Here is a 56,534-nt window from a genome sequence, read left to right on the forward strand (position 1 = left end):
ACGAGAGCATGGACGCCCTCTACCTCGATGCCCCAACCGTCCTACCCGCCACGTCAGACGACTGATCGCCTACACCACGACAGGGGACATGACCGGCAAGGTCGTCGGCGACGGCGGCGCGTATCTCCAGATCCCCCATGCCGGCACTCTATGCGGGCACCGGAGCCTTCAGGGTTTCCACCGCCCGGACCAGAGGGGCCAGTTCCGGGTTCTGCGCCGCCGCGTCGAGGGCCTCGCGCAGGGCGGTGTCATTGGTCGGCCGTGCCTCCTCCAGGAGCTCCAGGCCGGCCTCGGTGACGTTGGTGTAGATACCGCGCCGGTCGGTGGGGCACAGATAGCGCTCGAGCAGCCCGCGGTCCTCGAGCCGGGTCACCAGGCGAGTGGTGGCGCTCTGGCTGAGTACGACCGCGTCGGCGACCTGCTTCATCTGCAGATGGCCGCCTTCGTCGTCGTGCTGGCGGCTCAGCACGTCGAGCAGGGAGTACTCCCGCACGCTCAGGTCGTGCCGGGTCTGAAGGGCGCGCTCGATGTGGGCCTCGATCCTCCCGTGCAGCAGGGAGAGTGCCCACCAGCCCTGAGCGAGGGCGGTGAGCGCGGGGTCCGTGGCTGTCATGGGCGTTTCCTCCGTCCAGGAGCTCCTGAACACCAGGGTAGAGCACGCCTGCAATAGCCGTCGCTTGCAATTAACCCGCGTCTGCAATTATTGTGATGGCACGCAAAGCGCTCCTGCAATTGTCTCGGAAGGTCTGTTTCCCTCATGCCTCTCGCGCTTCTGGCCCTCGCGATCGGGGCCTTCGGGATCGGAACCACGGAGTTCGTGATCATGGGTTTGCTGCCCGAGGTCGCGGCGGACTTCGGTGTCTCCATCCCCACCGCCGGCCATCTGGTCACCGGCTACGCGCTGGGTGTCGTGCTCGGCGCCCCGTTGATGACCGCGCTCGGCACCCGTATCTCCCGCAAGCGGATGCTGATGCTGCTGATGGGACTGTTCGTCGCCGGGAACCTTCTCTCGGCGCTGGCCCCGTCCTTCGGTCTCATGCTGGCCGGACGGGTGGTCGCCTCGCTGGCCCACGGCGCCTTCTTCGGCATCGGCTCGGTGGTCGCGGCCGACCTGGTAGCGGCGGACAAGCGGGCCGGAGCCATCGCGTCGATGTTCACCGGACTGACCGTCGCCAACGTCGTCGGCGTCCCGCTCGGCACGCTCGTCGGTCAGTCCGTCGGCTGGCGCGTCACCTTCGGCATCGTCGCCGCCCTCGGCGTCGTCGCTCTGGCCGGTGTCGCCGAGCTGGTCCCCGACACGCCCACACCGGAGGGCGTGCGGCTACGCCATGAACTGGCCGTTTTCAAGAACGCTCAGGTCCTGCTCGCCATGGCGATGACGGTCCTCGGTTTCGGCGGCGTCTTCGCGGCCATCACCTACATCGCGCCGATGATGACGCAGGTCACCGGCTACGCCGAAGGCTCGGTCACCTGGCTGCTCGTCCTCTTCGGCCTCGGCATGTTCGGCGGCAACCTCGTCGGCGGCCGGTACGCCGACCGCGCCCTGATGCCCATGCTGTACGTGTCCCTGGGCGCCCTCTCCGTCGTCCTCGCGCTCTTCACCCTGACCGCGCACAACAAGATCGCCGCTGCTGTCACCATCGTCCTCATCGGCGCTCTGGGATTCGCCACGGTGCCGCCGCTGCAGAAGCGGGTGCTCGACCAGGCGCACAGGGCCCCCACCCTGGCCTCGGCCGTCAACATCGGCGCCTTCAACCTCGGCAACGCGCTGTCCGCCTGGCTGGGCGGCCTGGTGATCGCCGCCGGACTCGGCTACACGGCACCCAACTGGGTCGGTGCCCTCCTCGCCACGGCGGCGCTGGTGCTCGCCTTCGTCTCCTCGGCTCTCGAGCGCCGCGAAAGCGCGCCCGGCACTTCGGCCGACGGCCCCGTGCACAGCACCCGGGCGACCGCGACCACTCATTGACCCACAGCACCGGCAGGCGCGGGGCCAGGGCCGTCCCCGCACCCCCGGCTCCCTCCGGCACGACCGGCATCACCCCTACCGCAAGGAGAACCCCCTCATGAGCACCACCCCGGCTGTCGCCCCGCTCACCACCGCGGACGCCGAAGCCCTCGTCACCGCCGCACGCGAGGCCGCCGAAGCGGCCGGTGTCACCGTCAGCGTCACCGTGCTCGACGCCGGCGGCCATCCGCTCACCTTCCGCCGGGACGACCGGGCGGTGCTGATCTCCGGTGAGACCAGCACCCGTAAGGCGTACACCGCGCTCCAGCTGAACGCGCCCACCGCCGATCTCGTGGACGCCGTGCAGCCCGGAGGCCTCTTCCACACCCTGCCCACCGCACTCGACCGGCCGCTGCTGTTCATCGCCGGTGGTGTGCCGATCCGGCGCGACGGACGGCTGATCGGCGCGATCGGTGTCGGCGGCGGTGCCCCGGAGCAGGACCACTCCTTCGCGACAGCCGCGGTGGCCGCCCTCGTCTGACGAGAGTCCACGGCACACGGCCGACGCCGGTCCCGAGCGGTCGGGACCGGCGTCGTCGTGCCCGTGGGCGTCAGCCCGCCGCGACCGTCACCGGGGCGAAACGCCGGCTCCACTCCCCGGGCAGCTCCGTGATCCCGTACGTCATGACGGCGTTGAAGGCGACGGACTCCAGTCCGTGTTCCTTCGCCCAGCCCAGCAGCTCCTCGTGCCGCACATCGATGTCGGTGCGCAGCGGTCGCTCGGTATGCGCGGCGAGGGACGTGATGAGGGCCTTGGCCGTTTCGGTGTCACGGGCGATCAGCGGGCCCACGACATGGGTGTCCATATTGGGCCAGGCGGCCGCGTAACCGATGAGCCGGCCGTTCTCCTCGGCGACGCGCAGCAGGTCGGCGAAGGCGGGCAGCCGGGCGATGATGTGTGTCCGGTCCGCACCGAACACCTCCTCGTCGAGCCGGAGCATGGCCGGGAGGTCCTCCGCGGTCGCGGCGCGGGTGGCGACCTCCGGCCGGCCACCCGTGGGAGCGAAATGACCCCGCAGCATCTCGGCACGGCCGACGGTCTTGAAACCGAGCTCCTCGTAGAGCGGCCGGCCGGAGGGAGTCGCGTGCAGCGTGAGGGGCGTGGTGCCCATGGCCGCCACGACGTGGCGCATCAGCCGGCGTCCCACACCCCGGCGGGCGTGCCGTCCGGCCACCAGGACCATGCCGATGGCGGCGAGATCGGGCTGCTCCCGCGGCCCGTACTCGGTGACGACGCAGGCGGTCACCAGACCGCCTCCGGGGTCGTCGATGCCGTACCCCTTTCCGGCCGCGAGGAGGAGGCCCCACTTGTGCTCCTCCCGTGGCCACCCCCGGTCCTCGGACAAGTCGGCGCAGGCGGCCAGATCGCGGAGTGTCAGACGGCGGATGGGGAGAGAGGCAAGGGAAGGTGTCGGCACGCAGGTCAGGCTGTCCGACGGAGGGCTCCGTCGTCCACCCGATGGGGCAGACTGGTGCGGGCTTTCGGCCATGCGTGTGAGTGCCGGGTCAGCCCAGGTCGGGGGCGTGCATGGCGCGTACGCCCTCGATGTTTCCGTCCAGGTAGTGCCGCAGCGACAGCGGTACGAGATGGACGGAGGCGATGCCGACACGGGTGAAGGGCACGCGGACGATCTCGTACTCGCCGATGGGTTCGTCGACCTCCGGACCGTGTCGCAGGGACGGGTCCATGGATTCCAGGCGGCAGACGAAGAAGTGCTGCACCTTCACGCCGGTGGCGCCGCCGTCCTCGCCGATGTGCTCCACGGTGTCGACGAAGCAGGGCACCACATCGCTGATCTTCGCGCCGAGCTCCTCGTACACCTCACGGTGCAGGGCGTCCACGACGGTCGAGTCCTCCGGCTCGACCCCGCCGCCCGGCGTGAGCCAGTAGGGGTCCATGCCGGGCTTGGTGCGCTTGATCAGAATCAGATGCTCGCCGTCCAGCAGAACGGCTCGTGCGGTGCGCTTGACCACGGGTCGGACGGTCATGGGGGAAATGTGGCCCGGCTGGTTCCACGTGAAACATCGGGCGATCCCACGGGCCGGTTTCCGGACCGGGACGTCGACTCGGCGGCTCAGCACCAGTCGGCGGCCGCCCGCTCCAGCCACTCGTGGGCCCGTGCGATGTGCGGCATCGCCAGTGTGCCGGTGCGGACCACCAGGAAATAGGTGCGCAGCGGAGGGACCGCCGGTTCGTGCAGAGCGACCACCTCCCCTCGCCCGAGCGCTCCCGCGCAGAGGTAGCGCGGCAGCACCGCGAGTCCCGCTCCCGCGGTGGCACAGGCGAGCACCGCGCGTAGATCCGGGACGACGACGGTGCCCGGGGCGATCGGGCGGGAGTCGAAGACGGACGCCCAGTAGCGAGCGACGAACGGCAGCGATTCGTGGACCTCGACCACCGGGACCCGTTCCAGGGCGGACGGGCCGGACCCGCGGGGCGTGCCGGAGCCGATCCGCTCGGCCCAGCGTGGGGAGGCCACCAGGACGTGCTCCTCGTCACAGAGCGCAGTCGCCGAGAGCAGGGCGCCGCGCGGTCGGGCCGTGCTGATGGCCAGATCATGATGTCCGGCGGCGAGCCCTTCCAGGGTTTCCTCCGCGGTTCCGAAGGAGGCGCGCAGCGCGAAGCCCCGGCCGTTCTCCCCGGTCAGCTCGGTGAGCGCGGGCAGTGCGCGCTCGGCGGTGAACTCCGGAGGGCCGGCCAGATGCAGCGTGCGGAGGGAGGGGTCCTCCTCCGCGCCCGACTCGGCTATCCCTACCAGGGCGTCGAGATGGGGGGCGGCCTTGTGGGCGAGCTCGTCCCCGATGGCCGTCGGTGTCACTCCGCGTGCCTGGCGCAGGAACAGGGGGCGTCCCAGTTGGCGCTCCAGCGTCCGTATCTGGGAGGTGACGGCCGGCTGGGAGAGGCCGAGCAGGGCGGCGGCACGGGTGAAGGAGCCGGCCCGGTGCACGGTCACAAAGGTCCGCAGCAAGGCCAGATCCACGGCACACCCTCCTCGGTCAGCCCCCGCTGCAGGCCGGACCCGGCCAACTATAAATAAGTCGATAGGTCGCTGTCGCTACCGTGATTGGACACTGACACTGAGTCAACTAGCCTTGGTCGCGCGGTTCTTCGCGCGTGGAACCGAGGGCGGTCCGAGCCACGAGGGGGGAGGCTCGGACCGCCCGCCGCAGTGCGCCGGATGCCTGGCGCCCGACCGTCGCGGCCGGTCAGCGGGCTGATTCGTCCAGCGCGCGCAGCACGTCCGCCACCAGGTCCGCCGGGTCCTCGGCGCCCACGGAGAAGCGGACGAAGCCCTCCGGCACCGCGTCCCCGCCCCAGCGTCCGCGCCGTTCCGCCGTGGACCGTACGCCGCCGAAGCTCGTCGCGTCGTCCACGAGCCGCAGCGCGTCGAGGAAGCGGTCCGCTCGCTCGCGCGTGGGCAGGGTGAAGGACACCACGCACCCGTAGCGGCGCATCTGCCGCGAGGCGGTCTTGTGCGAGGGGTCGTCGGGCAGGCCCGGGTGGCGCAGGCCCGTCACCTCCGGCCGCTCCCGCAACGCACGCGCGAGCGTCAGGGCGGTGGCGTTCTGCCGGTCGACACGCAGCTGGAGCGTGGCGATCGAGCGGTGCGCGAGCCAGGCCTCCATGGGTCCGGGGATCGCTCCGACGATCTTGCGCCAGCGGCGGACGGCGGCCATGGCCTCGGTGTCGCGGCCGGTGACGTACCCGAGGAGCACATCGCCGTGCCCGGTGAGCTGCTTGGTGCCGCTGGCCACCGAGAAGTCGGCGCCGAGCTCCAGCGGGAGCTGGCCGAGCGGTGTGGCGAGGGTGTTGTCCACGGCGACGAGGGTGCCCTGTGCGTGGGCCGCCGCGGCGAGCCGCCGTACGTCGCACACGTCCAGTCCCGGATTGGAGGGCGTCTCGATCCACAGCAGCTTCGCGCCGGCGAGGACCTCGAGCTGGGCGTCACCGGCCGTGGGCGCGGTGCGTACCTCGATGCCGTACGCCTCCAGCTGGGCGCGTGCCAGGGGCAGTGCCTGGTAGCCGTCGTCCGGCAGGACGACCGCGTCCCCGGCGCGCAGCTGGGAGAAGAGCACCGAGGAGATCGCGGCCATGCCCGAGGCGAACACCAGCGCCTCGACATCGTCCCGCCCGGGCGCCTCCAGCTCTGCGATGGCCCGCTCGAGCAGCGTCCAGGTCGGGTTCTCGTCCCGGCCGTAGGTGTACGGGCCGGTGGGGTCGCCCGGCAGATGGAAGTGGGCCGCGAACACGGGCCCGGGCAGGGTGGGCTCGTGCCTGACCGGTTCGGGCAGCCCGGCCCGCACCGCGCGGGTGCCGTCACCCGCCCCTCCGGGCACGGCCGGGCCGTGGCCCGCGCCCGTCGTCGGATCGTTCATGCAGCCCGTCCCTCCACCTGCGCGCGTACCGCGGCGAGCAGTCCGGTGCTCGCCGCCTCCACCATCTCAAGACATGCGTCGAACCCGTCCGACCCGCCGTAGTACGGATCCGGCACGTCGCGGTCGTCACCGGCGGCGGGGTCGTACGAACGCAGCAGACGCACCTTGTCCGCGTCCCGTTCCGTGGGTGCGAGGCGCCGCAGTGCCCTGCGGTGGCCGGAGTCGAGCGCGACGACGAGGTCGAGGCGGGCGAACCAGGCCGGATCGAACTGCCGGGCCGTGTGGCCGGTGCCGTAGCCGTTCTCCCGCAGCACGGTCTCCGCGCGGGGGTCGGCGCCCTCGCCCTCGTGCCAGCCGCCCGTACCGGCGCTGTCCACCTCGACCAGGCCGTCCAGCCCGGCCTCCGCCACACGCGCGCGGAAGACGGACTCGGCCATCGGGGAGCGGCAGATGTTGCCGGTGCAGACGAAACAGACGCGGTAGGTCATCGCGCTCAGTCCCCGTCGGGCAGCACGACGTTGAGCGCCCAGGAGACGACGGAGATGATCAGGCCGCCCAGTACGGCCGTCCAGAAGCCCTCCACGTGGAAGCTGAGGTCGAGCTGGTCGGCGAGCCAGGAGGTGAGGAGCAGCATCAGCGCGTTCACCACCAGGGTGAACAGTCCGAGCGTCAGAATGAGCAGGGGCAGGCTCAGGAGCTTCACGACCGGCTTGACCAGGAAGTTCACCAGGCCGAAGATCAGGGCGACCAGGAGCAGGGTGCCTATTTCCTTGCCCGTGCTGTCACCGGTCAGGGTGATGTCGTCGAGCAGCCACACCGCGACGGCGAGGGCGCCCGCGTTGGCGATCGTCTTGACTAGGAAATTCATCATGTGTCTGATCGTGACAGACACGATCGGGCTTGGCAGTGAGGCAGGGGCGGGACCAGAAGATGAAGGCATTCCGGCTGGACGAACTGGAGGCGGAACGCGCCGCCAACGACGGTGCGTACCTGCAGTTCCTGCGGGAGCGGAACATGTCGGTCGGCCTCTACGCCCTGGACGCCGGCGCCCAGGACCCGCAGCAGCCGCACAACCAGGACGAGGTGTACTTCGTCGTCAGCGGCCGGGCGTCGATCACCGTCGGCATGGAGACCACGCAGGTGGCCCGCGGCAGCGTGGTGTACGTACCGGCCGGGGTGGCCCACAAGTTCCATCACATCAGCGAGGACCTGCGGGTTCTGGTGGTGTTCTCTCCCCCGGAGAGCTGAGCCGGGCACCGCGGGTTCCCTAGGGGATCGGTCAGGGGAGGACAAGGGGTCCCAAGCCCCCACCGGGCCACCCGCCGCCCTAGCATCAAGTGCAGGACATCATTGACACGACCCGGCACTCGACGGGCGAGAGACAAGGACGAGGGCGATGCGAGAGATCTTCACGGGACTGCCGTGGTGGGTGAAGTGGATCGCGGTGCCGGTCATCGCCCTGGTGGTGTTCGGCGGACTGATAGCGAGCGTGGTCGGTTTCGTGATCGGGCTGCTCTTCAAGCTGCTGCTGTTCGTGGCGCTGGTCGGCGGACTGATCTACGTCGTACGCAAGTTCATGTCGAGTTCCTCGTCGCGCAGCGACTGGTGAACCGAGGGGGGCCGGCGAGGCGGTAACAGGAATCGCCGGTTCCCTCGGGCGGGGGAAGTTTCTCCGGCGGGCCGTCTGCGTGCGGTGACAGCCCGTTAGAGTCCGGAACTCGACGCGGGGACGGTCCCCGCGAGCGGCGACCCCCACCCCGTGTTCCCGCACGGGCTGCCCCCTCGCGTTTCGGGAGTGACCCTTGGCCACGACTGGCACCACCGCCCATCTGACCGCGGTCCCCCCGCAGCCCCGCTCCCCTGCACCCCCGGCGCCCCCGGAACCCTCGGCGCCCACCGCGACCCTCATCGGCTCCGTACAGCGAGCCATGCGCCTGCTGGAGACCGTCGCCGGGCATGCGTACGGCGCCCCCGCCAAGCAGCTGGCCCGCGAGACCGGGCTGGCCCTTCCCACCACGTACCACCTGCTGCGCACCCTGGTCCACGAGGGCTATCTGCGCCGTGACAAGGGGCTGTTCTTCCTGGGCGAGGCGGCTGAGCGGCTGAGCGGCAGCGGGGCACAGCAGAAACGTCGCAGCAAGGTCGTCGACACCCTCGCCCGCTGGCGGGACGCGATCGGCGTTCCCGTGTACTACGCGGTGTACGCCGAGGGGGAGATCGACGTCGTCTGCGTCTCCGACACCCCGGGCAATCCCGCGGTCGAGGAATGGGCGGACTTCCGGGAGACCGGCCACGCCCACGCCATCGGGCAGTGCCTGCTCTCCCAGCTCGACGGCGAGGCCCGCCGCGACCACCTGAGCCGCTACCCCGTACGACCCGTCACGCGGTACACCGTGCGCGACGACCACAGTCTGCTCAGGCGGCTGGACCGGACCCGGCGCATGGAGCTGATGACGGAGCGCCAGGAATACGCTCTGGGGACGGTGTGCGCGGCGATTCCGATCACCGTGGGTGCCACGGCGGCGTCGATGGCCATCTCCCTGCCGGCACACCAGGCCGACCGTCTCCTCCCCGCGGCCCAGCATCTGCAGGCCGAACTGGGGCGCATGCTCGGGTCACTCGCGCTGTCTATCAGTATCTGAAAACTCACTCCTTGTGATCTGCTGTGTACTTTCAGCAAGATTTCATCTGGTGTCAGAGTCCATGCCCGGCCAGTCCGCGGCGAATCACGGGGTAGGCGATGCGCGAATCCGTACAGGCAGAGGTCATGATGAGCTTTCTCGTGTCGGAGGAGCTGTCCTTCCGCATCCCGGTGGAGCTGCGTTACGACACCTGCGATCCCTACGCCGTGCGGCTGACCTTCCACCTGCCCGGGGACGCCCCCGTGACCTGGGCCTTCGGCCGGGAGTTGCTGATCGACGGCGTCGGCCGGCCGTGCGGTGAGGGGGATGTACGGGTCTCACCGGTCGACCCCGAGCTGCTGGGCGAGGTACTGATCCGGCTTCAGGTCGGCAGCGACCAGGCGTTGTTCCGCTCGTCGACCGCGCCGCTCGTGGCCTTCCTCGACCGCACCGACAAGCTGGTCCCGCTCGGTCAGGAGGGGGCGCTCGCCGACTTCGACGCCCACCTCGACGACGCGCTGGACCGGATTCTGGCGGAGCAGAGCGCGGGCTGAGACGCCCCGCGGGGCGGGCCGGTGGCGGAACGCTTCAGCGGCCCCGCCCCCGCCCCGTGGACCTCAGCGCTTACGGCGCCTGCCCCTGCCACCGCGACCCATGGCGGACCGGGCGTCCGGCACCTGGCCGCGTACCTGCGCGTGCCCCTGACCCTGACTCTGTGCCCGCCCCTGTGCCTGTGCGGACGACCGCGACCGTGCCGCCGGGCGGTCGGCCGAGACCACCAGCGCGGCCAGTGCCGTGGTGACCGGCACCGAGGCGACGAGACCGATCGAACCGATCAGGGTGCGCACGATCTCCTCCGCCACCAGTTCGCTGTTGGCGACCGTCCCCACGCTGCTCTGGGCGATGGTGAACAACAGCAGCAGCGGCAGTGCGGCGCCCGCATAGGCGAGGACCAGCGTGTTGACCACGGACGCGATGTGATCGCGGCCGATGCGGATGCCCGCGCGGTACAGCCCGCGCCGGCCCATCGACGGATTGGCCTCGTGCAGCTCCCAGACCGCGGACGTCTGGGTGACCGTCACGTCGTCGAGGACACCGAGCGAGCCGATGATGACGCCGGCCAGCAGCAGGCCGCTCATGTCGATCCCGGGATACAGCCCGTGGATCAGACCGGTGTTGTCGTCGGTGTTCCCGGTGAGCGCGGCCCAGCCGATGAACACCGACCCCAGGACACCGATCAGCAGCAACGAGATGAGGGTGCCGAGCACCGCCACTGAGGTGCGCGCGGAGAACCCGTGGCAGAGATACAGGGCGAGCAGCATGATCACGCTCGCTCCCACCACCGCCACGACCAGCGGGTTCGACCCCTGGAGAATGGCGGGCAGGATGAAGAAGTTCAGCACCAGGAAGCTGACCGCAAGGGAGACGAGGGCCATGACACCGCGCAGCCGTCCCACGGCCACGACGGCGAGCGCGAAGACGCCGGCGAGCAGCGCCAGCGGGAAGCGCCGGTTCACGTCGGTGACCGAGTACTGCAGGTCCTCGGGCGCCGACGGCTCGTAGGCGACCACGACCTCCTGACCCTGCTCCAGCTGACGGGACTGGTCGGGCTGCACGATCTCGGTGAACGTACGGCCCTTGTCGTCGCCGGTGTCGACCCGGATCGTCGCCTTCTTGCAGGTGCCGTCGGCCTGTTGCTGGGCGGAGGAACCCTCGGCGGTGGACGTGTCACCGGTCGGAACGCCCCCGGAGGCGTTCACGGACTGGCAGCTCACCTCGACCACCTTGGTGACCGTCGCATGCTCCGTCTGCCGGTCGAAGCCGACTCCGGTGCGTTCATGGGCCGGGGCACCACCCGGCCACAGGACGGCGAGTGCGATCAGCACCGCCGCGGCGAACGGGATCAGGATCGCCGCGATGACCTTGCGCAGGTGCTGGGACACGGGCGCCGCGGGGCCGTGGCTGTGACTGTGCCCATGGGCGTGCGCGTGCCCCTGTCCGGGACCGTGCCCGTCTCCACTGCCGTGCGGTGGTTCGGGTGGTGGATACGGGGGAGGCTGAGTCGGCGTCACCGCCCGATCATCGCAAGAACGAGGGGGGCCCTCTGTTCACCGCGCCAGAAATGACGCTAGCGTGGTGGCACCTTTGTACACGCGGGAGCTCGGAGCACCGGGCTGAGAGGGCGCTGACCTCCGTCCCAGCGATGTTTCACATGAAACATCACCGACGTCGAGTGATGTTCCACACGAAACGTCGTCAGACGGAAACCGCTGCGTCGACCGCCGAACCTGTTACCGGGTAATGCCGGCGTAGGGAGTAGGTCTCATGACCAACAGGGACGCACGCACGCCTGCCTCCACCCAGAACCCGACGGAGACGTCGGCGGACGGGGAGGCCGGGAAGTCCATCGGCTGGCACAAGGCGTACGTCGGGGGCACCCGCCCCGACCTGCGGGTGCCGGTCCGTCAGGTGCACCTCACCAACGGGCGGTCGGTCACGCTGTACGACACATCGGGCCCGTACACCGATCCACTCGTCGACACGGACGTCCGCCGGGGGCTGGCTCCGCTGCGGGAGAACTGGATCGTCGCCCGCGGGGACACGGAGGAGTACGCGGGCCGCCCGGTCCGTCCCGAGGACGACGGAATCAAGCACACCTCTCCGCGCGGGGGGCTGCGCAACCTGGACGCCGTCTTCCCCGGCCGGCCGCGCCTGCCGCGGCGGGGCCGTGCGGGCCGGGCGGTGACGCAACTGGCGTACGCGCGCCGTGGCGAGATCACCCCCGAGATGGAGTTCGTGGCGATCCGGGAGAACGTCTCTCCCGAGGTGGTCCGGGAGGAGATCGCGGCGGGGCGGGCGGTGCTCCCGGCCAACGTCAACCACCCGGAGATCGAGCCGATGATCATCGGCAAGCGGTTCCTGGTGAAGGTCAACGCCAACATCGGCAACTCGGCCGTCACGTCCTCCATCGAGGAGGAGGTGGAGAAGATGACCTGGGCGACCCGCTGGGGCGCCGACACCGTCATGGACCTCTCCACCGGCCGCAACATCCACACCACCCGCGAGTGGGTGCTGCGCAACTCCCCCGTCCCCATCGGCACCGTGCCGCTCTACCAGGCCCTGGAGAAGGTCGACGGCCGGGCCGAGGAACTGACGTGGGAGATCTACAAGGACACGGTCATCGAACAGGCCGAGCAGGGCGTGGACTACATGACGGTCCACGCGGGTGTGCGCCTCGCGTACGTACCGCTCACCGCGAACCGCAAGACCGGCATCGTCTCCCGCGGAGGCTCGATCATGGCCGCGTGGTGCCTGGCGCACCACAAGGAGTCGTTCCTGTACGAGAACTTCGAGGAGCTCTGCGAGATCCTCGCCGCGTACGACGTCACGTACTCGCTGGGCGACGGCCTCAGGCCCGGCTCGATCGCGGACGCCAACGACGAGGCGCAGTTCGCGGAGTTGCGCACGCTCGGGGAACTCAACGCGGTCGCGAAGCGTTTCAACGTTCAGACCATGATCGAGGGCCCGGGCCACGTCCCGATGCACAAGATCAAGGAGAACATCGACCTTCAGCAGGAGATCTGCGATGAAGCCCCGTTCTATACGCTCGGTCCGCTGACCACCGACGTCGCGCCCGCGTACGACCACATCACCTCCGGCATCGGCGCCGCGATGATCGCCTGGTGGGGCACGGCCATGCTCTGCTACGTCACGCCCAAGGAGCACCTGGGCCTGCCCGACCGGGACGACGTCAAGACAGGCGTGATCACCTACAAGATCGCAGCCCACGCGGCGGACCTCGCCAAGGGGCACCCGGGCGCGCAGGAGTGGGACGACGCGCTGTCCGACGCCCGCTTCGAGTTCCGGTGGGAGGACCAGTTCAACCTGGCCCTCGACCCGGACACGGCCCGTGAGTTCCACGACGAGACCCTCCCGGCCGAACCCGCCAAGACGGCCCACTTCTGCTCGATGTGCGGTCCGAAGTTCTGCTCCATGAAGATCAGCAGGAGCATCACGGAGCAGTTCGGCGGCGACACGGGTGCCACCCCGGAGGAGATCCGGGCCGGGATGCTGGAGAAGTCCAGGGAGTTCGCGGCCGCCGGCAACCGCGTCTACCTGCCGCTGGCGGACTGACCCCGGGCGGTCACGGCCGGCCGGTGTCCCACGGGTGCCGGCCGGCCGCCGGGCCGGTGATCAGGGTCGCCGGGCGCCCCGGGGACCCTTCGTCCTCCCCGGGGCGGCGGATGGGCAGACTGGGCTCATGACAGCGAGTTCGACGAGCAAGGGGTCCCCTCTCTGAGCGCCGGTCCGCCGGGAACCGTTCGCCGAGAACCGGCCGCCGGGAACCGTTCGCCGGGAACCGGGCCGTCCGGCAAGCAGCGCACCCGTATCCGGCAGCCGAGGATCCGGCACACCGGCACCCGGCACACGGTTACCCGGCACACCGGTGTCCGGCCCATCCACCCGGCTCGCGCCCCGCGCGGGAGCGCAAGCCGACGGACGGGTCCGGCCGTCCGGCTGCCCGGGCTACTCCGGCCGGTGCTCCGGCCCTCCGAAGTCCGGGCTCGAGTAGTCCGGACTGGAGTAACTCGGCCGCGTGCCCCGGGCCGAGCCCTTGTCGGGGCTGGAGAAGCCCGGCCGGTCGTACCCGAGGTGCGGCATACGGCCGGACGGCGCCGACGGTGCCGTGTGCTGCAGCGCGGCGGCCGTCGCCGGGTCGTTCAGGGCGTCCCGCAGGAACGGGACGATCCCCTGCTCCAGCAGGGCCTCCCGCCAGACGTCCCTGGCCCGGGTCACCTCCTCGTCGAGCTCGCGGTACGCGCCGCCGAGCGCCGACGGCTTGTTGCGCAGCGCGGTGAGCAGCAGTCCGACGGCGGCGACGAGGATGGCGACCGCCGTGACCGCGCCGAACACCCACCCCGTGGTGAGCATGGTCCGGGCGAACGCGGCTTTGGGGTCGAGCATTCCCAGGATGTAGCCGACGAGCAGGAAGATCGCGGCGGCCGTCCCGGAGAGAACGGGCGCCAGGACGGCGACCACGGCCACGGCGCCGGCCCCGGCCGTCTCGGCGACCTCGCCCATGGTGGCGGCGAGCCCCGTCGCGCTCTTGCCGGGTCCGTCGGAGCGGTACTCCGAGTCGTGGACGGCCGGGGTGGGCGGCACCGGTGGCCGGCGCAGCTCATCGCGGACCTTCACATAGTGCTGGTACTCGGTCGCCGCGGCCGCGGTGATGAGCGCGGTGGCGCCGAGCGCCATCGTGCGCAGCTGTTCCGAGTTGAGCCGCTGTCCGACAGCGGCCAGTTCCGGATTGTGTGGTGCGGAGCGCAGCGCCTCATCGAGAACCCGCTCGTATTCCTGGCGGTCCTCGCTCAGCAGGTGCTGCGGAACGCTGTTCATGTGCATCCCCCGATGCTCCGTAGGGCTTGGGGCTCGGCATGCTGACGAGCCGTCGGGCAGAAACGGAGGGGAGCCTGCTACGGATAAGCCGATGGTAGAGCGGTGACGGCGCGCGGTGACAGGGGGTTTACCGAAATTGCCGTCGGCGGGATGCGACGGCGGACCGACGGATCACGGCCCGCGGAACGCTCAGGCGTCCAGCGGCAGTTGCTGGACCAGCAGTTTTCCGGCCATGGTGACCCCACCGTCCATCGCGATGGCGAGTCCGTCGGCGTAGACATGCGGTCCGTCGACCACGGGACCGCTGTCGTCCTCGCCGTCCTCGGAGCCGACTTCGCCCAGCAGATACGGAATGGGGCTGTGGCCGTGAACGACCCGGGTGCCGCCGTACGTATCCAGCAGGGAGCGCACCGCGTCGGCGCCGCCCTCGTCGCGGAAGGAGAACCGCCGGGTGAACTTGCGGAACAGGTCCCAGACCTCGTCGGCGTCGTTGCGGGTGAGCGTTTCGCGGACGGTGTCGTTGACCTCTTCGATGGAGCGGCCGTAGTCGAGGTAGGCGGTGGTGTCGGAGTGGAGCAGCAGGTGGCCGTCGACCTCCTCGACGGCGTCGAGACGGGCCATCCACTGCAGGTGGTGGTCCTGGAGGCGGTCCATGTCGGTCTTCTGGCCGCCGTTGAGCAGCCAGGCCGCCTGGAAGGTGGCGGTGCCGGCCCCGGAGTTGACGGGGGTGTCGCCGAACCGCTTGGCGCCGAGCAGCAGCAGCTCGTGGTTGCCCATCAGGGCCTTGCAGTAGCCGCCGGCCGCCGCGGCCTCGGCGGACAGCCGCATCACGAGGTCGATGACGCCGATGCCGTCCGGTCCCCGGTCGGTGAAGTCGCCGAGGAACCACAGCCGTGCGGTGCCCGCGCACCACTGGCCCGCCGAGTCGACGAGGCCCTGTTCCCGGAGGGCGGCCAGCAGCTCGTCGATGTACCCGTGGACGTCGCCGACCACGTAGAGCGGTCCCTGCCCGGTGGCGGGGTGCGGGGCGGGAGCGGGCGCGGGGTCGACGGTCACCTGGACAGTGTCGCCCCGATTGATGACGGGGAGGTCCCGCTGGGTGGGCGTGTACCCCTCCGGGTAGGTCTCCTCGGTGCGTGGTGCGATGTCGCCGGGGTGCGTGCTCTGGGTGTACGGGCCGGTCTCGTGGACGTACGCGGGTACCCGGAAGTCGCGCAACGTCGCCGTCCGCTCCACCTCGGGTCCCTGACCGGCCCCCTGAGTCATCGACCCCTCCACCATCGCGCCGCATCTGCACCGTCGGACTGCCTGGTCGCAGCGGCCCGCGGTGTCGTGGGCCCATCATAGGAATGCGGATCGCGCTGTGTGATGACCCAGGGGTGGTGAATCGGAGCGAGACTCCGGTTCACCGTGGCTTTCGCCCCGTTTGAACCGGTCTACGGCCGCTCCGCGACCGCCCGGTCCACACGCCCCGCCACGCCCCCGGTCCATACGCCCCGCCACGCCCTCGGGCCGTCCGCTCCCCGCCGTGACGGCCCGGGCCGTGCGCTTGCCACCCGCCGCGACCACCGGTCCGCGCGCTCCCCGTCGTGATCACCCGGTCCGTACGCCCCCGTCGTGACCCCTCGCGCACGTTCCCCCGGACGGCTGAACGGCAGTCGCCCTCGCCTCCCCCCTCCGGAAGCGACGGCCCCGTCCCGCACCCGGGGCCTCACGTCCCCTTCGGCGACCTCGGCGGACTGACCGTCGTACGCGGCGGACGGCGCTGCGAGGAGGTGCGCACGATCAGCTCGGTCGGTATGACCTGCTCGACCGGCTGGTCGGAGTCGACCCCCTCGATGGCGTCGATGAGGAGCTGGACCACCGCCGTGCCGATGCGGCGCGGCTTCAGGGAGAGCGTGGTGACGGGCGGCTCGGTGCTGGCGTAGACGGTGGACTCGCTGCAGCAGACCAGCAGCAGGTCGTCCGGCACCCGCAGACCGTAGCGGCGGGCGGCGGCGAGCAGGTCCGTACCGTTCGGGTCGAACAGGCCGTACACGGCGTCGGGACGGTCGGGGCGGGCGAGCAGCCGGTCGGCGGCGACGGCGCCCGCGCACGGATCGTGCGCCGGGTAGGCCTCGTACACCGGGTCCTGGCCCACGCGCTCGCACCAGCGCAGGTACGCGGTGGTCGACAGGTGGGTGTACGTGTCGGTGGTCGTGCCGGTGAGCAGGCCGATGCGGCGGGCGCCCGCGTCGGCGAGGTGGTCGAGGATGCCGAGGACGGCGGCCTCGTGGTCGTTGTCGACCCAGGCCGTGACCGGCAGCGTTCCGGCCGGGCGGCCGTCGGAGACGACCGGTAAGCCCTGGCGGACCAGTTCGCTGACCACCGGGTCCTGGTCGGAGGGGTCGATGACGACCGTGCCGTCCAGGGCGACGTTCGACCACACGTCGTGGCGGGAGGTCGCGGGGAGGATGACGAGGGCGTAGCCGCGGGCGAGCGCGGCGGAGGTGGCGGCGCGCGCCATCTCGGCGAAGTACGCGAACTCGGTGAAGGTGAAAGGTTCATCCCCGTACGTCGTCACGGTCAGGCCGATGAGTCCGGACTTCCCGGTGCGGAGCGTACGGGCGGCGGCCGAGGGACGGTACCCCAGTCTGTCGGCCACCTCGCGGACGTGGCGCCGGGTGGCGTCCGGGAGCCGGCCCTTGCCGTTGAGGGCGTCGGAGACGGTCGTGATGGAGACTCCGGCGGCGGCGGCCACGTCCCTGATGCCCGCTCGACCCGGCCTGCTGCCTCGGCGTGAGGTTTCCGCGCGGCTCACCTGGTGCTTCCCTGCTGCTGTCATGGCGAGCCGATAGTAGGGCTCATGCGGCGGGGTAGGGCGGACGCATATGCAAGCGTTGACAGGCACGTTTCTGCATGATCATTCTCTATCAAACCCCTTGGAAATAAAGGGTGTTGAACGTCCCCATGGCAAGAACTGACGTGTCGACGCATGCGGGCCTGGCGAGGGTCGGATGTTGCGAAGAGGTCTCAACTCACCTGCACGGGTGATGCGCGCCACGGCGCGAACCACCGGCGCGTAGATATATGTGCGGCGCGCCCCTGGCCCGCGCGCCGTTCGTACCTCTTCGGGTGATGTTGCCCCTGTTGCCGCTGTGACCGGTGGGGCGAGCCCGGGTCCGCACCGTCCCCGCGCACGCCTCTCCCGCGCCTATACGCAGCGGCGCCGAATCCTCATAAGGTGAGCAGTATTGGATGTCGGCGGCGGTCATGGGCCGCCGGTCTTCGCGAGGAGGACTGCGGTGAGCGAGACGAGCCCCAAGCTGCGCGCCGAGCTGGAGGGGATCCCCACGTACAAGCCGGGCAAACCGGCGGTGGCCGGCGGCCCGGCGGCGTACAAGCTGTCCTCCAACGAGAACCCCTATCCGCCGCTGCCGGGCGTGATGGAGACCGTGGCGGCCTCGGCCTCCTCCTTCAACCGCTACCCGGACATGGCCTGTACCGCCCTGATGGCCGAGCTCTCCGAGCGTTTCGGCGTGCCCACGTCCCATGTGGCCACCGGTACCGGTTCGGTCGGCGTCGCCCAGCAGCTGCTGCAGGCCACCTCGGGCCCCGGCGACGAGGTGATCTACGCCTGGCGGTCCTTCGAGGCCTATCCGATCATCACGCAGATCAGCGGTGCCACGTCGGTCCAGGTGCCGCTGACCCCGGGCGATGTGCACGACCTGGACGCGATGGCCGACGCGGTCACCGACCGGACGCGGCTGATCTTCGTCTGCAACCCCAACAACCCCACCGGCACCGTGGTGCGGCGGGCCGAGCTGGAGCGTTTCCTCGACCGGGTGCCCGGCGACGTCCTGGTGGTCCTCGACGAGGCCTACCGCGAGTTCATCCGGGACACCGAGGTGCCCGACGGCGTCGAGATCTACCGGGAGCGGCCCAACGTCTGCGTCCTGCGGACCTTCTCCAAGGCGTACGGGCTGGCGGGGCTGCGGGTCGGCTTCGCGATCGCCCATGAGCCGGTGGCCGCGGCGCTCCGCAAGACCGCCGTGCCGTTCGGGGTGAGCCAGATCGCGCAGGACGCGGCGATCGCCTCGCTGAGGGCCGAGGACGAGCTGATCGGCCGGGTCGGCTCGCTGGTCTGCGAGCGCAACCGGGTGATGGACGCGCTGCGGGCCCAGGGCTGGACGGTGCCGGAGACCCAGGCCAACTTCGTGTGGCTGCGGCTGGGGGAGAGCACGGTGCCGTTCGCGCAGGCGTGCGAGCAGGCGGGCGTGGTCGTCCGGCCGTTCCCGGGGGAGGGCGTACGGGTCACGATCGGGGAGACCGAGGCGAACGACATCTTCCTGAAGGTGACGGAAGGCTTCCGCAGGGCGGTCTGACCGGAACGAAGGCGCTCCGGGCAGCGCGCATGCGCCCAGGCGGCCGGCGGTCATCCGCCGGCCGCCTCCGTATGTCCGGAAGGCTTGCGCGAAGGGGTTGACGTCACAGGGGACCCCCCTTCCGAGTCGGAAAAGCAGTACGTCATAATTGCTTGTGAATGTGAACGCGTTCACAAGCGCATCCCGTTTTCCCGAGATGTGGCGGTACGAACGGGAGCAAGCGGTCGCTGTGACCACCGCTGAGTAAGGAGCGACGACGTGGATCTGGCTCTGGCGCCGGAGACCCTGGCGCGATGGCAGTTCGGTATTACCACCGTCTACCACTTCCTCTTCGTTCCCCTGACGATCTCGCTGGCCGCCCTCACCGCCGGGCTGCAGACCGCGTGGGTGCGCACCGGGAAGGAGAAGTACCTCCGGGCCACGAAGTTCTGGGGGAAGCTCTTCCTGATCAACATCGCGATGGGCGTCGTCACCGGCATCGTGCAGGAGTTCCAGTTCGGCATGAACTGGTCCGACTACTCGCGGTTCGTCGGTGACGTCTTCGGTGCCCCGCTCGCCTTCGAGGCCCTGATCGCGTTCTTCTTCGAGTCCACCTTCATCGGCCTGTGGATCTTCGGCTGGGACAAGCTGCCCAAGAAGATCCACCTGGCCTGCATCTGGATGGTCTCGATCGGCACCCTGCTGTCGGCGTACTTCATCCTCGCCGCCAACTCCTGGATGCAGCACCCGGTCGGCTACCGCATCAACGAGGAGAAGGGCCGCGCCGAACTCACCGACTTCTGGCTGGTGCTCACCCAGAACACCACGCTCAACCAGGTCTTCCACAGCTTCTCGGCGGCCTTCCTGACCGGTGGCGCCTTCATGGTGGGCATCGCCGCCTTCCACCTCATGCGCAAGAAGCACATCCCCGTGATGCGCACCTCCCTCCGCCTCGGCCTGGTCACCCTCGCGGTCGGCGGACTGTTCACCGCGATCAGCGGCGACACCCTCGGCAAGGTCATGTACGAGCAGCAGCCGATGAAGATGGCCGCCGCAGAGGCCCTGTGGGACGGCGAGGAGCCGGCACCCTTCTCCGTGTTCGCCTACGGGGACGTCGACGAGGGCCACAACAAGGTCGCCCTGGAGATCCCCGGACTGCTGTCCTTCCTCGCGCACAGCGACTTCGAGTCGTACGTGCCCGGCATCAACGACACCAACGAGGCCCTGCAGGAGAAGTACGGCCCCGGCGACTACAAGCCCATCGTCCCGGTCGCCTACTGGGGCTTCCGCTGGATGATCGGCTTCGGCATGGCGTCCTTCTCGGTCGGCCTGCTCGGACTCTGGCTCACCCGCAAGAGGTTCCTGCTTCCGGCCGCCCACCGCACCGGCGAGGACGAGGTCCCGCACCTGGTGCTGCTGAGGAAGCCGCTCGGCTCCCGGCTCACCCGGCTCTACTGGCGCCTGGCGCTGTGGACCATGGCGTTCCCGCTGATCGCCAACGCCTGGGGCTGGATCTTCACCGAGATGGGCCGGCAGCCCTGGGTGGTCTACGGCGTGATGCGGACCGAGGACGCCGTCTCCCCCGGTGTGTCCACGGCCGAGGTCATCATCTCGATGTCCGTCTTCACCCTGCTCTACGCCGTTCTTGCCGTCATCGAGGTCAGGCTGCTCGCCAAGTACGTCAAGGCCGGCCCGCCGGAGCTCAGCGAGTCCGACCTCAACCCGCCCACGAAGCTCGGCGGCGACCTCCGTGACGCCGACAAGCCGATGGCCTTCTCGTACTAGGCCGAGGGAGCTGCACTGTCATGGAACTGCACGACGTCTGGTTCGTCCTGATCGCCTTCCTGTGGATCGGCTACTTCTTCCTGGAGGGCTTCGACTTCGGGGTGGGCATCCTCACCCGGCTGCTCGCCCGCGACCGCGCCGAGAAGCGGGTGCTGATCAACACGATCGGCCCCGTCTGGGACGGCAACGAGGTGTGGCTGCTCACGGCCGGCGGTGCCACCTTCGCCGCCTTCCCCGAGTGGTACGCCACGCTCTTCTCCGGCTTCTACCTCCCGCTGCTGGCCATCCTGATCTGCCTGATCATCCGCGGTGTCGCCTTCGAGTACCGGGTGAAGCGGCCGGAGGAGAACTGGCAGCGCAACTGGGAGACGGCGATCTTCTGGACCTCGCTGATCCCGGCGTTCCTGTGGGGCGTGGCCTTCGGGAACATCGTGCGCGGCGTGAAGATCGACGCCGAGTTCGAGTACGTGGGCACCCTCGTGGACCTGCTCAACCCGTACGCCCTGCTGGGCGGCCTGGTCACCCTGACGCTGTTCACCTTCCACGGCACGGTGTTCACGGCCCTCAAGACGGTCGGTGAGATCCGGGAACGTGCGCGGGCCCTCGCCCTGCGCGTGGGTCTGGTCACCGCCGTACTGGCGTCGGCGTTCCTGCTCTGGACGCAGGCCGACAAGGGGGACGGCACCAGCCTGGTCGCGCTGGCCGTGGCGGTCGCCTCGCTGGTCGCCGCCCTGCTGGCGAACCGGGCGGGACGCGAGGGCTGGTCGTTCGCCCTGTCCGGCGTCACCATCGTGGCCGCCGTGGCCATGCTCTTCCTGGCGCTGTTCCCGAACGTCATGCCGTCCACGCTCGACGCGGACTGGAGCCTCACCGTCACCAACGCCTCGTCCAGCCCCTACACGTTGAAGATCATGACCTGGCTCACGGTGATCGCCATGCCGGTGGTGCTGGTCTACCAGGGCTGGACGTACTGGGTGTTCCGCAAGCGGATCGGCACCCAGCACATCGCCGGCCCCGTGCACTGAGGTGTGTTTCACGTGAAACCAATCGACCCGCGACTGCTCCGGTACGCCCGTGCCACCCGGGGCTTCCTGGTGGCGGTGGTCGGCCTGGGCGTGGTCGGCGCGGTGCTGGTCATCGCCCAGGCCATGCTCATCGCCGAGATCGTGGTGGGCGCGTTCGAGGACGGTCTGTCCGCCGGTGCGCTCGGCACTCCTCTGGCGCTGCTCGTCCTCGTCGCGGCCGGCCGCGGACTGGTCGGCTGGCTGACCGAACTGGCCGCGCACCGGGCGAGCGCCGCGGTGAAGTCGGAGCTGCGGGGGAGGCTGCTGGAGCGGGCGACCGCGCTGGGCCCGGGATGGCTGGGTGGACAGCGCACGGGCTCGCTGGTCGCCCTGGCGACCCGGGGAGTCGATGCCCTCGACGGCTACTTCTCGCGCTATCTGCCCCAGCTGGGGCTCGCCGTGGTCGTACCGGTCGCGGTGCTGGCGAGGATCGTCACCGAGGAGTGGGTCTCGGCGGCGATCATCGTCGGTACCCTGCCGCTCATTCCGGTCTTCATGGTGCTGATCGGCTGGGTCACCCAGTCCCGGATGGACCGGCAGTGGCTGATGCTGTCCCGGCTGTCCGGCCACTTCCTGGACGTCGTCGCCGGGCTGCCCACGCTCAAGGTGTTCGGCCGGGCCAAGGCCCAGGCGGAGTCGATCAGGCGGATCACCGCCGACTACCGGCGGGCCACCATGCGGACGCTGCGGATCGCCTTCATCTCCTCCTTCGCGCTGGAACTGCTCGCCACGCTCTCCGTGGCCCTGGTCGCCGTGACCATCGGCATGCGGCTCGTGTACGGCGACATGGATCTCTACACCGGTCTGCTCATCCTGATCCTGGCGCCGGAGGCCTATCTGCCGCTGCGGCAGGTGGGGGCCCAGTACCACGCGGCGGCGGAGGGCCTCGGGGCCGCCGAGGAGATCTTCTCCGTGCTGGAGACGCCCGTCCCCGACACGGGAACGGGCGCCGTGCCCACGGGCGCCGTCTCCTTCGAGGACGTGACGGTCCGCTACCCGGGCCGGTCCGCGGACGCCGTGACGGACGTGTCCTTCACGGTCGCCCACGGGGAGACGGTCGCGCTCGTCGGGCCGAGCGGGGCGGGCAAGTCGACCCTGCTGAACGCACTGCTGGCATTCGTCCGGCCCGCCGGGGGACGGGTGCGGATCGGCGGAGCCGACCTCGCCGGACTCGATCTCGCCGAGTGGCACAGCCGCATCGCCTGGGTGCCGCAGCGGCCGCACCTGTACGCCGGGACGATCGCGGAGAACGTACGGCTGGCCCGGCCCGACGCGGACGACGACGCCGTACGGCGTGCCCTGCGGGACGCGGGCGCGCTGGAGTTCGTGGACGCGCTGCCGGAGGGCGCCGGCACCGTGCTGGGCGAGGACGGAACGGGACTGTCGGCCGGCCAGCGGCAGCGGCTCGCCCTGGCCCGGGCCTTCCTCGCGGACCGGCCCGTCCTGCTGCTGGACGAGCCGACGGCCGCGCTGGACGGGGCCACCGAGGCCGGGATCGTGGCGGCGGTGCGGCGGCTGGCGGCCGGACGGACGGTACTGCTCGTGGTGCACCGGCCGGCGCTGCTGGCCGTCGCGGACCGGGTGGTCCGGCTCGCCGAACCGGCCTCCACCGGCGGTCACGGAGAATCCGGGGCGGCCCGGGCGGCCGGTCACGCGCCGGCCGTCGAGAGCGGCCCCGTCCCGGAGGGCGGACCCGTCGCGCCCGACGGCACGGAACCGGTCCCGGGCCGTGTACTCGCCCGCGTCCGTGCGATGTCCGGCGCCCGCCGGGGGAGGATCACCCTCGCGCTGCTGCTGGGCACCCTCGCCCTGGGGAGCGCGGTCGGGCTCATGGCGACGTCCGGGTGGCTCATCTCCCGGGCCTCCCAGCAGCCGCCCGTGCTGTATCTGATGGTGGCCGTGACGGCGACCCGGGCCTTCGGCATCGGCCGGGCCGTGTTCCGGTACGCCGAGCGGCTCGTGTCGCACGACGCCGTGCTGCGCATGCTGGCCGACACCCGGGTCGCGGTGTACCGGCGCCTGGAGCGGCTGGCGCCCGCCGGACTGCGCGGCGTCCGCCGGGGCGACCTGCTCTCCCGGCTGGTCTCCGACGTGGACGCGCTCCAGGACTACTGGCTGCGCTGGCTGCTGCCGGCCGGCGCCGCCGTCGCCGTCTCCGCCCTGTCCGTCGGCTTCACCGGATGGCTGCTGCCCGAGGCCGGGGCCGTACTCGCTGCGGGGCTGCTCGCCGCGGGAGTCGGCGTGCCCCTGCTGACCGGTGTGGTGGCCCGCCGTGCGGAACGCCGGCTGGCACCGGCGCGCGGTGCCCTCGCGACCCGGGTGACCGATCTGCTCACCGGCACCGCGGAGCTGACCGTCGCCGGTGCCCTGCCCGCACGGGCCGCCGGGGTACGGCGGGCCGACGGCACGCTCACCCGGATCGACGCGCGCGCCGCCACCGCCACCGCGCTCGGCGACGGGCTGATCGCGCTGATCTCCGGCCTGACCGTCGCCGCCGCCGCGCTCGTCGGTGTCCGGGCCGTCGCCACCGGCCGGCTGGACGGTGTGGCCCTGGCCGTCGTGATCCTCACCCCGCTCGCCGCGTTCGAGGCCGTCCTCGGGATGCCGCTCGCCGTGCAGCACCGGCAGAGGGTGCGCCGCAGCGCCGAGCGCGTGTACGAGGTGCTGGACGCCCCGGTGCCCGTACGGGAGCCGGAGACGCCCCGTCAGGCACCCGTCTCGCCGTTCCCGCTCGTGGTCAAGGGGCTGACCGCCCGGCACGCCGGTCAGGACCGGGACGCGCTCGCCGGACTCGACCTGACCCTGGAACGGGGCCGCCGCACGGCGGTGGTCGGCCCCTCCGGATCGGGCAAGACCACGCTCGCCCAGGCGCTGCTGCGGTTCCTGGACCCGGACGCCGGCTCGTACACGCTGGCCGGTGTGGACGCACGCGCCCTGGACGGCGACGAAGTACGGCGGCTGGTCGGACTGTGCGCGCAGGACGCGCACCTCTTCAACAGCTCGATACGGGAGAACCTGCTGCTCGCCAGGAAGGACGCCACCGAGGACCAACTGCGCGACGCACTGGGCCGGGCCCGGCTGCTGGAGTGGGCCGACGGCCTGCCCGAAGGGCTCGACACGCTCGTCGGCGAGCACGGGGCGCGGCTGTCCGGCGGTCAGCGGCAGCGACTGGCGCTGGCCCGGGCGCTGCTCGCGGACTTCCCCGTCCTGGTACTGGACGAACCGGCGGAACACCTCGACCTGGCCACCGCCGACGCGCTCACCGCCGATCTGCTGGCCGCCACCGAGGGCCGTACGACGCTGCTCATCACGCACCGGCTGGCCGGTCTGGAGGCGGTGGACGAGGTCGTCGTGCTGGACGAGGGACGGGTGGTGCAGCGCGGGACGTACGCAGAACTCGCCGCCGAGGACGGGCCGTTGCGGACGATGGCCCGCCGCGAGGAGGAAACGGAGCTGCTGGTGGCGGCCCGTTAGGTCCGGGACCGCGCCCGGCACCGGTCGCCACCACCGGGCTTGACAGGCCGTCAAGCCCGGCGGTTCCTGCCGCTGTTCGGGGGTATCGGTGGTCCGTCCGGGGGCCGTGCTCCCCCATGTGTACGACATGAACGGGACCGGGCGCCGGGGCGGCGCGAGGATCGCAGTCATGCGCCTCATCCGCCGCCATCCGCTGCTCGTCGCCGTGCCGCTGTGCGCGCTCGCCGTGCTCGCCGCCCGGCCCGCCGACGGCGACGGCTCCCACACCCCCGGTCATGGTGCGGTCTCCGGCGTCAGCGCGGAGGTGGCGCGGCTGTACGAGGAAGCGGCCACGGCGACCGAGCGGTACGAGGCCGGCCGCCGCGAGGCGGACGAGCAGCGGTCCAGGGCACACGAACTGGAACAGCGGCTCGACCGGGAGCGGCGGGAGATGGCCGGCCTGCACGAGGACCTGGGCCGGATCGCCAGCTCCCAGTACCGGGACGGCGGCGGGCTGCCGCTCACCGCGCACATGCTGCTCGCCGACGACCCCGATGAGCTGATGCGCGGTCAGCGGGAGGTGCGCAAGGCGGAGATGTCGCTGGACAAGGCGATCGGCAGGAGCGAGCGGGCCGAGGCCCGGCTCGCCCGTGACGAGGCGCGGGCCGCGGCGGCGTGGAAGAAGCTGGAGCAGCGGAACACCGAGCTCGCCGCGCTGAAGGAGGGCATCGAGGCGAAGCTCGAAGCGGCGCGCTGGGAGCTCCAGGGGCAGGCCGACGCCTCGGTCGCGGCCGGCGCCTGCCGCGGGGCGGTCCGGCTGGACCAGCCGGAGACGCGGTTCAGCACCCGCTGGGTGGCGCCGGTGGAGACGTACGAGCTGTCCGCTTCCTACGGCAGCGGCGGCGCGCGGTGGGCGAACCGGCACACCGGGCAGGACTTCGCTGTGCCGATCGGCACGCCGGTGCGGGCCGTGGGGGCGGGCAAGGTGGTGAAGGTGTCCTGCGGAGGGGCCTTCGGCATCGAGATCGTGGTCCAGCACGCGGGCGGGTACTACACCCAGTACGCCCATCTCGCCGCCGTCGCCGTGGACCAGGGCGAGCGGGTCACCCCCGGGCAGTGGATCGGTCAGTCCGGCACCAGCGGCAACTCCACGGGGCCGCACCTGCACTTCGAGGTGCGGGTCACGCCCGAGATGGGGTCGGCGGTGAACCCCGTGCCGTGGCTGGCCCGGCACGGGGTGTCGCTGTGAGCGGCTACAGCCGCCCGTCCAGCAGCCGTTCGATCACCACGGCCACCCCGTCGTCGTTGTTGGCGACCGTGTGGCCCGAGGCGGCGGCGATGACGTCCGGGTGGGCGTTGCCCATCGCGTAGGAGCGGCCCGCCCAGCTCAGCATCTCGACGTCGTTCGGCATGTCGCCGAAGGCGACGACCTCCTCGTGCGAGATGCCCCGCTCGGCACAGCACAGCGCGAGGGTGCTGGCCTTGGACACCTCCGGGCCGCTGATCTCCAGCAGCGCGCTGGGGCTGGAGCGGGTGACGTTGGCTCGGTCGCCGATGGCGAGGCGGGCCAGGGTGAGGAAGGCGTCGGGGTCGAGCGTGGGGTGGTGGGCGAGGATCTTGAGCACGGGTTCGCCGGCGGTGTGCGAGTCCGGATGCAGCAGGTCCTCGGCGGGAGCGAGGGTGTCCGGGACCTCCATGTGCAGCTTCGGATAGTCCGGCTCCTGGTTGAAGCCGTAGGTCTGCTCGACGGCGTACACGGTGCCGGGGGCGGCATCGCGCAGGAGCTGTACCGCGTCCAGCGCGTTCTTGCGGGGCAGCTCGCGGACCTTCACGAAGCGGTGTGCGCCGGGGCCGCCGTGCAGGTCGACGACGGCCGCGCCGTTGCCGCAGATGGCGAGGCCGTGGCCGTGGACATGGTCGCTGACCACGTCCATCCAGCGGGCCGGGCGGCCGGTGACGAAGAAGACCTCGATTCCCGCCTCCTCGGCGGCGGCCAGCGCGGCGACGGTACGCGGGGACACCGACTTGTCGTCGCGCAGCAGGGTGCCGTCGAGGTCGGTGGCGATGAGCCGCGGCGGGACGGCGGCTGCCGGGGGCTCGGGCTGTCGGGTCGCTGAGATCACCCCGCCATTGTCCCGCATATGCCCGCACGATCGTGCGGGACTCCGCACATCTGAGTGGTTATCGTCGTCACCGGTGGTTGATCAGCGCAGTTGCGCCGGAGCTTCCATGGCGATCCGTTCGAAGACCTTCTGGTCCGCGGCGAAGTCCGAGTCCGGGACGGGCCAGTGGATCACGATCTCGGTGAAGCCCAGTTCGGCATGGCGCCCCGCGAAGTCGACGAAGGCGTCCAGGGACTCCAGCGGCCGGCTCCGGTCCGGGGTGAATCCGGTGAGCAGGATCCTGTCCATTCCGGACACGTCCCGGCCGAGCTCGGCGCAGGCGTCGGCCAGCTTCTCCGCCTGGCCGCGAATGGCCTGAACCGACTGCTCGGGCGTGCCGTTCTCGTACAGCCGCGGGTCGCCCGTGGTCACCCAGGCCTGCCCGTGGCGCGCCGCGAGCCGCAGTCCGCGCGGGCCGGTGGCCGCCACCGCGAACGGCAGCCGGGGCCGCTGCACACAGCCCGGAATGTTGCGTGCCTCGTGCGCCGCGTAGAAGTCGCCCTCGTACGACACCGCGTCCTCGGAGAGGAGCCGGTCGAGCAGTGGCACGAACTCGGCGAAGCGGTCGGCACGCTCGCGCGGGGTCCACGGCTCCTGGCCGAGCGCGGTGGCGTCGAAGCCGGTGCCGCCCGCTCCTATGCCGAGCGTGACGCGCCCGCCGGAGACGTCGTCGAGGGTGATGAGCTCCTTGGCGAGGGTGACCGGGTGCCGGAAGTTGGGCGAGGTCACGAGGGTGCCAAGGCGCATCCGGTCGGTGACCGCGGCGGCGGCGGTGAGGGTCGGGACCGCGCCGAACCAGGGGCCGTCCCGGAAGCTGCGCCAGGACAGGTGGTCGTAGGTGTAGCCCGTGTGGAAGCCGAGTTCCTCGGCGCGCATCCAGGCGGAACGACTGCCCTCGTGCCAGCGGCGATAGGGGAGGATCACGGTGCTCAGGCGCAGGCTCATGGCATCGAGCCTATGCGCCGCCACGGGTTTCACGTGAAACGTCGCCCGTGCGCGTCACCGTGCCCGGGCGCGTCACTGGTCCCGTAGCGCGTCACCGCACCCGTGCGCTCAGCCAGGGGGTGAGAGTGAGCATGGGCATGAACTCCTTGTGCGTCCTGTCCCCCGGCAAGGGCACGATGAGGAAGTAGCCCGGCGGGAAACGCCGTGCCCTGACGTACGCGTGCCCGTCGAAGAGGGAGCGCAGGAAGGCCGGTACGTCGTCGCGGGGGATGTCGGGGCACTCCACGCCCTCGACGTCGATCAGCGTGTCGTCGTCGGGGTAGAGCCGCACCCTCACCCGGGGCAGTCCGCCGAACTCGACGTGGGCCTCGTGCGGCAGGGAGCCGTCGGGGTCGGTGGTCACGCCGACGCCCGCCGCGGTGCGGCGCGAGGTCTGGTCCGCGCCGATGTCATGGCTGACCTCGATCTCACGCTCGTAGGCGCGGGCGAGCGCCCGGAGTGCGGTGACGGCGGCCTCGGTGCTGGGCAAGTGGTCCATACCTCTGATCATGAGGCCTCAGTGGCCGGCGGGGAAACGCAGATACCGGCCCGGTACGGCGGGGGTCAGCCACACGCCGTTCGCGCTGACGTGGAAGACGTGCCCGTCACGGTGCATGGCGCCCGCGTCCACGGACAGCACGACCGGCCGTCCCCGGCGGGCGCCCACGCGGGTCGCCGTCTCACGGTCGGCGGAGAGGTGCACCGCGTGCCGGTTCATGGGCCGCAGCCCTTCGGCGCGGATCGCCTCCAGATTCCGGGCGATCGTGCCGTGGTACAGGTACGGCGGCGGAGCGGCCTCCGGCAGTCCGAGATCGACCTCGACACTGTGCCCCTGACTGGCGCGGATCCGGGTGCCCTCCACGGCGAAGCGCCGCTTGTCGTTGGTGGCGACGACATGGTCCAGCTCCTCCCGGGTGAACCGGAAACCGTGCGCGGACGCCGCGGCGATCAGCGTCCCGATCTCCACCCAGCCGCCCTCGTCGAGCGTGATCCCGATCCTCTCCGGCTGATGGCGCAGATGCCTGGAGAGGTACTTCGACACCTTGACGGTCCGTCTTTCGTCCATCCGACCAGACTGCCGGGAGAGACGCGTGTCACGCGATCGTTTTTGCTCCGGAGGTTTGATCCACAGCCAAGTACGGTTATCCACAGGTGAATTGAGGGGCGCTGTGGACAATGGGCCCCGATCCGCGGGGCCCCGGACCCCGGACCCGGCCCGCGCCCCGCCGCCTCACAGCGGCGGCTTCACCCGCGCGATCCTGCGCAGCGCACCCGGCATCCACCGCGCCAGCGCGTACGCCGTCCGGGCTTCCGGGGTGACCGGCACCACCGCCTCGTCGCGCACCACCGCCCGCAGGATCGCCGCGGCGACCTTCTCCGGCGGGTAGTTGCGCATGCCGTACAGGCGCGCGGTCCGCTCCCGCAGCCGCCGTTCCTCCTCCGCCCCCGTGCCCGCGAACCGCGCGGTGGAGGTGATCGCCGTGTTGACGAACCCCGGGCACACCGCCGTCACCCCGATCCCCCGCCCCGCCAGCTCCGCGCGCAGACACTCGCTCAGCATCAGCACCGCCGCCTTGGACGTGCTGTAGGCGGGCAGCGCCCGGGACGGCTGGAACGCCGCCGCCGACGCCACATTGACGATGTGCCCGCCCTGCCCGCGCTCGGCCATCCGCCTCCCGAAGAGCCGGCAGCCGTGGATCACCCCCCACAGATTGACGTCGAGGACCTTCTTCCAGTCCTCCGCGGTGGTGTCGAAGAAGGACCCGCCCAGCCCGACGCCCGCGTTGTTCACCAGGACGTCCACCACGCCGTACTCGACGGCGACCCGCTCGGCGAGCTTCTCCATGGCCTGTTCGTCGGACACGTCCGCTGTCTCCGCCCAGGCCGCCGTCGCACCCCGCCGGCGTGCCTCCCCGGCGGTGCGCGCCGCGGACTCCGCGTCCCGGTCGACCGCCAGCACGCGCGCCCCCGCCTCGGCGAACGCGAGCGCGGTGGCCCGCCCGATGCCGCTGCCCGCCCCCGTGACCAGGACCAGCTGCCCGCCGAACCGGTCGGCGTACCGGCCCGCCGCCGACATCTGCTCCCGGCCCTCCTCCACGGCCGTCACGAAGTCGGAGATCCAGGTGGCGAGCTGGTCGGGGCGGCTGCGCGGCACCCAGTGCTTCGCGGGCAGCGTCCGCCGGGTCAGCCGCGGCGCCCACTGCTCCAGATCCTCGGAGAGCCGCTCCGAGAGGAAGGCGTCCCCCAGGGGGGTGATCAGCTGCACGGGCACGTGCGCGTACGCGTCGGCGCGCGGAGCGCGCAGCCGGCGGCGCACGTTGTCCCGGTAGAGCCAGGCACCGTGTGCCGCGTCCGACGGCAGGGACGGGGTCGGATAGCCGTCACCGGGTACCTTCTCGACCCGCTCGAGCATGCGGGGCCAGGCCTTGCCGAGCGGCCCCCGCCAGGCCAGTTCCGGCAGCACGGGAGTATGCAGCAGGTACACGTACCAGGACTTGGCGCCCTGCCCCAGCAACTGACCGACCCGGCGCGGGGTCGGGCGCCCGACCCGCCGCCCGATCCAGTGCCCGAAGTGGTCGAGCGACGGCCCCGACATCGAGGTGAACGAGGCGATCCGCCCCTCGGTGCGCCCGACCGTGACGAACTCCCAGGCCTGCACCGAGCCCCAGTCGTGCCCCACCACATGCACCGGCCGCCGCGCGCCGACCGCGTCCACGACGGCCAGGAAGTCGTCGGTCAGCTTCTCCAGCGTGAACCCGCCGCGCAGCGGACGCGGCGCAGTCGACCGGCCGTGGCCCCGGACGTCGTACGCCACGACGTGGAACCGGTCCGCGAGCCGGGACGCGACCCCGGACCACACCTCCTTGCTGTCCGGATAGCCGTGCACCAGGACGACCGTCGGCCGCCCGGGGTCGCCCAGCTCGGCGACACACAGCTCCACCCCGCCCGTACGCACCCGGCGCTCCCGCGCACCGCTCAGACCCGTCACACCGGCGAATCTGGCAGTCGGCGCGGCACGCGTCAACGGCGCCCCGAGTCCTGTGCATAACTCTCAGGAAGGGCTCCCCCTACGGGCCCGTACGACTCCAGGGGGATCCCAAGACGGCTCCACGGTCTGACGACCCGAGTGGTACCGGTCACTACCGTCATGGACGTGACTGTGATCGCGACCGAAAGCCTGAGCAAGCGGTTCCCGAGGGTGACCGCTCTTGACCGGCTCTCCGTGGACGTCGGGCCCGGTGTGACCGGACTCGTCGGAGCCAATGGAGCCGGCAAGTCCACACTGATCAAGATCCTTCTGGGTCTGTCCCCCGCCACCGAGGGCCGCGCCGAAGTGCTCGGACTCGATGTCGTCACCAACGGCCCCGCCATCCGCGAGCGGGTCGGCTACATGCCGGAACACGACTGCCTGCCACCGGACGTCTCGGCCACCGAGTTCGTCGTCCACATGGCGCGCATGTCCGGCCTGCCGCCCACCGCCGCGCGGGAGCGCACCGCGGACACCCTGCGCCACGTGGGCCTCTACGAGGAGCGCTACCGTCCCATCGGCGGCTACTCCACCGGCATGAAGCAGCGGGTGAAGCTCGCGCAGGCCCTGGTGCACGACCCCCAGCTGGTCTTCCTGGACGAGCCGACCAACGGCCTCGACCCGGTCGGCCGCGACGAGATGCTCGGCCTGATCCGCCGGATCCACACCGACTTCGGCATCTCCGTGCTGGTCACCTCCCACCTGCTGGGCGAGCTGGAGCGCACCTGCGACCACGTCGTCGTCATCGACGGCGGCAAGCTGCTGCGCTCCAGCTCCACCACGGACTTCACGCAGACCACCACGACCCTCGCGATCGAGGTCACCGACACCGACGAGCACCCGGACGGCACCCGCGCGGTGCGCGACGCGCTGCACGCGCGCGGGGTGAGCACCGAGGACGGCAGCGGACTGCCGGGTGCCGGACACGTCCTGCTGCTCACCGCGCGGGGCGAGGAGACGTACGACCTGGTCCGCGACGTCATCGCGGACCTCGGCCTCGGACTGGTGCGCATGGAGCAGCGCCGGCACCACATCTCCGAGGTCTTCACCGACAGCGACGACCAGCGCGACGAGCAGCGGAAGGAGGCGGTCGGCCATGGCAGCTGAGCAGTCCATGCAGACACCAGCCACTGCACCGGGTGACACCCGTATCCACAACATCGGCTACCGCTCCTACGACGGACCCCGCCTGGGCCGCGGTTACGCGCGACTGTCGCTGTACTCGCAGTCCCTGCGCGGCTCCTACGGCCTCGGCCGCTCGGTGAAGTCCAAGGTGCTGCCGATGCTGCTGTTCGTGGTGATGTGCGTGCCCGCCGCCATCATGGTGGCCGTCGCGGTCGCCACCAAAGCCAAGGACCTCCCCCTGGACTACACGCGCTACGCGATCGTCATGCAGGCCGTCATCAGCCTGTACGTCGCCTCGCAGGCGCCCCAGTCCGTCTCGCGCGACCTGCGCTTCAAGACCGTACCGCTGTACTTCTCGCGGCCCATCGAGACCGCCGACTACGTGCGCGCCAAGTTCGCCGCGCTGGCCTCGGCCCTGTTCATCCTCACCGCCGCCCCCCTGCTGGTGCTGTACGTCGGCGCGCTGCTGGCCAAGCTCGACTTCGCCGACCAGACCAAGGGATTCGCACAGGGACTCGTCTCCGTGGCTCTGCTCTCGCTGCTCTTCGCCGGCATCGGCCTGGTCATCGCGTCGGTCACCCCGCGCCGCGGCTTCGGCATCGCGGCCGTGATCGCCGTGCTCACCATCTCCTACGGCGCGGTCTCCACGCTCCAGGCGATCGCGGACGTCCAGGGCAGCGGCGACGCCGCCACCTGGATCGGCCTGTTCTCGCCGATCACCCTCGTCGACGGTGTGCAGTCCGCCTTCCTCGGCGCGAGCTCCGCCTTCCCCGGCGGGGAGGGCCCGGGCAGCGCCGAGGGCGTCGTCTACGTCCTGTTCACCCTCGGCCTGATCGCCGCGTGCTACGGCCTTCTGGTGCGCCGTTACAAGAAGGTGGGATTGTGACCACGCTCAACATCGACCATGTCTCCCGCTGGTTCGGCAACGTGGTCGCCGTCAACGACATCACCATGACCATCGGACCCGGCGTCACCGGCCTGCTCGGCCCCAACGGCGCGGGCAAGTCGACCCTCATCAACATGATGGGCGGCTTCCTCGCCCCCTCCACCGGCTCCGTCACCCTCGACGGACAGCAGGTCTGGCGCAACGAGGCCATCTACAAGCACATCGGCATCGTCCCCGAGCGCGAGGCGATGTACGACTTCCTGACCGGCCGCGAGTTCGTCGTCGCCAACGCCGAACTGCACGGCCTGGGCGCCAAGGCCGCCCAGAAGGCGCTGGCCACGGTCGAGATGGAGTACGCGCAGGACCGCAAGATCGCCACCTACTCCAAGGGCATGCGACAGCGCGTGAAGATGGCCTCCGCGCTGGTCCACGAGCCGTCGCTGCTCCTGCTGGACGAGCCCTTCAACGGCATGGACCCGCGCCAGCGCATGCAGCTCATGGACCTGCTGCGGCGCATGGGCGACGAGGGCCGCACCGTGCTGTTCTCGTCCCACATCCTCGAAGAGGTGGAGCAGCTCGCCTGGCACATCGAGGTCGTCGTCGCCGGCCGGCACGCGGCCAGCGGTGACTTCCGCAGGATCCGCCGCCTGATGACGGACCGGCCGCACCGCTATCTGGTGCGTTCCAGCGACGACCGCGCGCTCGCGGCCGCGCTGATCGCCGACCCGTCGACGTCCGGCATCGAGGTGGACGTGGCGGAGGGTGCCCTGCGCATCCAGGCCGTCGACTTCGGGCGCTTCACGTCCCTGCTGCCGAAGGTCGCGCGTGAGCACGGCATCCGGCTGCTCACGGTCTCGCCGTCCGACGAGTCCCTCGAGTCCGTCTTCTCGTATCTCGTCGCGGCGTAGGAGGCCGAACATGTACGACCCCACAGTCGCCCGGCTTACCTACCGGGCCCTGCTCGGCCGGCGCCGGGCCCTCATCCTGGGCGCGCTGCCCCTGCTGCTCGTCGCGATCTCCCTGGCGGTGCGCGCCCTCGCCGGTGCCGACGACCAGACCGCCGCCGACGTGCTGGGCGGGCTGGCGCTGGCCACGATGGTGCCGATCATCGGCGTCATCGCGGGCACCGGGGCGATCGGTCCCGAGATCGACGACGGCTCGGTGGTGTACCTGCTGTCCAAGCCGATCAAACGGCCCACGATCATCTACACCAAGCTGATCGTCGCCATCGCCGTCACCATGGTGTTCTCGGCGGTCCCGACACTGATCGCGGGCTTCGTCCTGAACGGCAACGGCCAGCAGGTCGCCGTGGCCTACACCGTGGCCGCGCTGGTCGCCTCCATCGCGTACGCGGCGCTCTTCCTGCTGCTCGGCACGGTCTCGCGGCACGCGGTGGTGTTCGGGCTGGTCTACGCGCTGGTCTGGGAGGCGCTGTTCGGCTCGCTGGTGCCCGGCGCGCGCACGCTGAGCGTCCAGCAGTGGTCGCTGGCCGTCGCGCAGAAGGTCTCCGGCGGTGACCTGGTCACCTCGGACGTGGGCCTGACGACCGCTACGGTCCTGCTCGTCGCGGTCACCGTGCTGGCGACCTGGTACGCCGGCCAGAAGCTGCGCTCGCTCACGCTCGCCGGCGAGGAGTGAGCACCGCGAGCAGAGTCCCGACGAGACGAGTGGGCGGCGCCGCTGACAGCGACAGCGGCGCCGCCCGCCGTTTTATTCGGTGGCGCCCGATGCGTCCGCCGGGGCACAGTGAGGGTGTCCGCATCGCCGGGAACGTCCGGCGTCTTCGTGCCGGGAGAGGAGCGGGGCGATGCCCATGCACGGCAGTACGTCCAGCTCCCTTCAGGGCAGCCCGCGGCGGACTCCGGAGTAATCCCTACTGCTCCGTCGAGTCCGCCCGCGCGGGAGCTGCCCGGGGCGGCCGCTTCGAGCACGCGCACTCACGGCGCGTGGGCCGCCCTGCCCGGAGGATTGGCCGAGTGGCAAGGCACCGGCTTGCTGAGCCGTGGTCGGGCTGGAAAGCCCGCGCACGTTCGATCCGTGCATCCTCCGCAATACGCAATACGCAATACGCAATACGCAACACGCGTACGCAACACAGCACTACGCGGAACGCCGGGCGTCAGCCCAGCAGCCGCTCCACGACCACCGCGATGCCGTCCTCCTCGTTGGAGGCCGTCACCTCGTCGGCCACCGCCTTCAGCTCCGCGTGCGCGTTGGCCATGGCCACGCCGTGTCCGGCCCAGGCGAACATCGGCAGGTCGTTGGGCATGTCGCCGAAGGCGATCGTCTCCGCCGCCTTCACGCCCAGCCGACGGGCGGCCAGCGACAGCCCCGTCGCCTTCGACAGGCCGAGCGGGAGCAGCTCGACGATGCCCTCGCCCGCCATGGTGACGGTGACGAAACCGCCCGCGGCGGCGGTGGCGGCCGCGGCGAGCTCGTCGGTGGTCAGCTCCGGGTGCTGGATGTACAGCTTGTTCAGAGGGGCCGCCCACACGTCGGCGGCGTCGGTGAAGGGCGTCGCGGGCAGTGCGCCCGTGACCTCGTAGCCGGGACCGACCAGCACCTCGCCGTCCAGGCCGTCGCGGCTGGCCGCCAGGTACAGCGGGCCGACCTCCGCCTCGATCTTGGCCAGCGCCACCCCGGCCAGCTGCCGGTCCAGCGTCACCGACGTCAGCAGCCGGTGCGCTCCGGCGTCGTACACCTGTGCGCCCTGGGCGCAGACGGCGAGACCGGTGTAACCGAGGTCGTCGAGTATGGGGCGCGTCCAGGGCGCGGCGCGGCCGGTGACGACGATGTGGGCGGCGCCCGCCGCGGTGGCGGCGGCGAGCGCGTCACGTGTGCGGCGGGAGACCGAGTGGTCGTCCCGCAGCAGCGTGCCGTCGAGGTCGGTGGCGACGAGCCCGTAGGGGAAGGCCGCGTTCACTTGGCGACCGGTTCCAGGAGCTCCCGGCCGCCCAGGTAGGGACGCAGCACCTCCGGCACCCGGACCGAGCCGTCGGCCTGCTGGTGGTTCTCCAGGATCGCCACGATGGTGCGCGGTACGGCGCACAGCGTGCCGTTGAGCGTGGCCAGCGGGCGCACCTTCTTGTCCTCGCGGACCCGGATGGACAGCCGGCGCGACTGGAACTCGGTGCAGTCCGAGGTCGAGGTCAGCTCGCGGTACTTGCCCTGGGTCGGGATCCACGCCTCGCAGTCGTACTTACGCGCGGCCGAGGAGCCCAGGTCGCCCGAGGCGACGTCGATCACGCGGTACGGCAGCTCCAGCGAGGTCAGCCACTGCTTCTCCCACTCCAGCAGCCTCTGGTGCTCCGCCTGCGAGTCCTCCGGGGCGACGTACGAGAACATCTCGACCTTGTCGAACTGGTGTACGCGGAAGATGCCCCGGGTGTCCTTGCCGTGCGAACCGGCCTCGCGGCGGAAGCAGGGCGAGAAGCCCGCGTAGCGCAGCGGCAGCCGGTCGGCGTCGATGATCTCGTCCATGTGGTACGCGGCCAGCGGCACCTCGGAGGTGCCCACCAGGTACAGGTCGTCCTTGTCGAGGTGGTAGACGTCCTGCGCCGCCTGGCCGAGGAAGCCGGTGCCGGCCATCGACTGGGGGCGGACCAGCGCCGGGGTCAGCATCGGCGTGAAGCCGGCCGCGGTGGCCTGGGCGATCGCCGCGTTCACCAGGGCGAGCTCCAGCAGCGCACCGACACCGGTGAGGAAGTAGAAGCGGGAGCCGGAGACCTTGGCGCCGCGCTCGACGTCGATGGCGCCGAGGATCTGGCCGAGCTCGAGGTGGTCCCTGGGCTCGAAGCCCTCGGCGCCGAAGTCGCGGACGGTGCCGTGCGTCTCCAGCGTGACGAACTCCTCCTCGCCTCCGACGGGCACGTCGGGGTGGACGAGGTTGCTCAGCTTGAGCAGGAGGTCCTGCGTCTCGGTGGCGGCGGCGTCCCGGTCGGCGTCGGCGGCCTTCACGTCGGCCTTGAGCTGTTCGGCCTTCTTGAGCAGCTCCGCCTTCTCGTCGCCGGCCGCCTTGGGGATGAGCTTGCCGAGCGACTTCTGCTCGGCGCGCAGCTCGTCGAAGCGGACGCCGGACGACCTGCGCCGTTCGTCGGCAGACAGGAGGGCGTCGACGAGCGCGACGTCCTCTCCACGGGCGCGCTGCGAAGCGCGCACACGGTCGGGGTCCTCACGGAGCAGGCGAAGGTCAATCACGCGGTCCAGGCTACCGGTGCGCGATGACGGCCCACGACTCACTATTGCGGAGGAACGGATCACGTTCCGTTATGGGGGGAACGCACCTTGTCTTCCGTCGGGCCGATGGAGAGTCAATGGAAGGGGTGCCCGCCCCTTGAACGAGTCGTTCCCCGGGCTGCCGATTGACCCGAATGCCTTGTGCGAGGCGGTACTTGGGCTCGGTTGTCCACAGGCACCCCCCTCCTCGTGAAGTTATCCACAGGATGTGGGGAAGATCTGTGGACTTCGGAATTGATCACTCCGGAATGCATGATCAACGCCGGGGATTCCCCGCACGAACCCCCTCTACCCCCACTTTTGGGTGGAAAGAGTTCGCCCCAAAGGGTTGACCGAAGGAAAAGGGTGGACGAAGGGTGATGTATCGAAGGATGAATGCGATCATGACCTGAAGGGCGATTTGTCGACCGAATGGCACTTCGGTGTCGACTTGTCCCCAGGTCGAGAAGCGGACCTGTGGATAACTTCTGTGGATAAAGACAATCAGCAGGTAGGACCGGGCGTCCGGGCGTCGCCGCCCGCCTCAGAACCGGCCGTCCTGGCACCGCGCCACCCAGTCCGCCGCCCCCGCGAACTCCTCGTCCGACGTCCCGGGGAACGGCGGCCGCACCTCCCCCGGCCGCACGTCCGCACGCGGGTACGAACCGAGATAGCGCACCTGGAGACAGATCCGCTTCAGGCCCATCAGGGCCTCCGCCATCCGGCGGTCCGAGATATGGCCCTCGGCGTCGATGCAGAAGCAGTAATTGCCGATTCCGGCGCCGGTGGGCCGTGACTGGAGCAGCATCAGGTTGATGCCCCGGGTGGCGAACTCGCCCAGCAGGTCGCGCAGACCGCCGGGGTGGTCGTCCCGCTGCCACAGCACGACGGAGGTCTTGTCGGCACCGGTGGGCGCGGCCGGCCGGGCGGGGCGGCCCACCAGGACGAACCTGGTCTGCGCGTTCTCCGCGTCGTGGATCTCCGTCTCCAGGGCCTCGAGCCCGTACCGGGCGGCGGCGAACTCACCGGCGAAGGCGGCGTCGTAGCGGCCCTCCTGGACCAGCCGCGCACCGTCCGCGTTCGAGGCGGCCGATTCCCAGACGGCGTCCGGGAGGTGTGTCCTCAGCCAGTTGCGCACCTGCGGCTGGGCGGCAGGGTGGGCGGTGACGGTCTTGATGTCGGACAGCTTGGTGCCCGGACGCACCAGCAGCGCGAAGGTGATCGACAGCAGCACCTCGCGGTAGATCATCAGCGGGGCGCCCGCGACGAGCTCGTCGAGGGTGGTGGTGATGCCGCCCTCCACCGAGTTCTCGATGGGGACGAAAGCGGCCTCGGCCTCGCCCGCCCGCACCGCGTCGAGCGCGGACTGCACCGACACGTAAGGGATCAGCTCACGGGTCGCCGCCTCGGGAAGCGTCCGCAGGGCGACTTCGGTGAAGGTGCCCTCAGGGCCGAGATACGCATAGCTCGCTGGCATGTCCTCACCCTAATGGGCCCGCGGCGACGGCAGCGTCCGGAAAGCCCCCAGGGGTGACGCGGGGCCGTTCTCACCCCTCCAGCAGCGCCTGACCCACATACTCTCCCTCCGCCGCACCGCCCGGCACCGCGAACAGCCCGCTCGCCTCGTGACGGACGAACGGCGTCAGCGCGTCGCCCCGGTCCAGTTTGCGCTGCACCGGAACGAAGCCGCGCAGCGGATCCGCCTGCCAGCAGATGAACAGCAGACCCGCGTCCGGCACACCGTCCGTGCCGATGCCGTCGTGGTACGAGAACGGGCGGCGGAGCATTGCCGCGCCGCCGTTCTGATCGGGCCGGGTGATCCTCGCGTGGGCGTTGAAGGGGACCACCAGACTGCCGTCGGCGTGGGTCTTCTCCAGGTCCATGTCGGATGTCTCGGTGCCTCCGGTCAGCGGCGCCCCGTCGGACTTCCGTCGCCCGATCACCTGCTCCTGCTCCTTGACCGGCAGCTTCTCCCAGTCGTCCAGCAGCATGCGGATACGGCGTACGACCACGTAGGAGCCGTTCGCCATCCAGGCGGGCTCGCCCTTCTCCGGGACGAAGATCCGCCGGTCGAAGTCGGAGTCGGCGGGCTCGGGGTTGCGGGTGCCGTCGACCTGGCCCATCAGGTTGCGGGTGGTCATGGGATGGGCGGTGGCCCCCGGGGAGCGGTTGAACCCGTTCATCTGCCAGCGCACCCTGGCCGCCGATCCCGCGTCCTTCTGGACCGCACGCAGGGCGTGGAAGGCCACGAGGGCGTCGTCGGCACCGATCTGCACCCACAGATCGCCGTTGCTGCGCGCCTTGTCGAGGTGGTCGGAGGAGAAGTCCGGCAGCGGGTCCAGGGCGACCGGGCGCTGCTTCTCCAGCCCGGTACGCCCGAAGAAGCTGTGACCGAAACCGAAGGTGAGGGTCAGCGAGGAGGGGCCGGCGTCCCGGGCCACAGCGGTGTCGCCGTGTGCGCTCGGTTCGCCCGCCATCAGCCGGCGGGCCGTGTCCGACCAACGGCGCAGCAGTGCGGCCGCCTCCTTGCGGCCCGCGCCGGCTGCGAGGTCGAAGGCGATGAGATGGCCCACGGACTGGAGCGGCTGGGTGATGCCGGGCTGATGTTTCACGTGAAACGGGACCTGGCTGTCGCCCACCGACGTCAGCGGAGTGGCTCCGGCGGGCGCCGACGCGTACCCCACGGCCCCGCCCGCCGCCCCGAGGACGAGCCCCGTGGCGCCCGCCGTGCCGAGCAGCCGGCGGCGCGAGATGCCTTCTCCGCCGGTCCGGCCGGCCGGCGCCTCCTGGACGGTCTCCGGGGTACGGACCTGCGGGATGGACTGGTCAGCCATGGTCGTTCAGCCGATCTGCGCGTTCTTCGAGACGGTCACCTGGTCGATGTCGGAGGTGCGCACGGTCACCTCGACCTTCCAGTCGCCCGCCATGGGGAGCTGTACTCCGCTCGCCGACCAGTGTCCGGCGGCGATGCGGTCGGGGACGACGGGCAGCGGCCCGATGTCCTGGACGGAGAGGGTGAAGGCGAGCTTCACCTCGGGGATGTCGACGGGCCGTCCGTCCGTGCCTTCCACATAGATGTGCACGGCGTTGTCACCGACGCGTGCGGGATCGAGGTCGATCGTGACGACGCCCTTGCCGTCCTTGCTGCCGGTGTCGAAGGGCATGTTCAGGGTCACCGCGCCGGTGCCCTGACCGGTGGCGGCGGACGCCGAGGAGGCGCCGGCCGCCTTGGCCTCCTGCTCCGTGCGTCCCGGCTCGGTCTGGGTGAGCACGGTGGTGACGGCGAGCAGGACGACGGCGATGCCCGCCTCGGCGAATACGGAGCGGCGCAGACCCGAGCGATGGGGGTCGGCGTCCCGCAGGCGCTTCTGCCGGGCGTTCTCCACCGCGGCCCGCTGCCGGGCGAGCTGAGCGGCCCGAGCGGATCCCGCACCGGCCGCCGGGCCGTCGGCGGGCCCCGTTCCGGTGTTCCCGGTGTCCTCGGCCTTTCCGGTCTGCCCGGCGGCGACCACGTCCTTGCGGGCGCCGGCGGCCCGGGAGGCGGCCTCGTCCGGTCCTGCTGTCCCGGCGTCGGCCTCGTCCGCGGAGGCGGTCTCCGCGGGCACCTCCGCCAGCCGGGCGGTCCACCGACGTGAGACGGAGGCGACGCCGACCATCACCGCCACGAGCCCGATCTTGACGAGCAGCAGCTGCCCGTACCGGGTGTCGGTGAACGCCGACCAGGAGCCGAGCTGCCGCCAGCTCTGGTAGACGCCGGTGACGACCAGCGCGATCACGCTGCCGAAGGCCAGCCGCGAGAACCGCCGGACGGCGTCCCGGTCGACCGGGGTCTCGGCCGGCGCCCGGAAGAGCGCGACCAGCAGCGCGGTGAGCCCGCCGAGCCAGGCGGCGACGGCCAGCAGATGCACCACGTCGACCGGCATGGCGATCCCGGGCTGGAGCCCCTGGGAGGCGTGCTCGGACATGGCCCAGCTCGCCGCCAGCCCGGCCGCCACGACCGTTCCGCCGATGGCGAGCCCGAAGGTCAGGTCCCGCTTCTCCTCGTTCTCCCGCTTGTCGTGGGCGCCGAACAGCACGGCGATGAACAGCGCCGCCGCGGCGAGCAGCAGCAGCCGGGACACCAGTGCCGCACCCGTCTTGGTCTGGAGCACGTCCCCGAGCAGCGTGAGGTCGAAGATGTCGCCGACCTTGCCCGAGGTGGTGTAGGAGCCGCGCAGGAGCAGCAGCCCGAGCGTGGCCGCGGTGAGCGCCAGCCACCCGGAGACGACCAGCCGCTGCACCGCCCGCACCCCGGAACCGCGCGTCCAGCAGGCGAGGACGAAGGCGGCGCCGCCGGCCATGACGACGAACCCGGCGTAGGACACGTACCGGCCGAGGCCGTACAGCCAGCCGACAAGGCCGCCGTCGGAGCCCTGCGCGGAGACCGAGACGGACGTCTCGGAGGGCGCGCCGATGGAGAAGGTGAAGGCACCCGCGACGGGGTGGCTGTCCGCCGACACCACCTGGTAGGCCACGGTGTAGGTGCCGTCGGGCAGCCCGCTGAGCAGGCGCACGGTGTAGGTCGTCCCGCTCGGGTTGGCCGGAGCGCCCTTGTCCACCCGTTCGCCCCGGGGGTCGAGCACCCGCACGGCGTCGTCGCTCACCGCGACCTGCTCGGAAAAGGTGAGCGAGACCTGGGTGGGGGCCGTGTCGACCACCGCCCCACGCCCGGGGTCGCTGCCGGTCAGCGCGGCGTGCGCGGACGCGGGAGCGGCCCCGGCGAGGAGCGCGCCGGTGACGGCCAGGAACAGCAGCACCAGGGTCCGCACGCGGGGGGCGATGGTCTGGGTCACGGGGGTGTCTCCCTCAGTGTCCGGTCTTCGGCGTGTAGGTGGCGGGTTTCACCGGGATCTCGACCGTGACGGGCTCGGAATGGTCGAAGCGGAGCTCGACGGACACCTTCTGACCCTGCTTCGGCCGCTGCTCGAGCTGCTCGAACATCAGATGGTTGCCGCCGCTCTCCAGCACCAGGCTGCCGTGGGCCGGGATGTCGAGGCCGTCGACCTCCTGCATGGCACCGTCGACGGTCTCGTGCACGGTGACCCGGCCGAGGTCGCTGCCGACCGAGGTGAGCCGGTCGGCGGCGTCCCCGTCGTTGGTGATGGTGAGGAAGCCGGCGGCCATGTCCGACACCGGCTGCGGCATGTACGCGGAGCCCACGGACAGCTCCGCCTTGCCGTCACCCGGCCCCGAGCCGCACCCGGCGAGGGCCAGCGCCCCGGCGGCGGCCAGGGCCGCCGCCGCCAGGCGCCTCACGGCTTCTCGCCCTTGATGATCTTCGGCAGGTCCTTGGTGTAGTCCTCGACGGTGGCGTCCTCGCCGTAGAGGACGTAACCGCCGTCGGTCTCGGGGGAGAAGGCGATGACCTGGGTGCCGTGGTCCGAGACGGTCTTGCCGTTGTCGTCCTTGCGCGGCGGGTCGATGGTGATGCCGAGGGTGCGGGCGCCGGCCTGGATGGTGTCGAAGTCGCCGGTCAGGCCGACGACCTGGGAGTCGATTCCCTTGAGCCACGTGCCGAGCGCGGCGGGGGTGTCCCGCTCGGGGTCGGTGGTGACGAACACGATCCGCAGCTCGTCCTGCTGCTCCTGGGGCAGCTGCTTCTTGGCCACGGCGAGGTTGTTCATCGTCAGCGGGCAGACGTCGGGGCAGTGCGTGTAGCCGAAGTAGATCAGGGTGGGCCGGCCCGCGGTCTCCGCGCGGAAGTCGTACTCCTTGCCCCGGGTGTCGGTCAGCACGAGGTCCGGCTTCTCGAAGGGCTTGTCCAGCACGGTGGCCGCCTTCTCGGCGCCGGACTCCTCGGACACCACGGCGACGGGGTCACCGCTGTCGTTGTTGCCGCTGCCGCAGGCGGAGAGGGTGAGGGAGGCGGCGGCGAGCAGAGCAGCCGCCGCGAAGGTCTTCTTGCGCATGAATGGTTCCTGAAGTGGGTGTTCCGGCGCGCACCGGGACGCCACGGGGCCGTGGACGGTCCCGGTGCGCGCCGTGGAGAGGGTGGTGAGGGGTCAGGCGGTGGTGCGCCGGCGCCCGGCGAGCACGCCGTAGGCGACACCGGCCGCGCCGAGCACGACTCCGACGACGCCCAGGACGCGGGCGGTGGTGTCGGTACCGCCGGAGTCGCCCTCGTCGGACGCGGCGGAGGTCTCGGCGGAGGCCTTCTCGGCCGCCCCGGCGTCACCGGACGCCTTGTCGTCGTCCGAGGCGCCGTGGTGGTCCCCGGAGGCGGCCGAGAGGGCGAGCACGGGAGCCGGGTGGTCGGGCTCGTCCTGGCCCTTCTGCGGCACCTCGATCCAGCGGACGACCTCCTTGTTGGAGTACGTCTGCAGGGCCTTGAAGACGAGTTCGTCGGCGTCCTCGGGCAGGGTGCCGACGGAGACCGGGAACTTCTGGAAGAAGCCGGGCTCGATGCCGTCGCCCTTGGCGGTCCAGGTGACCTTGGAGACCGCCTCGTTGATCGTCTTGCCGTGCATCTCGAGCGGCTTGTCCAGCTTGGACTTGGTGACCTCGACGTCCCAGCCCTCGACCGGCTGCGGCATCACGGAGGCCAGCGGGTGGTCCGTGGGGAAGCTGATCTCGAGCTTGGTGGTGGAGGCGTCGTCCCGCTCGTTGGGGACCTTGAAGCCGAGGACCGCGTAGCCGCCCTTGGCGGCCTCGCCCTCGGGCTGCACGCTGACGTGCGCGAGGGCGGGGGAGGCCAGGGCGAGGACGGTGACGCCGGCGGCGGCGGCGGCGGTGGCGGCGATACGGGAAGCCTTCATGGCAGAAGTACTCCGCTTCGGTTGTGGTTTCGGTGACGGTGAGGGATACGCCGCGCGCGGGCGCCCGTCTCCTCACCGGAAGCCGGAAGCCCGGAAGTCCGGAAGCCCGGAAGTCCGGAAGTCCGGAAGTCCGGAAGCCCGGAAGTCAGGGAGCCCGGAAACCCGGACGCCCGGAAGACCGGCAGCCCTCGAGCTCTCGAAGACATCGAGAGGACTGCGAAGACCCGGCGGTGCGGAGTGGTGGTCGCCTCGCGTCAGGCGGCGAGAGCGAGTGCGGCGACGGGAACGGCGGGCGGTCCCCGGCGGATCACCGTGTGCTGGAGCGCGGGGGTCCGTGGCACCGGAGCCGCCAGCAGCGCGGTACGCGCCACACGTGGGGTCTCCTCCGGCGCCCCGGGGAGCCCGGCGCGCAGGGCACGCACCAGGGCGAGCGCCGCGCGGAGCGACCGTACGAGAGTGCCCTCGGTGACACCGTGCGCCGACAGCTCGGTCAGCCGCAGCAGAGCCAGATCGCCGCGGCGCAGCAGCCATCCCGCGGCCACCGCCGCGAGGACGTGGCCGAGCAGCATCGGCAGCGACGGCAGCAGGGCCGCGGGCGAACCCGCCCCGGACGCCACGGCGTCCGCCGCGTGGGCGTCGGCCCCGCCGGGGTGGAGCCGCGCGTCGGTGAGGATGCGTTCGGCCCGCGCGGGGCTGATCCCCGCCGCGGTGGGCCCGCACAGCAGTCGCGCGGCCCGCTCGATCAGCGCGGCGTCGGACAGCGCGGGCCCCGTTGCGGGGGCGCCGTGCTGTCCCAGGCCGAACACCGTGTGCAGTGCCGTCTGGCCGAGTGCCAGCGTCGCCGCGATCCCGGCCAGGGAACGTGCGCGTCCGGCGAGCGGCGCGACGATCGCGACCGCGACGAGGAAGCCCGCGCCCAGCGTCCACAGGGGGACGGCGGCTCGGGAGGCGATGGTGTGGCCTGCCCCGGCCAGCACGACGCAGACCGCGGCGAACACCGCGGCCCGCAGGATCCGGAGGCCTCGTCCGGAGCGCACCGTGTGCGGATGGGGGGCAGACATGGCGGCCTCATCATCGCACCGGCCCCCCGGCCGCCGTACGGCAGGTCCGCAAGATGAGGTACGACCGTAAGGTCACCTCTGCCGCGAACCGCACGACATACACCGGTCGGTACCACAGCACACCCGCCATATGGGCGGCGTCACGTCAACTTCACGCTTACAAGTGAGTACTCAGGGCAATACGTAACGGTATGTCGAGCCGCAGCCAGGAGGCTGGAGCATGAGCATCTGGTGGTCACTCCATCTGCGGCGCGACGCCGCCAGCGTGCCGCTCGCCCGGCGCCTGTTGCTCGGCACCATGGAGACCGCGGGCGTCGACCCCGACATCTCCTACGACCTTTCCGTCGCCCTCAGCGAGGCCTGCGCGAACGCGGTCGAGCACGGCGGGGACACCGCGCGGGGCGGAACCTCGGAGGCGTACCGGGTGACCGCCTATCTCGACGGCGAGAAGTGCCGGATCGAGGTCGCCGACGCGGGCCCCGGTTTTCCGGCCGCGGCCGGGGGCGGCCGGCCCCGGCCGCCGTCCCGTCCGGTGCCGTCCGAGGACGAACACGGCCGGGGTCTGTGTCTCATCCAGGAGCTGGCCGACCACGTGCACATCGGCAACAAGCCGGGCCGGGGCGGCGCGGTGGTGAGCTTCGACAAGATCCTGAAGTGGCGCGAGGACGCGCCCCTCGTCGCCGTGTAGCGACGGCCCGTCCGCGGTGCGGTGACGGCCGGGCACGCGAGCGCGTACCCGGCCGTCGTGGAGCGTCGCGTCAGCCCTTCAGGCCCGCCATCCACGCTTCGACCTCGTCCGACCGCCGGGGCAGTCCCGCGGACAGGTTCCGGTTGCCGTCCTCGGTGACGAGGATGTCGTCCTCGATGCGGACGCCGATGCCCCGGTACTCCTCGGGCACGGTCAGGTCGTCGGCCTGGAAGTACAGGCCCGGTTCGACGGTGAGCACCATGCCGGGCTCCAGCGTGCCGTCGACGTACGTCTCGGTCCGCGCGGCGGCGCAGTCGTGGACGTCCATGCCGAGCATGTGACCGGTGCCGTGCAGCGTCCAGCGGCGCTGCAGACCAAGCTCCAGGACGCGCTCGACCGGCCCCTCGACCAGGCCCCACTCGACGAGCCGCTCGGCCAGCACACGCTGGGCGGCGTCGTGGAAGTCCCGGTACTTGGCGCCCGGCTTCACCGCCGCGATACCGGCCTCCTGCGCGTCGTACACGGCGTCGTAGATCTTCTTCTGCAGCTCGCTGTAGCGGCCGTTGACCGGCAGCGTGCGCGTGACGTCGGCCGTGTAGTACGTGTGCGTCTCCACGCCGGCGTCGAGCAGCAGCAGGTCGCCGGAACGGACCGGGCCGTCGTTGCGCACCCAGTGCAGCGTGCAGGCGTGCGGGCCGGCGGCGCAGATGGAGCCGTAGCCGACGTCGTTGCCCTCCACGCGGGCGCGCAGGAAGAACGTTCCCTCGATGTAGCGCTCGGACGTCGCCTCGGCCTTGTCGAGGACCTTCACGACGTCCTCGAAGCCGCGCACGGTGGAGTCGACGGCCTTCTGCAGCTCGCCGATCTCGAAGTCGTCCTTGACCAGCCGCATCTCGGAGAGGAAGACCCGCAGCTCCTCGTCCCGCTCGGCGGTGACCTTGTCGGTCAGCGCCGCCTCGATCCCGGCGTCGTGGCCGCGCACCACGCGTACCGGTCCGGTGGCCTCGCGCAGCGCCCCGGCCAGCTCGCGCACGTCGGAGGCGGGGATGCCGTACAGCTGCTCGGCCTCGGTGAGGGAGTGGCGGCGGCCGACCCAGAGTTCGCCCTGGCCGTCCAGCCAGAACTCGCCGTTCTCCCGGTCGGAGCGCGGCAGGAGGTAGATCGTCTCCTTGTGACCCTCGGCCGTGGGCTCCAGGACGAGGACGCCGTCCTCCGTCTGGTTGCCGGTGAGGTACGCGTACTCGACCGACGCGCGGAAGGAGTACTCGGTGTCGTTGGACCGGGTCTTGAGGTTGCCCGCCGGGACGACCAGACGCTCACCGGGGAAACGGGCGGACAGCGCCGCGCGGCGGGCGGCGGCCTCGGCGGCCTGCGCGATCGGCTCCAGGTCGTGCAGCTCGGTGTCGGCCCAGCCGCTCCTCATGTTCTCGGCCAGCTCGTCGGACACGGCCGGGTACAGGCCGTTCTTGCGCTGCTTGACGGGCTCCTCTTCGGCAGTCTCCGGGGTCTCCGGCAGCTCGTCCGCCACGGTCATCCTCCTCGATACGGCACTGGACCACCCCCATCGTACGGTCGGGCGGAAACGGACGAACCGGCGAAGCACCTGTTACCGACGACACACGTGGGACACCGGCCGCCCGCCACCACCCACGCGCAGGGCCCGCACGACCTCACCCCGGCCGACGGCCGGAGCCGTGAGCCCTCGGGCGGCCGGCGCGGCCGAGCGACCCCGGGCCGCACACACACGCGCCGACCGACCGTTCGAATCCACCGCGCGGCACCCGGGGCGGCACTCCTGGCAAGAGCGATACCGGAACGGCGGCACACCACCGGGAGGTGCCGAGCTGCAGGTCACGCCGCGTGGCCCGGAACCGCGGCATCTCTCGTGCCGTTCGCGTGGTGGTCGAGAGCGGGTGGCCGCCCTCGCGCGGCGGCCGGCTTCGGGCGGCCGGTCCGGGCGGGTGGTCGGGGCTGCGGGGTGCTCCGAGTGGTGTCCATGGGCGAGTGCTCGCGGATGGCGGCGCGGGCCGGGGTCCGGGTGGTGGTTGTGCGCGCCTCCTGGGGGCGTGTGCGCCCCCGCGCGACGGACGATCGCAGGCGGGGGCGGCCGCGGGCGCCGCGTCGACGCCACGCGGCTGCCGCGAACGTCGTCCCGGCCGTGGGGCCTTGGGGAGCTCGGGATCGTGCGACCCGGGCGGATGCTCTGGCGGCCGGGTCCCGGGCCGGGGCCGTGATCACGGTTCGCTGAGCGGTTCGGGAGTGGTCCCGGGGCCGCGCATCCCGGGCCCCGGGACCACACACCCGCCCGGCCGCTTCCGTCGCCTGGGCCCGGTCCGTCGCTACTCGAACCGTGCCGCCAGCAGCACCACGTCCTCCGTGGAGTCCGCGGTGCCGGTGCCCTCCGGAAGCACCGCGCGCAGGACGTGGTCGGCGACGGCACCGGGGTCCCGGCGGAGCGCCGTGGGCACTCCGGCCGCCGCGGCGTGCAGCCGCGCGAAGGCGCGGTCGGTCGGGTCACCGGTGCGGTGCAGCAGGCCGTCGGTGTAGAGCAGCACCGTTTCCCCCGCCTCGGCCTGGACCTCCACGCTCGGCGCCTCCCAGCAGGCGAGCATGCCCAGCGGGGCGGACACCGAGGTCTCGACGAACTCCGTGCGGCGGTCCCCGAGCAGCAGGGGCGGGCTGTGTCCGGCTCCGGCGAGCGTGATACGGCGCAGCGCGGGCTCGCAGTAGCCGAACAGGGCGGTGGCCGACCGGGCGGGCTCGGTGAGCCGTAGCAGCAGCTCCAGGTCGGACAGGACGGCGACCGGATCCTCGCCCTCCATCACCGCGTACGCGCGCAGCGACGCCCGCAGTCGGCCCATCGCCGCGACCGCGCTGGGCCCCGACCCGGTGACGGATCCGACGGCGAGACCGAGGGCCGCGTCCGGCAGGGGCAGCGCGTCGTACCAGTCGCCGCCCCCGCGTGGGGAGGTGCGGTGCCGCGCGGCGAGCTGGACGCCGGGGATCCGGGGGAGGCGGGAGGGCAGCAGTTCCTCGGCCATCGTGGCCATGCGCTCACGTGTGCGCTCGAGTTCGAGCAGGCGGCCCAGGTACTCCGCGGCCTGACGGATGTAGAGGCCGACGAGGTGGCGCCGGCGTTCCGACGGTTCGGCCGGCTCGTCGTAGAGCCATACGGCGGCGCCCAGCCGTCCGGTGGTCCCGGTGGTCAGGGGGAGGGCGAAGCTGGCGGCGTAGCCGAGACGGGCGGCGACCTCGCGATGCCGCGGGTCGAGCCCCTTCTCGGCGAACAGGTCGGGCTCGGCGATGCCGTCGTCGGCGCCGGGCAGACCGTCCAGGATCCTGCCGTACGACAGGGAACTGCGCGGCACCGTCTCCATGTGGCCGAGGTCCGCGCGGGCCAGTCCGAGGCCGACGGTGGTCACCGGGCCGAGCCCGTCGGCCGGTTCCAGGGCGACGAGGCCGCGTCGCGCGCCGACCAGTGCGGCTCCCGCGCGCAGCAGTTCCTGGAGCGCTTCGTCGAGGGTGTCCGCGCGGACCAGGCGTTCCGTGAGCTCGTGGAGGGTCGTGAGGTCGGAGACCCAGCCGGCGAGACGGTCCTGGAGCAGCGCGCCCGGTGCGTTCTGGGGGTTTGCCACGGGGGCCGGAGAGGTACCCGTGACGGACGCGACGGTGTGTGCCGGTGCGGGAACCGTTGAATCGATTCCGGCCACTTTCGGAGGGTGCGGGGCGTTCATGGCGTCCGGCTTTCCGGCCGGTACGTACTGCTCAAAAGCATCGCAAACCCCCATGTCATTCTGCGTCGCCGGCAGTGTCTCCACATGTACACGTACTCGTGAGGAGATGTCCAGCATTGTCCTGCTGGGATTCCTGGTGTCCGTGAGGCTGAAGGGAACTCCCCGCAGACCCCTTGCCGAAAAGCGAAGTTGGCTTGAAACTGCCTCAGGGGGAGGCGTATTGCGGTCGACTGGCCTTGCTCGACGGAAGCGTCACAGCGGTCGTGATGGGTACGTACTCGGAGAAGGCCAGGGGTGGTTGCGAACCGCTCGGGAACCTGGCGACGGACCCGGGCGTCTTAACCACCGACGACCGTGCCCCATCCTCCCGTGGCGGAGGCGGAGAGAACCACGCGCGACGGCAAACGCCAGACTTCGCCACCCCACGCCACGCCCGTACTTCTGATAGACGCAGTACGGGTGGAACGGCCGCGGAGGCAGCCCATGCTCGGCCCATAGGGGTTCCCCCTGCCCGGCGCGGGGGTGTGATGCGCCAACAGGTACGCACAGTGAAGTGATCGACACATGACGTGATCTGGACCACGGTGTTGCCAGGCGTGCAACGGAAAGGAACGAGCGCTCATGCGCGAGATCCTCGGAAGGCGACGCAGGCTCCTGTCCCGGCGCGGCGACGGAGGGCCTGAGCTGATCGGCGCGGCCCTGACCTACGCGGCGCAATGGCAGTGGCCCGTACTCCCCGGCGTGGCGGCCGACCCGCAGGGCCGGTCCCGCTGCGGCTGCCCCGACCCCGAGTGCACAGTGCCGGGCGCCCACCCGTTCGATCCCGGTCTCCTCGCCGCCACCACCGACGCGCGCATGGTGCGCTGGTGGTGGGGCAACCGGCCGGCGGCGCCCATCATCCTCGCCACCGGAGGCAAGGCTCCGTGCGCGGTGTCCCTGCCCGCCGTGCCGGCCGCCCGCGCCCTGACCGTCCTCGACCACCGCGGCATGCGGCTGGGCCCGGTCGTCGCCTCACCCAGCCGCTGGTCGATCCTGGTGCAGCCGTACTCCATGGCGCAGCTGGGCGAGATCCTCTACGCCAAGGACTTCGTCCCCGGCTCCCTCCGTTTCCACGGCGAGGGCGGCTACCTCCCCCTCCCCCCGTCGGAGACCGCGCAGGGCGGAATCCGCTGGGAGCGCGCTCCGCTGCCCGGTTCCGCCACACCCTGGGTGCCCGGCGTCGAGGCCGTGGTGGACGCCGTGGTCGAGGCCCTCACCCGTACGGGTGTGAGCGCCCCCGAGATGTGACGGACACCGGTGCGCGCCGCGCCCGGCCGGCCGCCCCGGGGCGCTATCTTCCCGGGGCATGCCGCGTCATGCCGAGGGCCGCGTCCGGGCCGGCCGAAGAGCTCGTCCGCTCGCCCTCGCGGGCGTCGCCGTGGCGTGCGCGATCGCACTGCCACCGGTGGTGGAATCCGCGGGCCGGGCCGGCCGGGAACATGCGCCAGGGCCCTCCGCGCCCGGGCGGCCCGGCCCGTCCGTACACCTCGGCGCGCGGGGCGACGGCACGGCGCGGACGCCGGCCGTCGCGGACCCGTCGCCGCCCGGAGCGCACCTGTCCACCGCCGTCCGCTGCGGTCCCCCGCTCTCCTCCCCCGACGGCATCGAGGCACAGACCTGTGTGGTGGCGCGGGGCGGGGAGGTCAGCGCGCGGACCTACTACCGCAACGCCAGCGGTGAGGCGCGCACCGTCGCGCTGAGCCTCATGGGGCCGGGCGGCAGGACCGTGCTGACGCACTGCGCCATGGACCCCGGCGACGATCCCGCCCTGTGCCGGACGCCGTGGCAGCGCGAACGCGGAGATCTCGCGCGGTACATGGCGGTCGCCGAGTTCACGCAGTCCCCGTACGGCGTCGGAACGGGCCGTCCGCTGCTGCGCGCCGGCAGCAACTGATCGGAGCGGGCCCGCGATCGGCCGCGGCGACGAGCGGCGAACCGGCGGGGATGTGAGCCCGGCGGGGCGGGAACGAGCGGTGGGCCACCGGTCGCACTGAGTGAACGGCGACCGGCACGCAAAGACCCGGTTGCTGGCGACGGGGGATGCACCAGCAACCGGGCTAATGGAACGGTAACAAGAGATCGGCGGTTCGCAAATTCGAACTCGGCTTTTCCGGTCACCGACTGGCTTGTCCGCGCGGGGAGTTACGCATGGGGCCGGTGAGGCGTGACCGGTGGTTCCGCCGGCCGGCCGCCGACGGGACCACCCGTACGCGGGCGCCTCAGTTGAGGGTGACCTGGCGGTTCGTCAGGCCACCGCGCGCGCGGCGCTCGTCGGCGGTGAGCGGCGCGTCCGCCGCCAGCGCGGCGGTGAGCCGCTCGGCGAACTCGGCGGCCGGCTTCTCCACGTCGTCGGCGCCGACCCCGCTGGGCAGGTCCCAGACCGGCACGGTGAGCCCGTGGGCGCGGAAGGAGCCCACGAGCCGGGTGCCCTCGCCGAGGGAGGACCGGCCCGCCGCGTGCAGCCGCGCGAGAGCGTCCAGAAGCTGCTCCTCGGGATACGGCATGACCCACCGCAGATGGTTCTTCTCGGGCGTCTCGCACCAGTACGCGGAGTCCACGCCCGACAGCTTGACGGTCGGGATGGCCGCGGCGTTGGCCCGCTCCAGCGAGGCGGTGACGTCCGGCGTGGCGTTCTCCGGGTCCGGCACCCAGAACTCGAACCCGCTGTGCACCACCGGCTCGAACGCGCCCTCCGGGTCCAGCAGATCCTGCAGCCGGGGGCCGTCGGCGGGCGAGCGGCGACCCTGCACCGGGGTGCCGGGGTCGGCGGTGAGCGCGCGCTGGAGGGTGTCGGCCAGATCGCGGCTGATGTCTCCGGAGGAGGTGTCGTTCTGCAGGCCGAGCAGGACCGAGCCGTCGTCGCGGCGCAGAGCCGGCCACGCCATCGGCAGCACCGTGGCCAGGGTCACCGACGGGACGCCCTCGGGCAGGCCGCCCTTGAGCGTCAGCTCGACGGTGGCGGCCGGCACCAGCTCGCGCAGCGCCACCCAGTCGCACTCGCCGGGCAGACCCTCGAACGGGCGGTGCACCAGCTCGGTCACGGCGTGCGCGGCTTCACGGCCGTGGCACGCCTTGTAGCGGCGGCCGCTGCCGCAGGGGCAGGGCTCGCGGGCGCCGACGACCGGGATCTGCCCGTCCGTGAGCTGCGGGCGCTTGGCCTTCGTCTGGGGTCGCTTCTTGGCCATCGTGGGTGTCTCCCGGTTACGGCTCGTCTCGTACGGGCGCGAGCCTAGCCGCTCGTGCCGCGGCCGACGGGAACCTGTGGACAACGTGCCGGGCTGTGGACACCCCACCGGAGCCGCCGAGCCCCGGACCGGGCCACGCACGGACCGGGCCACGCACGGTCCGGGTCACCTGCGGGCCGGGTCACCCACAGGTCGGGCCACCCACAGGCCAGATCACCTACAGCCGGAGCGGTCCGCTTTCAGTCCAGGTCGTCGAAGACGTCCGCGAAGTCCAGCCCGGTGATCCGGGAGACCGGCGGGGCCGTCACGCGCGCGGCGAAGTCCTCGCGCCGGTGCGCGGCCCCCGCGTCCGGGTCGTACACGTCGTCGTGGACGACGACCCACACCGTGACCTCACCCGGCACCTCGTCGCGCACGCCCCAGTCGTCGGCCAGGGCGGTGATGATGTTCAGCCCCCGGCCGCCGTGCGCCGTGACCGACGGGGTGGCCGGCGCCGGACGCGTCGGACCGCCGCCGTCCGTGACCTCGACGACGAGCCGGCCGCACGGGTCCACCCGCCACGCGGCACGCACGTCGCCGTCCCCGGCGAGCGCGTCGCCGAGTGGTCTGCCGTGCTTGCACGCATTGCTCAGCAACTCGGAAAGGATCAGTACGGCGTCGTCGATGACCGTGTCCGCCACGCCTCCGTCGCGCAACTGCGTGCGCATACGGTGCCTCGCCTTCCCCACGCCCGCAGGGCCATGGGAAACGGCCATGCTCGACGACGTGGGCACCTCCTGTGCCACCACCAACGCCACCCCCGAGACCTCCTTCGCCCCACGCCACGGTGTGGATGCCCCATTGGCCTGAACCGGAAACCGGCCAATCCATGAGGGGTGACGCACTCGAAACGATCGAATACGCACCGAACGCGCCGGAGCACTCCCTGTAGCCGTATGGCTGGATTTCTTCGGTGTGGCCGAGATGTGAGGATGCGCCCGTCCGGAGCGCGGGGTCAAGACACGTGCGTGGAGTTCCTGGGGCGGATGGGACGGAAGAGGCGGGAAGCGATCACCGTGCGGTCAGCGTCCGAGCCGGTCGAGCACCGCGCGGGGCCGGTTGGTGATGATGGCGTCCACGCCGAGGCTCACACAGAGGTCCACGTCACGCTCCTCGTCCACCGTCCACACGTGCACCTGGTGGCCGGCCTGCTTGAGGCGCTCGATGTACGCGGGGTGGCTGCGCGCGATGCGGATCGAGGGCCCCGCGATGCCCACACCGGCGGGCAGCCGCCCGTCACGCAGGCGCGGTGTGACGAACTGGGTCAGATGGACCGTGGGAAGCGTCGGCGACACGGCACGCACCCGGTGCAGCGACCGCGCGGAGAAGCTCATCACCCGCACCGTCGACTCCTCGGGGGCGGCGGGTGCGTCGAGCCCGAACCGCTTGAGCAGGACCAGCAGCCGCTCCTCCACCTGTCCCGCCCACCGCGTGGGGTGCTTCGTCTCGATCGCCAGCTCCACCCGGCGACCGGCGTCGGAGACGAGCTCCAGCAGCCGTTCCAGGGTGAGGACGGACGTGGCCTCCCGGTCCTCCGGGCGATGCTCCCAGTCGGGCTCCTCCACGCGCGGCCCTCCAGCGGGGTCGCGGCTCTTCCAGGAGCCGAAGTCCAGGGCGGCGAGATCGGAGAGCTCGAGCGCCGAGACCGCACCGCGCCCGTTGGACGTACGGTTGACCCGACGGTCGTGAACGCACACGAGATGTCCGTCGGCGGTCAGGCGCACATCGCATTCGAGCGCGTCCGCGCCATCCTCGATCGCCTTGCGGTACGCGGCGAGGGTGTGCTCGGGGGCGTCCTCGGAGGCCCCGCGGTGCGCGACGACTTGGGTCGGGTGCTGCCGTGCGTGGGTCACCGCGTCATGGTGCCACCGGGAACGGGTAGACGTGTGCCCGGAGTGGCGTGAACGGTGTCGACGTCCGGTCGGAGGCATCGGGTGGCGCGCCTTACGTGAGTAATGCCCTATATAAAGAATGACCCCGGACCCACAGGAACGGCTTATGGTGCCCTGACGGCCCGTGGGAAAAGCTGACGTCATACAAAGAGACGAGCACAGCTGCCTCGCGCCGGACCCGTGGACGTGCGTGAACGAGCGGGACCGAGTGCGACCGAGAAACAACAGCCGTGGATCGAGGAGAGAAGCTGTGAGCACCGAGAACGAGGGCACCGCGGTACCCCCCGCCCCGTCCGCACCGCCGCCCGCACCGGTGGACGCTCCCGCTGCTTCGGCGCACCAGGGCCCCCCGGCCCCGGGAGCGGCTCCGCATCCGGCCCCGGACGGTCAGGGACACGGCCCGCAGGCCCCCGTCGCGAACCACATGGACCACGGGAACCCCGACCCCGCGTCCCAGGGCGCACCGGGCGGCCACCCGGGCGGCACCGGAGCCCACTCCTCCTCCGCCCCCGACCCCTCCTGGCCCCCGCCCCCGCCGCCCTCCACGCCGTCGTTCGGCGACGGCGGTGCCGGACACGGACACGGAGGCGGCGGCTGGGGTTCCTCGTACCAGCCGCCGGCGCCGAAGAACGGCGGCGGGCGCGGCCGTATGGTCGCCGCGGTCCTGGCGGCCGCGCTGGTCGCGGGCGGCCTGGGCGGCGGCCTCGGCTACACGCTGGCCAGGGAGAACGACAGCAGCAGCTCGACGACCGTCTCGTCGTCCACCAGCGGCGGCAACGTGAAGCGCGACCCGGGCACGGTCGCCGCCGTGGCCGCCAAGGCACTGCCCAGCACGGTCACCATCGAGGCCGAGAGCAGCAGCGGCGAGGGCGGCACCGGCACCGGCTTCGTCTTCGACACCCAGGGCCACATCGTCACCAACAGCCATGTGGTGGCGGACGCCGTGGACGGCGGCAAGGTCTCGGCCACCTTCCCGAACGGCAAGAAGTACCAGGCGGAGGTCGTCGGTCACGCGCAGGGCTACGACGTCGCGGTCATCAAGCTCAACGACGCCCCCTCGGACCTGAAGCCGCTCACCCTCGGCAACTCCGACGACGTGGCCGTCGGCGACTCGACGATCGCCATCGGCGCGCCCTTCGGCCTGTCCAACACCGTGACGACGGGCATCATCAGCGCGAAGAACCGCCCGGTGGCCTCCAGTGACGGCGCCGGCAGCCAGGCCTCGTACATGAGCGCGCTGCAGACCGACGCGTCCATCAACCCGGGCAACTCCGGCGGCCCGCTGCTGGACGCGCAGGGCAACGTCATCGGCATCAACTCCGCGATCCAGTCCACCGGCAACGGCGGCTTCGGCACCGGGCAGGCCGGCTCCATCGGCCTGGGCTTCGCCATCCCGATCAACCAGGCCAAGTACGTCGCCCAGGAGCTGATCAAGACGGGCGAGCCGGTCTACGCCAAGATCGGCGCGTCGGTCTCCCTGGAGGAGACGGCGGGCGGCGCCAAGATCACCGAACAGGGCGCGGGCGGCTCCGAGCCCGTCGACCCGGGCGGCCCCGCCGACAAGGCCGGCCTCCAGCCCGGCGACGTCATCACCAAGCTCGACGACCGCGTCATCGACTCCGGCCCCACCCTGATCGGCGAGATCTGGACCCACAAG

The 56,534-nt window shown here is 71.5% G+C and carries 50 protein-coding genes and 1 tRNA gene (1 of these 51 running past the window's edge); 21 read left to right on the forward strand and 30 right to left on the reverse strand.

Annotated elements, in window-relative coordinates; genetic code table 11:
- Positions 1 to 148: 148 nt before the first annotated feature.
- Positions 149 to 613: a MarR family winged helix-turn-helix transcriptional regulator gene (locus ACZ434_RS28610; RefSeq protein ID WP_468460842.1), complete on the reverse strand. Its 465-nt coding sequence runs from the start codon at positions 611 to 613 to the stop codon at positions 149 to 151.
- Between the two features lie 144 nt (positions 614 to 757).
- Here ACZ434_RS28610 and ACZ434_RS28615 point away from each other — a divergent pair, with 144 nt between their 5' ends.
- Positions 758 to 1,966 carry an MFS transporter gene (locus ACZ434_RS28615; RefSeq protein ID WP_468460844.1) on the forward strand — a complete coding sequence of 403 codons (1,209 nt, stop codon included), beginning with the start codon at positions 758 to 760 and terminating at the stop codon, positions 1,964 to 1,966.
- Positions 1,967 to 2,063: 97 nt separating this feature from the next.
- Positions 2,064 to 2,486, forward strand: coding sequence for a GlcG/HbpS family heme-binding protein (locus ACZ434_RS28620; protein WP_468460846.1), 423 nt, complete (start codon positions 2,064 to 2,066; stop codon positions 2,484 to 2,486).
- 70 nt (positions 2,487 to 2,556) lie between these two features.
- Here the strand turns inward: ACZ434_RS28620 and ACZ434_RS28625 are convergent, their stop codons facing one another.
- From ACZ434_RS28625 to ACZ434_RS28650, 6 genes are all read right to left on the reverse strand, one after another.
- Positions 2,557 to 3,423, reverse strand: coding sequence for a GNAT family N-acetyltransferase (locus ACZ434_RS28625; protein WP_468460848.1), 867 nt, complete (start codon positions 3,421 to 3,423; stop codon positions 2,557 to 2,559).
- Between the two features lie 88 nt (positions 3,424 to 3,511).
- Entirely contained in the window at positions 3,512 to 3,994 is a 483-nt protein-coding gene (locus ACZ434_RS28630; protein ID WP_468460850.1) for an NUDIX domain-containing protein, read from the reverse strand.
- 86 nt (positions 3,995 to 4,080) lie between these two features.
- A complete protein-coding gene (locus tag ACZ434_RS28635; protein WP_468460852.1) occupies positions 4,081 to 4,986 on the reverse strand; it encodes a LysR family transcriptional regulator in 906 nt (301 codons plus the stop codon).
- A 226-nt stretch (positions 4,987 to 5,212) separates the two neighbouring features.
- Positions 5,213 to 6,382 carry a cystathionine gamma-lyase gene (locus ACZ434_RS28640; protein ID WP_468460854.1) on the reverse strand — a complete coding sequence of 390 codons (1,170 nt, stop codon included), beginning with the start codon at positions 6,380 to 6,382 and terminating at the stop codon, positions 5,213 to 5,215.
- Positions 6,379 to 6,870 (reverse strand): low molecular weight protein-tyrosine-phosphatase, encoded by a 492-nt coding sequence (locus tag ACZ434_RS28645; protein WP_468460856.1) that lies wholly within the window; start codon positions 6,868 to 6,870, stop codon positions 6,379 to 6,381. The genes ACZ434_RS28640 and ACZ434_RS28645 overlap by 4 nt, the downstream gene beginning before the upstream one ends.
- A gap of 5 nt (positions 6,871 to 6,875) precedes the next feature.
- On the reverse strand, positions 6,876 to 7,253 hold the full coding sequence (locus ACZ434_RS28650) for a phage holin family protein (protein ID WP_468460858.1): 378 nt from the start codon (positions 7,251 to 7,253) through the stop codon (positions 6,876 to 6,878).
- A 59-nt stretch (positions 7,254 to 7,312) separates the two neighbouring features.
- Between ACZ434_RS28650 and ACZ434_RS28655 the strand changes: the two genes are divergently transcribed.
- The 4 genes from ACZ434_RS28655 (at position 7,313) to ACZ434_RS28670 (ending at position 9,557) form a co-directional block, all read left to right on the forward strand.
- Complete coding sequence (locus ACZ434_RS28655; protein WP_468461044.1) at positions 7,313 to 7,630, forward strand: cupin domain-containing protein; 318 nt, start codon at positions 7,313 to 7,315, stop codon at positions 7,628 to 7,630.
- 148 nt (positions 7,631 to 7,778) lie between these two features.
- Positions 7,779 to 7,991: a DUF5326 family protein gene (locus ACZ434_RS28660; RefSeq protein ID WP_076975245.1), complete on the forward strand. Its 213-nt coding sequence runs from the start codon at positions 7,779 to 7,781 to the stop codon at positions 7,989 to 7,991.
- Between the two features lie 319 nt (positions 7,992 to 8,310).
- The gene (locus ACZ434_RS28665) at positions 8,311 to 9,024 is read left to right on the forward strand and encodes an IclR family transcriptional regulator (RefSeq protein ID WP_468461045.1); all 714 of its coding nucleotides are present in this window, start codon (positions 8,311 to 8,313) and stop codon (positions 9,022 to 9,024) included.
- Positions 9,025 to 9,122: 98 nt separating this feature from the next.
- Positions 9,123 to 9,557: an SsgA family sporulation/cell division regulator gene (locus ACZ434_RS28670; RefSeq protein WP_468460860.1), complete on the forward strand. Its 435-nt coding sequence runs from the start codon at positions 9,123 to 9,125 to the stop codon at positions 9,555 to 9,557.
- Positions 9,558 to 9,620: 63 nt separating this feature from the next.
- Here ACZ434_RS28670 and ACZ434_RS28675 read toward each other — a convergent pair whose 3' ends face one another.
- Positions 9,621 to 11,075 carry a YibE/F family protein gene (locus ACZ434_RS28675; protein ID WP_468460862.1) on the reverse strand — a complete coding sequence of 485 codons (1,455 nt, stop codon included), beginning with the start codon at positions 11,073 to 11,075 and terminating at the stop codon, positions 9,621 to 9,623.
- 253 nt (positions 11,076 to 11,328) lie between these two features.
- On the opposite strand from ACZ434_RS28675, the gene thiC reads away from it, so the two are divergent.
- Positions 11,329 to 13,137: a phosphomethylpyrimidine synthase ThiC gene (gene thiC, locus ACZ434_RS28680; RefSeq protein WP_468460864.1), complete on the forward strand. Its 1,809-nt coding sequence runs from the start codon at positions 11,329 to 11,331 to the stop codon at positions 13,135 to 13,137.
- A 393-nt stretch (positions 13,138 to 13,530) separates the two neighbouring features.
- Here the strand turns inward: thiC and ACZ434_RS28685 are convergent, their stop codons facing one another.
- The 3 genes from ACZ434_RS28685 to ACZ434_RS28695 all read right to left on the reverse strand — a co-directional run bounded on the left by ACZ434_RS28685 (position 13,531) and on the right by ACZ434_RS28695 (position 17,224).
- Entirely contained in the window at positions 13,531 to 14,406 is an 876-nt protein-coding gene (locus ACZ434_RS28685) for a hypothetical protein (RefSeq protein WP_468460866.1), read from the reverse strand.
- A gap of 183 nt (positions 14,407 to 14,589) precedes the next feature.
- A complete protein-coding gene (locus ACZ434_RS28690) occupies positions 14,590 to 15,681 on the reverse strand; it encodes a metallophosphoesterase (protein ID WP_468460868.1) in 1,092 nt (363 codons plus the stop codon).
- A 430-nt stretch (positions 15,682 to 16,111) separates the two neighbouring features.
- A complete protein-coding gene (locus ACZ434_RS28695; protein ID WP_468460870.1) occupies positions 16,112 to 17,224 on the reverse strand; it encodes a LacI family DNA-binding transcriptional regulator in 1,113 nt (370 codons plus the stop codon).
- Between the two features lie 460 nt (positions 17,225 to 17,684).
- Between ACZ434_RS28695 and hisC the strand changes: the two genes are divergently transcribed.
- The 5 genes from hisC (at position 17,685) to ACZ434_RS28720 (ending at position 26,294) form a co-directional block, all read left to right on the forward strand.
- Positions 17,685 to 18,764: a histidinol-phosphate transaminase gene (gene hisC / locus ACZ434_RS28700; RefSeq protein ID WP_468460871.1), complete on the forward strand. Its 1,080-nt coding sequence runs from the start codon at positions 17,685 to 17,687 to the stop codon at positions 18,762 to 18,764.
- Positions 18,765 to 19,022: 258 nt separating this feature from the next.
- Entirely contained in the window at positions 19,023 to 20,528 is a 1,506-nt protein-coding gene (locus ACZ434_RS28705) for a cytochrome ubiquinol oxidase subunit I (protein ID WP_468460873.1), read from the forward strand.
- A gap of 20 nt (positions 20,529 to 20,548) precedes the next feature.
- The gene (cydB, locus tag ACZ434_RS28710) at positions 20,549 to 21,553 is read left to right on the forward strand and encodes a cytochrome d ubiquinol oxidase subunit II (RefSeq protein WP_468460875.1); all 1,005 of its coding nucleotides are present in this window, start codon (positions 20,549 to 20,551) and stop codon (positions 21,551 to 21,553) included.
- Between the two features lie 12 nt (positions 21,554 to 21,565).
- A complete protein-coding gene (cydD, locus tag ACZ434_RS28715; protein ID WP_468460876.1) occupies positions 21,566 to 25,066 on the forward strand; it encodes a thiol reductant ABC exporter subunit CydD in 3,501 nt (1,166 codons plus the stop codon).
- 169 nt (positions 25,067 to 25,235) lie between these two features.
- Positions 25,236 to 26,294 (forward strand): M23 family metallopeptidase, encoded by a 1,059-nt coding sequence (locus tag ACZ434_RS28720; RefSeq protein ID WP_468460878.1) that lies wholly within the window; start codon positions 25,236 to 25,238, stop codon positions 26,292 to 26,294.
- 4 nt (positions 26,295 to 26,298) lie between these two features.
- On the opposite strand, the gene ACZ434_RS28725 is transcribed toward ACZ434_RS28720, so the two are convergent.
- The 5 genes from ACZ434_RS28725 to ACZ434_RS28745 all read right to left on the reverse strand — a co-directional run bounded on the left by ACZ434_RS28725 (position 26,299) and on the right by ACZ434_RS28745 (position 31,180).
- Positions 26,299 to 27,186, reverse strand: coding sequence for a Cof-type HAD-IIB family hydrolase (locus tag ACZ434_RS28725; RefSeq protein ID WP_468460880.1), 888 nt, complete (start codon positions 27,184 to 27,186; stop codon positions 26,299 to 26,301).
- A 63-nt stretch (positions 27,187 to 27,249) separates the two neighbouring features.
- A complete protein-coding gene (locus tag ACZ434_RS28730; protein WP_468460882.1) occupies positions 27,250 to 28,152 on the reverse strand; it encodes an LLM class flavin-dependent oxidoreductase in 903 nt (300 codons plus the stop codon).
- Positions 28,153 to 28,243: 91 nt separating this feature from the next.
- Entirely contained in the window at positions 28,244 to 28,690 is a 447-nt protein-coding gene (locus ACZ434_RS28735; RefSeq protein ID WP_468460884.1) for a hypothetical protein, read from the reverse strand.
- Positions 28,691 to 28,708: 18 nt separating this feature from the next.
- A complete protein-coding gene (locus ACZ434_RS28740) occupies positions 28,709 to 29,257 on the reverse strand; it encodes an RNA 2'-phosphotransferase (RefSeq protein WP_468460886.1) in 549 nt (182 codons plus the stop codon).
- 165 nt (positions 29,258 to 29,422) lie between these two features.
- Positions 29,423 to 31,180: an SDR family oxidoreductase gene (locus ACZ434_RS28745; protein ID WP_468460888.1), complete on the reverse strand. Its 1,758-nt coding sequence runs from the start codon at positions 31,178 to 31,180 to the stop codon at positions 29,423 to 29,425.
- Positions 31,181 to 31,339: 159 nt separating this feature from the next.
- Here ACZ434_RS28745 and ACZ434_RS28750 point away from each other — a divergent pair, with 159 nt between their 5' ends.
- From ACZ434_RS28750 to ACZ434_RS28770, 5 genes are all read left to right on the forward strand, one after another.
- Complete coding sequence (locus ACZ434_RS28750) at positions 31,340 to 32,326, forward strand: ABC transporter ATP-binding protein (RefSeq protein WP_468460890.1); 987 nt, start codon at positions 31,340 to 31,342, stop codon at positions 32,324 to 32,326.
- A complete protein-coding gene (locus tag ACZ434_RS28755) occupies positions 32,316 to 33,230 on the forward strand; it encodes an ABC transporter permease (RefSeq protein WP_468460892.1) in 915 nt (304 codons plus the stop codon). The genes ACZ434_RS28750 and ACZ434_RS28755 overlap by 11 nt, the downstream gene beginning before the upstream one ends.
- Positions 33,227 to 34,138 carry an ABC transporter ATP-binding protein gene (locus ACZ434_RS28760; protein ID WP_468460894.1) on the forward strand — a complete coding sequence of 304 codons (912 nt, stop codon included), beginning with the start codon at positions 33,227 to 33,229 and terminating at the stop codon, positions 34,136 to 34,138. Before ACZ434_RS28755 ends, ACZ434_RS28760 begins: the two co-directional genes overlap by 4 nt.
- A 10-nt stretch (positions 34,139 to 34,148) precedes the next feature.
- Positions 34,149 to 34,868: an ABC transporter permease subunit gene (locus ACZ434_RS28765; protein ID WP_468460896.1), complete on the forward strand. Its 720-nt coding sequence runs from the start codon at positions 34,149 to 34,151 to the stop codon at positions 34,866 to 34,868.
- 324 nt (positions 34,869 to 35,192) lie between these two features.
- A tRNA-Ser gene (locus ACZ434_RS28770) sits at positions 35,193 to 35,279 on the forward strand.
- A 70-nt stretch (positions 35,280 to 35,349) separates the two neighbouring features.
- Here ACZ434_RS28770 and ACZ434_RS28775 read toward each other — a convergent pair.
- From ACZ434_RS28775 to ACZ434_RS28815, 9 genes are all read right to left on the reverse strand, one after another.
- Entirely contained in the window at positions 35,350 to 36,153 is an 804-nt protein-coding gene (locus ACZ434_RS28775; RefSeq protein WP_468460898.1) for an HAD family hydrolase, read from the reverse strand.
- Positions 36,150 to 37,427 carry a serine--tRNA ligase gene (gene serS, locus ACZ434_RS28780; protein ID WP_468460900.1) on the reverse strand — a complete coding sequence of 426 codons (1,278 nt, stop codon included), beginning with the start codon at positions 37,425 to 37,427 and terminating at the stop codon, positions 36,150 to 36,152. Before serS ends, ACZ434_RS28775 begins: the two co-directional genes overlap by 4 nt.
- Before the next feature lie 562 nt (positions 37,428 to 37,989).
- The gene (gene pheA / locus ACZ434_RS28785) at positions 37,990 to 38,922 is read right to left on the reverse strand and encodes a prephenate dehydratase (protein ID WP_468460902.1); all 933 of its coding nucleotides are present in this window, start codon (positions 38,920 to 38,922) and stop codon (positions 37,990 to 37,992) included.
- Positions 38,923 to 38,992: 70 nt separating this feature from the next.
- Positions 38,993 to 40,279 (reverse strand): iron uptake transporter deferrochelatase/peroxidase subunit, encoded by a 1,287-nt coding sequence (gene efeB / locus ACZ434_RS28790; protein ID WP_468460904.1) that lies wholly within the window; start codon positions 40,277 to 40,279, stop codon positions 38,993 to 38,995.
- A 6-nt stretch (positions 40,280 to 40,285) separates the two neighbouring features.
- Positions 40,286 to 42,277: a copper resistance CopC/CopD family protein gene (locus ACZ434_RS28795; RefSeq protein WP_468460906.1), complete on the reverse strand. Its 1,992-nt coding sequence runs from the start codon at positions 42,275 to 42,277 to the stop codon at positions 40,286 to 40,288.
- Between the two features lie 13 nt (positions 42,278 to 42,290).
- Positions 42,291 to 42,740, reverse strand: coding sequence for a copper chaperone PCu(A)C (locus ACZ434_RS28800; RefSeq protein ID WP_468460908.1), 450 nt, complete (start codon positions 42,738 to 42,740; stop codon positions 42,291 to 42,293).
- A complete protein-coding gene (locus tag ACZ434_RS28805) occupies positions 42,737 to 43,393 on the reverse strand; it encodes an SCO family protein (RefSeq protein WP_468460910.1) in 657 nt (218 codons plus the stop codon). Before ACZ434_RS28805 ends, ACZ434_RS28800 begins: the two co-directional genes overlap by 4 nt.
- 93 nt (positions 43,394 to 43,486) lie before the next feature.
- Complete coding sequence (locus ACZ434_RS28810; protein ID WP_468460912.1) at positions 43,487 to 44,239, reverse strand: YcnI family copper-binding membrane protein; 753 nt, start codon at positions 44,237 to 44,239, stop codon at positions 43,487 to 43,489.
- 254 nt (positions 44,240 to 44,493) lie between these two features.
- Complete coding sequence (locus ACZ434_RS28815; RefSeq protein WP_468460914.1) at positions 44,494 to 45,300, reverse strand: hypothetical protein; 807 nt, start codon at positions 45,298 to 45,300, stop codon at positions 44,494 to 44,496.
- 220 nt (positions 45,301 to 45,520) lie between these two features.
- On the opposite strand from ACZ434_RS28815, the gene ACZ434_RS28820 reads away from it, so the two are divergent.
- Positions 45,521 to 45,988, forward strand: coding sequence for an ATP-binding protein (locus tag ACZ434_RS28820; protein ID WP_468460916.1), 468 nt, complete (start codon positions 45,521 to 45,523; stop codon positions 45,986 to 45,988).
- 70 nt (positions 45,989 to 46,058) lie between these two features.
- Here ACZ434_RS28820 and ACZ434_RS28825 read toward each other — a convergent pair whose 3' ends face one another.
- Positions 46,059 to 47,522: an aminopeptidase P family protein gene (locus tag ACZ434_RS28825; protein WP_468460918.1), complete on the reverse strand. Its 1,464-nt coding sequence runs from the start codon at positions 47,520 to 47,522 to the stop codon at positions 46,059 to 46,061.
- A gap of 805 nt (positions 47,523 to 48,327) precedes the next feature.
- On the reverse strand, positions 48,328 to 49,839 hold the full coding sequence (locus ACZ434_RS28830) for a PP2C family protein-serine/threonine phosphatase (protein ID WP_468460920.1): 1,512 nt from the start codon (positions 49,837 to 49,839) through the stop codon (positions 48,328 to 48,330).
- A gap of 504 nt (positions 49,840 to 50,343) precedes the next feature.
- Between ACZ434_RS28830 and ACZ434_RS28835 the strand changes: the two genes are divergently transcribed.
- The gene (locus ACZ434_RS28835; protein WP_468460922.1) at positions 50,344 to 51,009 is read left to right on the forward strand and encodes a bifunctional DNA primase/polymerase; all 666 of its coding nucleotides are present in this window, start codon (positions 50,344 to 50,346) and stop codon (positions 51,007 to 51,009) included.
- 58 nt (positions 51,010 to 51,067) lie between these two features.
- Positions 51,068 to 51,655 (forward strand): hypothetical protein, encoded by a 588-nt coding sequence (locus ACZ434_RS28840; RefSeq protein WP_468460924.1) that lies wholly within the window; start codon positions 51,068 to 51,070, stop codon positions 51,653 to 51,655.
- Positions 51,656 to 51,980: 325 nt separating this feature from the next.
- Here ACZ434_RS28840 and ACZ434_RS28845 read toward each other — a convergent pair whose 3' ends face one another.
- The 3 genes from ACZ434_RS28845 to ACZ434_RS28855 form a co-directional block, all read right to left on the reverse strand.
- A complete protein-coding gene (locus ACZ434_RS28845) occupies positions 51,981 to 52,946 on the reverse strand; it encodes a DUF5926 family protein (RefSeq protein WP_468460926.1) in 966 nt (321 codons plus the stop codon).
- A 239-nt stretch (positions 52,947 to 53,185) separates the two neighbouring features.
- Entirely contained in the window at positions 53,186 to 53,830 is a 645-nt protein-coding gene (locus ACZ434_RS28850; protein WP_468460928.1) for an ATP-binding protein, read from the reverse strand.
- A gap of 177 nt (positions 53,831 to 54,007) precedes the next feature.
- Entirely contained in the window at positions 54,008 to 54,838 is an 831-nt protein-coding gene (locus tag ACZ434_RS28855) for a glycerophosphodiester phosphodiesterase (protein WP_468460930.1), read from the reverse strand.
- A 289-nt stretch (positions 54,839 to 55,127) separates the two neighbouring features.
- Between ACZ434_RS28855 and ACZ434_RS28860 the strand changes: the two genes are divergently transcribed.
- A protein-coding gene (locus ACZ434_RS28860; RefSeq protein ID WP_468460932.1) for a S1C family serine protease crosses the window boundary here: on the forward strand, positions 55,128 to 56,534 show its 5' portion. 90 nt of this gene lie beyond the right edge of the window; 1,407 of the gene's 1,497 nt are visible here — the first part of the coding sequence; its start codon is at positions 55,128 to 55,130; the stop codon falls past the right edge of the window.

Source organism: Streptomyces sp. NPDC030893 (genome assembly GCF_055571535.1).

What these genes read in the sequence shown, in the direction of transcription:
- ACZ434_RS28695 (WP_468460870.1), bottom strand. Translation starts at nt 17,224, where the DNA reads ATGACAGCAGCAGGGAAGCACCAGGTGAGCCGCGCGGAAACCTCACGC.
- ACZ434_RS28825 (WP_468460918.1), bottom strand. Translation starts at nt 47,522, where the DNA reads ATGACCGTGGCGGACGAGCTGCCGGAGACCCCGGAGACTGCCGAAGAG.
- efeB (WP_468460904.1), bottom strand. Translation starts at nt 40,279, where the DNA reads ATGGCTGACCAGTCCATCCCGCAGGTCCGTACCCCGGAGACCGTCCAG.
- ACZ434_RS28670 (WP_468460860.1), top strand. Translation starts at nt 9,123, where the DNA reads ATGCGCGAATCCGTACAGGCAGAGGTCATGATGAGCTTTCTCGTGTCG.
- ACZ434_RS28755 (WP_468460892.1), top strand. Translation starts at nt 32,316, where the DNA reads ATGGCAGCTGAGCAGTCCATGCAGACACCAGCCACTGCACCGGGTGAC.
- ACZ434_RS28820 (WP_468460916.1), top strand. Translation starts at nt 45,521, where the DNA reads ATGAGCATCTGGTGGTCACTCCATCTGCGGCGCGACGCCGCCAGCGTG.
- ACZ434_RS28720 (WP_468460878.1), top strand. Translation starts at nt 25,236, where the DNA reads ATGCGCCTCATCCGCCGCCATCCGCTGCTCGTCGCCGTGCCGCTGTGC.
- ACZ434_RS28835 (WP_468460922.1), top strand. Translation starts at nt 50,344, where the DNA reads ATGCGCGAGATCCTCGGAAGGCGACGCAGGCTCCTGTCCCGGCGCGGC.
- ACZ434_RS28610 (WP_468460842.1), bottom strand. Translation starts at nt 613, where the DNA reads ATGACAGCCACGGACCCCGCGCTCACCGCCCTCGCTCAGGGCTGGTGG.
- ACZ434_RS28655 (WP_468461044.1), top strand. Translation starts at nt 7,313, where the DNA reads ATGAAGGCATTCCGGCTGGACGAACTGGAGGCGGAACGCGCCGCCAAC.
- ACZ434_RS28725 (WP_468460880.1), bottom strand. Translation starts at nt 27,186, where the DNA reads ATGCGGGACAATGGCGGGGTGATCTCAGCGACCCGACAGCCCGAGCCC.
- ACZ434_RS28765 (WP_468460896.1), top strand. Translation starts at nt 34,149, where the DNA reads ATGTACGACCCCACAGTCGCCCGGCTTACCTACCGGGCCCTGCTCGGC.
- ACZ434_RS28805 (WP_468460910.1), bottom strand. Translation starts at nt 43,393, where the DNA reads ATGCGCAAGAAGACCTTCGCGGCGGCTGCTCTGCTCGCCGCCGCCTCC.
- ACZ434_RS28750 (WP_468460890.1), top strand. Translation starts at nt 31,340, where the DNA reads ATGGACGTGACTGTGATCGCGACCGAAAGCCTGAGCAAGCGGTTCCCG.
- ACZ434_RS28690 (WP_468460868.1), bottom strand. Translation starts at nt 15,681, where the DNA reads ATGGTGGAGGGGTCGATGACTCAGGGGGCCGGTCAGGGACCCGAGGTG.
- ACZ434_RS28840 (WP_468460924.1), top strand. Translation starts at nt 51,068, where the DNA reads ATGCCGCGTCATGCCGAGGGCCGCGTCCGGGCCGGCCGAAGAGCTCGT.
- ACZ434_RS28645 (WP_468460856.1), bottom strand. Translation starts at nt 6,870, where the DNA reads ATGACCTACCGCGTCTGTTTCGTCTGCACCGGCAACATCTGCCGCTCC.
- ACZ434_RS28815 (WP_468460914.1), bottom strand. Translation starts at nt 45,300, where the DNA reads ATGTCTGCCCCCCATCCGCACACGGTGCGCTCCGGACGAGGCCTCCGG.
- ACZ434_RS28830 (WP_468460920.1), bottom strand. Translation starts at nt 49,839, where the DNA reads ATGCTGGACATCTCCTCACGAGTACGTGTACATGTGGAGACACTGCCG.
- ACZ434_RS28665 (WP_468461045.1), top strand. Translation starts at nt 8,311, where the DNA reads ATGCGCCTGCTGGAGACCGTCGCCGGGCATGCGTACGGCGCCCCCGCC.
- ACZ434_RS28660 (WP_076975245.1), top strand. Translation starts at nt 7,779, where the DNA reads ATGCGAGAGATCTTCACGGGACTGCCGTGGTGGGTGAAGTGGATCGCG.
- ACZ434_RS28685 (WP_468460866.1), bottom strand. Translation starts at nt 14,406, where the DNA reads ATGCACATGAACAGCGTTCCGCAGCACCTGCTGAGCGAGGACCGCCAG.
- ACZ434_RS28730 (WP_468460882.1), bottom strand. Translation starts at nt 28,152, where the DNA reads ATGAGCCTGCGCCTGAGCACCGTGATCCTCCCCTATCGCCGCTGGCAC.
- ACZ434_RS28620 (WP_468460846.1), top strand. Translation starts at nt 2,064, where the DNA reads ATGAGCACCACCCCGGCTGTCGCCCCGCTCACCACCGCGGACGCCGAA.
- cydB (WP_468460875.1), top strand. Translation starts at nt 20,549, where the DNA reads ATGGAACTGCACGACGTCTGGTTCGTCCTGATCGCCTTCCTGTGGATC.
- ACZ434_RS28650 (WP_468460858.1), bottom strand. Translation starts at nt 7,253, where the DNA reads ATGATGAATTTCCTAGTCAAGACGATCGCCAACGCGGGCGCCCTCGCC.
- ACZ434_RS28735 (WP_468460884.1), bottom strand. Translation starts at nt 28,690, where the DNA reads ATGGACCACTTGCCCAGCACCGAGGCCGCCGTCACCGCACTCCGGGCG.
- ACZ434_RS28640 (WP_468460854.1), bottom strand. Translation starts at nt 6,382, where the DNA reads ATGAACGATCCGACGACGGGCGCGGGCCACGGCCCGGCCGTGCCCGGA.
- ACZ434_RS28615 (WP_468460844.1), top strand. Translation starts at nt 758, where the DNA reads ATGCCTCTCGCGCTTCTGGCCCTCGCGATCGGGGCCTTCGGGATCGGA.
- ACZ434_RS28740 (WP_468460886.1), bottom strand. Translation starts at nt 29,257, where the DNA reads ATGGACGAAAGACGGACCGTCAAGGTGTCGAAGTACCTCTCCAGGCAT.
- ACZ434_RS28630 (WP_468460850.1), bottom strand. Translation starts at nt 3,994, where the DNA reads ATGACCGTCCGACCCGTGGTCAAGCGCACCGCACGAGCCGTTCTGCTG.
- pheA (WP_468460902.1), bottom strand. Translation starts at nt 38,922, where the DNA reads ATGCCAGCGAGCTATGCGTATCTCGGCCCTGAGGGCACCTTCACCGAA.
- ACZ434_RS28845 (WP_468460926.1), bottom strand. Translation starts at nt 52,946, where the DNA reads ATGGCCAAGAAGCGACCCCAGACGAAGGCCAAGCGCCCGCAGCTCACG.
- thiC (WP_468460864.1), top strand. Translation starts at nt 11,329, where the DNA reads ATGACCAACAGGGACGCACGCACGCCTGCCTCCACCCAGAACCCGACG.
- ACZ434_RS28810 (WP_468460912.1), bottom strand. Translation starts at nt 44,239, where the DNA reads ATGAAGGCTTCCCGTATCGCCGCCACCGCCGCCGCCGCCGCCGGCGTC.